52 protein-coding genes, 3 tRNA genes and 1 riboswitch (1 of these 56 only partly in view) are annotated in these 54,697 nt (G+C 71.0%); of the genes, 26 read left to right on the top strand and 29 right to left on the bottom strand.

Going from position 1 to position 54,697, the window contains the following annotated elements; translation table 11 throughout:
- Nucleotides 1-277: 277 nt before the first annotated feature.
- Nucleotides 278-880, bottom strand: coding sequence for a D-sedoheptulose-7-phosphate isomerase (locus tag RGI145_RS09935; protein WP_237183037.1), 603 nt, complete (start codon nt 878-880; stop codon nt 278-280).
- 120 nt (nt 881-1,000) lie between these two features.
- Entirely contained in the window at nt 1,001-1,891 is an 891-nt protein-coding gene (locus RGI145_RS09940; RefSeq protein WP_075799974.1) for a LysR substrate-binding domain-containing protein, read from the bottom strand.
- Nucleotides 1,892-1,988: 97 nt separating this feature from the next.
- Here RGI145_RS09940 and RGI145_RS09945 point away from each other — a divergent pair, with 97 nt between their 5' ends.
- The 5 genes from RGI145_RS09945 (at nt 1,989) to RGI145_RS09965 (ending at nt 8,507) form a co-directional block, all read left to right on the top strand.
- Nucleotides 1,989-2,258 (top strand): DUF1127 domain-containing protein, encoded by a 270-nt coding sequence (locus tag RGI145_RS09945; RefSeq protein ID WP_075798198.1) that lies wholly within the window; start codon nt 1,989-1,991, stop codon nt 2,256-2,258.
- Nucleotides 2,259-2,421: 163 nt separating this feature from the next.
- Nucleotides 2,422-3,168, top strand: a complete 747-nt coding sequence (locus RGI145_RS09950; protein ID WP_075798199.1) for an ImuA family protein — start codon at nt 2,422-2,424, stop codon at nt 3,166-3,168.
- On the top strand, nt 3,135-4,745 hold the full coding sequence (locus RGI145_RS25035) for a Y-family DNA polymerase (protein WP_156878488.1): 1,611 nt from the start codon (nt 3,135-3,137) through the stop codon (nt 4,743-4,745). The genes RGI145_RS09950 and RGI145_RS25035 overlap by 34 nt, the downstream gene beginning before the upstream one ends.
- Nucleotides 4,742-7,945 carry an error-prone DNA polymerase gene (locus RGI145_RS09960; RefSeq protein WP_075798200.1) on the top strand — a complete coding sequence of 1,068 codons (3,204 nt, stop codon included), beginning with the start codon at nt 4,742-4,744 and terminating at the stop codon, nt 7,943-7,945. Before RGI145_RS25035 ends, RGI145_RS09960 begins: the two co-directional genes overlap by 4 nt.
- 28 nt (nt 7,946-7,973) lie before the next feature.
- The gene (locus tag RGI145_RS09965; protein ID WP_075798201.1) at nt 7,974-8,507 is read left to right on the top strand and encodes a hypothetical protein; all 534 of its coding nucleotides are present in this window, start codon (nt 7,974-7,976) and stop codon (nt 8,505-8,507) included.
- Nucleotides 8,508-8,959: 452 nt separating this feature from the next.
- Here the strand turns inward: RGI145_RS09965 and RGI145_RS09970 are convergent, their stop codons facing one another.
- From RGI145_RS09970 to RGI145_RS09980, 3 genes are all read right to left on the bottom strand, one after another.
- Entirely contained in the window at nt 8,960-9,568 is a 609-nt protein-coding gene (locus RGI145_RS09970; protein WP_075798202.1) for a YcbK family protein, read from the bottom strand.
- Nucleotides 9,565-11,079: a L,D-transpeptidase family protein gene (locus RGI145_RS09975; protein ID WP_075798203.1), complete on the bottom strand. Its 1,515-nt coding sequence runs from the start codon at nt 11,077-11,079 to the stop codon at nt 9,565-9,567. The genes RGI145_RS09970 and RGI145_RS09975 overlap by 4 nt, the downstream gene beginning before the upstream one ends.
- A 240-nt stretch (nt 11,080-11,319) precedes the next feature.
- On the bottom strand, nt 11,320-11,580 hold the full coding sequence (locus RGI145_RS09980) for a hypothetical protein (protein ID WP_075798204.1): 261 nt from the start codon (nt 11,578-11,580) through the stop codon (nt 11,320-11,322).
- Between the two features lie 286 nt (nt 11,581-11,866).
- Between RGI145_RS09980 and RGI145_RS09985 the strand changes: the two genes are divergently transcribed.
- Both RGI145_RS09985 and RGI145_RS09990 read left to right on the top strand, forming a co-directional pair.
- On the top strand, nt 11,867-12,586 hold the full coding sequence (locus RGI145_RS09985; protein ID WP_075798205.1) for a DUF1028 domain-containing protein: 720 nt from the start codon (nt 11,867-11,869) through the stop codon (nt 12,584-12,586).
- A gap of 199 nt (nt 12,587-12,785) precedes the next feature.
- Complete coding sequence (locus RGI145_RS09990; RefSeq protein ID WP_075798206.1) at nt 12,786-13,460, top strand: class I SAM-dependent DNA methyltransferase; 675 nt, start codon at nt 12,786-12,788, stop codon at nt 13,458-13,460.
- On the opposite strand, the gene RGI145_RS09995 is transcribed toward RGI145_RS09990, so the two are convergent.
- Nucleotides 13,408-14,379: a LysR substrate-binding domain-containing protein gene (locus RGI145_RS09995; RefSeq protein ID WP_075798207.1), complete on the bottom strand. Its 972-nt coding sequence runs from the start codon at nt 14,377-14,379 to the stop codon at nt 13,408-13,410. The genes RGI145_RS09990 and RGI145_RS09995 overlap by 53 nt on opposite strands.
- Before the next feature lie 199 nt (nt 14,380-14,578).
- On the opposite strand from RGI145_RS09995, the gene RGI145_RS10000 reads away from it, so the two are divergent.
- The 3 genes from RGI145_RS10000 to RGI145_RS10010 all read left to right on the top strand — a co-directional run bounded on the left by RGI145_RS10000 (nt 14,579) and on the right by RGI145_RS10010 (nt 17,439).
- A complete protein-coding gene (locus RGI145_RS10000; RefSeq protein WP_075798208.1) occupies nt 14,579-15,133 on the top strand; it encodes a peroxiredoxin in 555 nt (184 codons plus the stop codon).
- Between the two features lie 184 nt (nt 15,134-15,317).
- A complete protein-coding gene (locus RGI145_RS10005) occupies nt 15,318-15,848 on the top strand; it encodes an alkylhydroperoxidase, AhpD family (RefSeq protein ID WP_027280176.1) in 531 nt (176 codons plus the stop codon).
- A gap of 130 nt (nt 15,849-15,978) precedes the next feature.
- A riboswitch (cobalamin riboswitch) is annotated at nt 15,979-16,158 on the top strand.
- A 117-nt stretch (nt 16,159-16,275) separates the two neighbouring features.
- Complete coding sequence (locus RGI145_RS10010; protein ID WP_075798209.1) at nt 16,276-17,439, top strand: 5-methyltetrahydropteroyltriglutamate--homocysteine S-methyltransferase; 1,164 nt, start codon at nt 16,276-16,278, stop codon at nt 17,437-17,439.
- Between the two features lie 223 nt (nt 17,440-17,662).
- Here the strand turns inward: RGI145_RS10010 and RGI145_RS10015 are convergent.
- Nucleotides 17,663-17,737, bottom strand: a tRNA-Val gene (locus RGI145_RS10015).
- Nucleotides 17,738-17,829: 92 nt separating this feature from the next.
- Between RGI145_RS10015 and RGI145_RS10020 the strand changes: the two genes are divergently transcribed.
- Both RGI145_RS10020 and RGI145_RS10025 read left to right on the top strand, forming a co-directional pair.
- Nucleotides 17,830-18,705 (top strand): N-formylglutamate amidohydrolase, encoded by an 876-nt coding sequence (locus RGI145_RS10020; RefSeq protein WP_075798210.1) that lies wholly within the window; start codon nt 17,830-17,832, stop codon nt 18,703-18,705.
- A 293-nt stretch (nt 18,706-18,998) separates the two neighbouring features.
- A complete protein-coding gene (locus RGI145_RS10025; protein WP_167668261.1) occupies nt 18,999-19,838 on the top strand; it encodes a transglycosylase SLT domain-containing protein in 840 nt (279 codons plus the stop codon).
- 25 nt (nt 19,839-19,863) lie between these two features.
- Here RGI145_RS10025 and RGI145_RS10030 read toward each other — a convergent pair whose 3' ends face one another.
- The 7 genes from RGI145_RS10030 to RGI145_RS10060 form a co-directional block, all read right to left on the bottom strand.
- A complete protein-coding gene (locus RGI145_RS10030; RefSeq protein ID WP_075798212.1) occupies nt 19,864-20,829 on the bottom strand; it encodes a 2-hydroxyacid dehydrogenase in 966 nt (321 codons plus the stop codon).
- Between the two features lie 85 nt (nt 20,830-20,914).
- A complete protein-coding gene (locus tag RGI145_RS10035) occupies nt 20,915-21,595 on the bottom strand; it encodes a hypothetical protein (protein ID WP_075798213.1) in 681 nt (226 codons plus the stop codon).
- Nucleotides 21,596-21,692: 97 nt separating this feature from the next.
- Nucleotides 21,693-22,253 carry a type 1 glutamine amidotransferase domain-containing protein gene (locus RGI145_RS10040; protein WP_075798214.1) on the bottom strand — a complete coding sequence of 187 codons (561 nt, stop codon included), beginning with the start codon at nt 22,251-22,253 and terminating at the stop codon, nt 21,693-21,695.
- Between the two features lie 109 nt (nt 22,254-22,362).
- A complete protein-coding gene (locus RGI145_RS10045) occupies nt 22,363-24,405 on the bottom strand; it encodes a hypothetical protein (RefSeq protein ID WP_075798215.1) in 2,043 nt (680 codons plus the stop codon).
- Between the two features lie 95 nt (nt 24,406-24,500).
- Entirely contained in the window at nt 24,501-24,743 is a 243-nt protein-coding gene (locus RGI145_RS10050) for a hypothetical protein (protein WP_075798216.1), read from the bottom strand.
- A 55-nt stretch (nt 24,744-24,798) separates the two neighbouring features.
- A complete protein-coding gene (locus tag RGI145_RS10055; protein ID WP_075798217.1) occupies nt 24,799-26,034 on the bottom strand; it encodes a TCR/Tet family MFS transporter in 1,236 nt (411 codons plus the stop codon).
- A gap of 362 nt (nt 26,035-26,396) precedes the next feature.
- On the bottom strand, nt 26,397-27,509 hold the full coding sequence (locus tag RGI145_RS10060) for a serine hydrolase domain-containing protein (protein ID WP_075798218.1): 1,113 nt from the start codon (nt 27,507-27,509) through the stop codon (nt 26,397-26,399).
- Nucleotides 27,510-27,672: 163 nt separating this feature from the next.
- Between RGI145_RS10060 and RGI145_RS10065 the strand changes: the two genes are divergently transcribed.
- Both RGI145_RS10065 and RGI145_RS10070 read left to right on the top strand, forming a co-directional pair.
- Complete coding sequence (locus RGI145_RS10065) at nt 27,673-29,259, top strand: ABC transporter substrate-binding protein (protein WP_075798219.1); 1,587 nt, start codon at nt 27,673-27,675, stop codon at nt 29,257-29,259.
- 17 nt (nt 29,260-29,276) lie between these two features.
- On the top strand, nt 29,277-30,449 hold the full coding sequence (locus tag RGI145_RS10070) for a M20 aminoacylase family protein (protein ID WP_075798220.1): 1,173 nt from the start codon (nt 29,277-29,279) through the stop codon (nt 30,447-30,449).
- Nucleotides 30,450-30,465: 16 nt separating this feature from the next.
- Here the strand turns inward: RGI145_RS10070 and RGI145_RS10075 are convergent, their stop codons facing one another.
- From RGI145_RS10075 to RGI145_RS10085, 3 genes are all read right to left on the bottom strand, one after another.
- Nucleotides 30,466-31,341 carry a tellurite resistance TerB family protein gene (locus RGI145_RS10075; protein ID WP_237183038.1) on the bottom strand — a complete coding sequence of 292 codons (876 nt, stop codon included), beginning with the start codon at nt 31,339-31,341 and terminating at the stop codon, nt 30,466-30,468.
- 81 nt (nt 31,342-31,422) lie between these two features.
- Complete coding sequence (locus tag RGI145_RS10080; protein WP_075798222.1) at nt 31,423-31,926, bottom strand: YaiI/YqxD family protein; 504 nt, start codon at nt 31,924-31,926, stop codon at nt 31,423-31,425.
- A gap of 2 nt (nt 31,927-31,928) precedes the next feature.
- On the bottom strand, nt 31,929-32,717 hold the full coding sequence (locus tag RGI145_RS10085; protein ID WP_075798223.1) for an SDR family oxidoreductase: 789 nt from the start codon (nt 32,715-32,717) through the stop codon (nt 31,929-31,931).
- Nucleotides 32,718-32,852: 135 nt separating this feature from the next.
- Here RGI145_RS10085 and RGI145_RS10090 point away from each other — a divergent pair, with 135 nt between their 5' ends.
- The 3 genes from RGI145_RS10090 to RGI145_RS25430 all read left to right on the top strand — a co-directional run bounded on the left by RGI145_RS10090 (nt 32,853) and on the right by RGI145_RS25430 (nt 34,361).
- Nucleotides 32,853-33,818, top strand: coding sequence for a 2-hydroxyacid dehydrogenase (locus RGI145_RS10090; RefSeq protein ID WP_075798224.1), 966 nt, complete (start codon nt 32,853-32,855; stop codon nt 33,816-33,818).
- Nucleotides 33,819-33,935: 117 nt separating this feature from the next.
- Nucleotides 33,936-34,026 (top strand) — tRNA-Ser (locus tag RGI145_RS10095).
- A gap of 176 nt (nt 34,027-34,202) precedes the next feature.
- Nucleotides 34,203-34,361 (top strand): DUF6726 family protein, encoded by a 159-nt coding sequence (locus RGI145_RS25430; RefSeq protein WP_167668263.1) that lies wholly within the window; start codon nt 34,203-34,205, stop codon nt 34,359-34,361.
- A gap of 645 nt (nt 34,362-35,006) precedes the next feature.
- Here the strand turns inward: RGI145_RS25430 and RGI145_RS10105 are convergent.
- Nucleotides 35,007-35,082: transfer RNA gene (locus tag RGI145_RS10105), tRNA-Glu, on the bottom strand.
- A 137-nt stretch (nt 35,083-35,219) separates the two neighbouring features.
- Nucleotides 35,220-35,468, bottom strand: a complete 249-nt coding sequence (locus tag RGI145_RS10110; protein ID WP_075799976.1) for a hypothetical protein — start codon at nt 35,466-35,468, stop codon at nt 35,220-35,222.
- Between RGI145_RS10110 and RGI145_RS10115 the strand changes: the two genes are divergently transcribed.
- From RGI145_RS10115 to RGI145_RS10125, 3 genes are all read left to right on the top strand, one after another.
- The gene (locus RGI145_RS10115) at nt 35,467-36,477 is read left to right on the top strand and encodes an RluA family pseudouridine synthase (RefSeq protein WP_075798226.1); all 1,011 of its coding nucleotides are present in this window, start codon (nt 35,467-35,469) and stop codon (nt 36,475-36,477) included. The two genes, RGI145_RS10110 and RGI145_RS10115, sit on opposite strands and share 2 nt — an antisense overlap.
- Nucleotides 36,478-36,707: 230 nt before the next feature.
- A complete protein-coding gene (gene rpoH, locus RGI145_RS10120; RefSeq protein WP_172527984.1) occupies nt 36,708-37,592 on the top strand; it encodes an RNA polymerase sigma factor RpoH in 885 nt (294 codons plus the stop codon).
- 191 nt (nt 37,593-37,783) lie between these two features.
- A complete protein-coding gene (locus RGI145_RS10125; RefSeq protein ID WP_075798227.1) occupies nt 37,784-39,139 on the top strand; it encodes a chloride channel protein in 1,356 nt (451 codons plus the stop codon).
- Between the two features lie 6 nt (nt 39,140-39,145).
- Here RGI145_RS10125 and RGI145_RS10130 read toward each other — a convergent pair whose 3' ends face one another.
- The 5 genes from RGI145_RS10130 to RGI145_RS10150 all read right to left on the bottom strand — a co-directional run bounded on the left by RGI145_RS10130 (nt 39,146) and on the right by RGI145_RS10150 (nt 45,287).
- The gene (locus tag RGI145_RS10130) at nt 39,146-40,441 is read right to left on the bottom strand and encodes a Gfo/Idh/MocA family protein (protein WP_075798228.1); all 1,296 of its coding nucleotides are present in this window, start codon (nt 40,439-40,441) and stop codon (nt 39,146-39,148) included.
- A 123-nt stretch (nt 40,442-40,564) separates the two neighbouring features.
- Complete coding sequence (locus tag RGI145_RS10135) at nt 40,565-42,076, bottom strand: NADH-quinone oxidoreductase subunit M (protein ID WP_075798229.1); 1,512 nt, start codon at nt 42,074-42,076, stop codon at nt 40,565-40,567.
- Between the two features lie 451 nt (nt 42,077-42,527).
- Nucleotides 42,528-43,646, bottom strand: coding sequence for an ABC transporter ATP-binding protein (locus RGI145_RS10140; RefSeq protein WP_075798230.1), 1,119 nt, complete (start codon nt 43,644-43,646; stop codon nt 42,528-42,530).
- Nucleotides 43,643-44,413: a class II aldolase/adducin family protein gene (locus RGI145_RS10145; RefSeq protein WP_075798231.1), complete on the bottom strand. Its 771-nt coding sequence runs from the start codon at nt 44,411-44,413 to the stop codon at nt 43,643-43,645. The genes RGI145_RS10140 and RGI145_RS10145 overlap by 4 nt, the downstream gene beginning before the upstream one ends.
- Nucleotide 44,414: 1 nt before the next feature.
- Nucleotides 44,415-45,287, bottom strand: coding sequence for a 2-hydroxyacid dehydrogenase (locus RGI145_RS10150; protein WP_237183039.1), 873 nt, complete (start codon nt 45,285-45,287; stop codon nt 44,415-44,417).
- A 364-nt stretch (nt 45,288-45,651) separates the two neighbouring features.
- On the opposite strand from RGI145_RS10150, the gene RGI145_RS10155 reads away from it, so the two are divergent.
- The 3 genes from RGI145_RS10155 (at nt 45,652) to cuyB (ending at nt 47,320) form a co-directional block, all read left to right on the top strand.
- Nucleotides 45,652-46,020, top strand: coding sequence for a hypothetical protein (locus RGI145_RS10155; RefSeq protein ID WP_075798233.1), 369 nt, complete (start codon nt 45,652-45,654; stop codon nt 46,018-46,020).
- A gap of 50 nt (nt 46,021-46,070) precedes the next feature.
- Nucleotides 46,071-46,547: a YdcF family protein gene (locus RGI145_RS10160; RefSeq protein ID WP_237183040.1), complete on the top strand. Its 477-nt coding sequence runs from the start codon at nt 46,071-46,073 to the stop codon at nt 46,545-46,547.
- Between the two features lie 65 nt (nt 46,548-46,612).
- Nucleotides 46,613-47,320 carry a cysteate racemase gene (cuyB, locus tag RGI145_RS10165; protein WP_075798235.1) on the top strand — a complete coding sequence of 236 codons (708 nt, stop codon included), beginning with the start codon at nt 46,613-46,615 and terminating at the stop codon, nt 47,318-47,320.
- Between the two features lie 123 nt (nt 47,321-47,443).
- Here cuyB and RGI145_RS10170 read toward each other — a convergent pair whose 3' ends face one another.
- Together RGI145_RS10170 and RGI145_RS10175 are read right to left on the bottom strand one after the other, a co-directional pair.
- Entirely contained in the window at nt 47,444-47,689 is a 246-nt protein-coding gene (locus RGI145_RS10170) for a hypothetical protein (protein WP_075798236.1), read from the bottom strand.
- 255 nt (nt 47,690-47,944) lie between these two features.
- On the bottom strand, nt 47,945-49,021 hold the full coding sequence (locus tag RGI145_RS10175; protein ID WP_075798237.1) for a tartrate dehydrogenase: 1,077 nt from the start codon (nt 49,019-49,021) through the stop codon (nt 47,945-47,947).
- A gap of 115 nt (nt 49,022-49,136) precedes the next feature.
- Here RGI145_RS10175 and RGI145_RS10180 point away from each other — a divergent pair, with 115 nt between their 5' ends.
- Nucleotides 49,137-50,462, top strand: a complete 1,326-nt coding sequence (locus RGI145_RS10180) for an NAD(P)/FAD-dependent oxidoreductase (protein ID WP_075799977.1) — start codon at nt 49,137-49,139, stop codon at nt 50,460-50,462.
- Between the two features lie 46 nt (nt 50,463-50,508).
- Here the strand turns inward: RGI145_RS10180 and RGI145_RS10185 are convergent, their stop codons facing one another.
- Nucleotides 50,509-51,030 (bottom strand): ankyrin repeat domain-containing protein, encoded by a 522-nt coding sequence (locus RGI145_RS10185; RefSeq protein ID WP_075798238.1) that lies wholly within the window; start codon nt 51,028-51,030, stop codon nt 50,509-50,511.
- Between the two features lie 142 nt (nt 51,031-51,172).
- Between RGI145_RS10185 and RGI145_RS10190 the strand changes: the two genes are divergently transcribed.
- Nucleotides 51,173-51,985, top strand: a complete 813-nt coding sequence (locus tag RGI145_RS10190; RefSeq protein ID WP_335740082.1) for an MgtC/SapB family protein — start codon at nt 51,173-51,175, stop codon at nt 51,983-51,985.
- A 14-nt stretch (nt 51,986-51,999) separates the two neighbouring features.
- Here the strand turns inward: RGI145_RS10190 and RGI145_RS10195 are convergent, their stop codons facing one another.
- Nucleotides 52,000-52,974, bottom strand: coding sequence for a Bug family tripartite tricarboxylate transporter substrate binding protein (locus RGI145_RS10195; protein ID WP_075798239.1), 975 nt, complete (start codon nt 52,972-52,974; stop codon nt 52,000-52,002).
- Between the two features lie 114 nt (nt 52,975-53,088).
- Nucleotides 53,089-54,123 carry a mitochondrial fission ELM1 family protein gene (locus RGI145_RS10200; protein WP_075798240.1) on the bottom strand — a complete coding sequence of 345 codons (1,035 nt, stop codon included), beginning with the start codon at nt 54,121-54,123 and terminating at the stop codon, nt 53,089-53,091.
- 51 nt (nt 54,124-54,174) lie between these two features.
- Between RGI145_RS10200 and RGI145_RS10205 the strand changes: the two genes are divergently transcribed.
- Nucleotides 54,175-54,697 carry the 5' portion of an orotate phosphoribosyltransferase gene (locus RGI145_RS10205; protein WP_027280231.1) on the top strand. The gene runs 209 nt beyond the window's last position, so only the first 523 of its 732 coding nucleotides appear in the window; its start codon is at nt 54,175-54,177; its stop codon lies beyond the right edge, outside the window.

The raw sequence follows: 54,697 nt of genomic DNA on the forward strand, positions 1-54,697 counted from the left end.
CAGCACAATCCGCCAGATCACCCAGGCAAAACAGCCAGGTCAATCAACAGTAAAACCCCTATTCATCTGTCAAGGAACATACCCCTATAGGACGACCAATCCCCAGGACCATCCTCCCTCACCGGAAAGACACATCCAGATAAATCAGCACACCCCTCAGGGGATCACGGCCCAGCGCCCCGTCAGCTCCTCAGAACCAACCCCGCCGTCCGTGGGCCGCCTTATATGGGGGGCCTCCAGGCCTGTAAATACCCCCCTCGCAGTTTTTCCGGCCCGCCTATGTCCGCCTCGTCAGGCGGTCCTCCAGCAGTTCGAGGATGGCATGACCCAGCGTGATATGGAGTTCCTGCACCCTGGCCGTTTCCGCCGAGGGAACTAGCAGGACGTGGTCACAGAAACTTTTCGCCGGCTCTCCCTCGCCGCCCAGCAATCCCACCGTGGCCAGTCCCATCTCCCGCCCCACCTCCAGCGCCCGCACCACGCTGGGGCTTCGGCCGCTGGTGGTCAGGCCGAACAGAACGTCCCCTCCGCGCCCCAGCCCGGACAAAGGCCGGGCAAAGACCTCCGCGAAGCCGAAATCATTGCCGGCGGCACTCATCGTCACAGGATCCGCCGCCAGGGCGACCGCTGGCCAGGAAGGTCTGGCGACGGCGCCGCGCAGCCTCACCGTCCATTCGCAGGCCAGATGCAGTGCATCCGCCGAGGAACCACCATTGCCGCAGAAGAACAGCGTTCTTCCATCGCGCATGGCCGCTTCGCAGCGATCCACCACCGCCAGCACGCTCTCCCGCATCTCCGCTGCCACGCGGCGGCGCAGCACGGCACCATCCTCCATGATCCCGGCGAAACGTGCCGATTCCCGTGCCTGCCTGTCGCTCACCTTCACCACTCCGTTGGCACCACTCCGCCGGCACATCCCGCCGTTCGCGGCGCCTTGCCATCCCCGTTCATCCCGGGGCGCGCTCTATGAGCCCGGCCCGGAGGCGCCGCAACACCCTGCTCAGGCGGCGTTGGGCAGGCTCTGCAACTGCATCCGGAAGCTGTCGGAGATATGCCGCCCCAACCGCTCCGCCAGTGGCACGCCATGCCGCACCCGCATCGCCACCTCGAAATCCGGCAGGCGCGGCATCCCATCCTCCTCGCCCAGCACGCGTAGCCCGGCAGGCAACATCCCTGTCAGCCCAAGAGTCACCGCGAGGCCCGCCAGGGCGATGGCATGCGTGCCGGTCTGCGAGGCCGAGTGATAGGCCACGCGCCAGGGCAGCCCGGAATCGTTCAGCGCCTTGATCGCGGCCCGGCTCCAGGGACAGTCCTCTATGCACAGCGCCACCGGCAGGGGGCGGCGCAGATGCACCGGCAGGTCCGTGGCGCTCACCCAATGCAGCGGCCCGCGCCAGAGACGCTCGGAAAGCACGCCCGGGGCCTCGTTGCCGGCGGAGAAGAGCGTCAGGTCCAGCTCCCCCGCATCGAAGCAGCGCAGCAGGCTGGTGCTGGGCAGGCAGACCAGCTCGATCTCCACCGCCGGATGCGACTGGGCGAAGCGCGACAGGATCTCGGGCAGCCAGATCAGCGCGTAGTCGTCGGGCGTGCCCAGCCGCACCCGCCCGGCCAGTTCCGGCGTGCGGAAGCCGGCCACGATCTCGTCGTTCATTTCCAGCAGCCGCCGCGCCCGGTCCAGCAGCCAGGCGCCATGCTGCGTCGGCAGGAAGCCGCGCGGCCCGCGCGCCAGGAGGGGCTGACCCAGCATTTCCTCCAGCCGGCGCATCTGCATGGAGACGGCGGATTGCGTGCGGCCCACGGACTGGGCGGCACGGGTGACGCTGCCGCCTTCGGCCACCAGCACAAAGGAGCGCAGCAGGTCGGGATCGATCCCGGGTGGAAGGCCGAGCATGGCATCAATATCCTTGATGCCGAATGTCAAAACAACTCGTTTCCTTCAGCCTCATGGATGGAACATATGGAGGTCGTCCAACAACAGGAACGACCTCATGTCCGCCCATCTCGCCCGCAACAGCTTCGCCACCGGTGCCTGCACGGCCGCCGCCCGCGGCCGGGGCTTTGCACAACCGGGGGCGCGTCCGGGTGTCGTCCGGCAATTCCTGGACGTCCTGGCACGTGTCCACCATGCCATCGAAAGCCGCCGCCATCTGGCAGAGATGGACGATCGCATGCTCTCCGACATCGGCATCAGCCGCGGCGAGGCTCTGACCGAGGCAGCACGCCCGGCCTGGGACCTGGAATCGCGCCGCCGCGGCTGAATCCCCTGGCGATCCCGTGGCGAAGCGGGATCGCCCCCCTCCCCGGCCCACGGACCGTTATCCATCCCCGACTCCGTCATGCTTGACCCGAATCTGCCGCCCAAGCGAACATAAAGGGAACAAGTAACCCCGGAGTCGGTTCCCCTTGTCCATGAGCCCCCCGATGGACAGGCCCGCCCTCCTCGCCGCCCTGCGTGCCCGTGTGTCACGCATGGAGCGTGCGGGGGCGGCCGAGGCCCTGGCCCGGCAGCAGGATCGCGGGAATGGCGCGGCCATCCCCCTGACGCCGGCGATCGATGCCGCCCTGCCCGGCGGCGCCGGCCTGCCCCGGGCCGCGCTGCACGAGATCCTGCAAAGCAGTTCGGGCGCTGCCACCGGCTTCGCCGCCCTGCTGCTGGCGCGCAGCGGCGGCACGGTGTTCTGGATCGCCCCCTCCCCCGATGCCTGGCCACCCGGCCTGTCCCGCTTCGGCCTGCCGCATGCGCGGCTGATCCTGGTGCGGGCCGCGAGGGCGGCGGATGCGCTCTGGGCCGCCGAGGAGACGCTGCGCTGCCCGGCCGTCGGCGGCGTGCTGCTCGCCGGCCACAGGCCGGATGACACCGCCGCCCGCCGCCTGCAGCTCGCGGCCGAAACCGGCGGCGGCATCGGCCTGCTGCTGCGCGAGGATACGGAGGAATCGGGCCCCGGCATGGCCCTCACCCGCTGGCGCGTTTCCGGCCGGGCCGGCACCGGCCTGTCGCGGCACGAGCTGGGCGACCCGCAATGGCGGCTGGAGCTGCTGCGCGCCCGGAACGCCCGCCCCGCCCGCTGGGATGTCGCCTGGCGCCCGTCCAGCGAAACGCTGATCCCCGAGAACCCCTCCGAGGAGGATGCGGCATGCGACGACGTGCCTGCCGCCCGCCTCGCCTGAACCCGGCCGCCGCGGCACCGTCCCGCCTTTCTGCCGATGCGCCGGAGGACCGCAGCCTGGAGCCGCTTCTCCCGGCCGGCCGGCGCTTCCTGGCCCTGCACCTGCCGCGGCTCCCCACCGATCTCCTTCGCACGGAGGAACCCGTCGCCCTTTGGGGCCAGCGCGGGCCGCGGCGCCTTGTGACCGCCATCAGCGCCGCGGCCGAGGCGCTGGGCCTGTATCCCGGCCAGCCCCTGGCGGATGCACGGGCCTTGCATCCCGATTTGCGACTGGAGCCCGAATCGCCCGGTGCCGCTTCCGCGATGCTGGAGCGGCTGGCGCTCTGGGCGCTCCGCTTCACTCCGCTCGCGGCGGTGGAGGAACCGGATGCTCTGATCCTCGACATCGCCGGCTGCACCGGAGGGGCTGGCGAGGCCGGGCTGCGCGACGAGGCCGTTGCCCGCCTCGCCCGGCTGGGCTTCGCCGCCGTCGGCGCCGTGGCCGGTACGCCGGAGGCTGCCCTGGCCCTGGCCCGGGCCGGGGTCCCCGCCATCGTGCCGCCCGGCGGGGAGCGGCAGGCTATCGCCCCCCTCCCCCTCACCGCCCTACCGGTCGAGGAGGCGGTGGCCACGGAGCTGCGCCGCCTCGGCCTCTGGCGGGTGGGCGAGGTCCTGGCCCAGCCGCGCATCCCCCTCGCCCGCCGTTTCGGCCCGGCGCTGACCGCGCTGCTGGACGGCGTGACGGGGCGCGCCCGCCGCCCGATCCGCCCGGTCCGCCCGCCACCCGACCTCGCCGTGGTGCGGGACCTGCCGGAACCCATCGTGACCCGCGCCGCCATCGACGCGGTCTTCGCCGGGCTGCTCGACGCGCTCTGCCGCAAGCTGGACGAGGCCGGGCTCGGCGCCCGGCACCTGCTGCTGCGCGCCCATCGCGCCGATGCCCACTGGACGGAAGGCGGCGTGCAGGAGATCGCGGTCGGCACCGGCCTGCCGATGCGCGACCCGGTGCATCTCGCCCGCCTCTTCCACGACCGGCTGGAGGAGTTGGCCCCCGGCTTCGGCTTCGACCGGCTCGCCCTGCTGGCCCGCCGCACCGATCCGCTGGCCCCGGCGCAGCAGGGGTTTGCCGGCAGCCAGGCCGATTCGGCGCGGCACCAGCTTCTCCTGGCGCAGCTCATCGACCGGCTGGAAACGCGCCTGCCGGTCTGGCGGCTGGAGCCCCAGGCGTCGCACCTGCCGGAACGTGCCATGCGGCGGGTGCCGCCGCTCACCACCATCGCACCGGAGCCGCCCCGATCCTGGCGGGACCACCCGCGCCCGGTCCGCCTTCTTTCCCGGCCCGAGCCGGTGACGGCCCTGGCCGCCCTGCCGGACGGCGCGCCCGCCCGGCTGACCCTCCAGGGCCGCCATCTCCGCATCCGGCGCGCCGAGGGGCCGGAGCGCCTTCTGCCGGAATGGTGGCGGGACGATCCGGCCCGCGCCCTGCGCGACTACTACCGGCTGGAGACGGAGACGGGCGAACGGCTCTGGGTCTGCCGCGCCGGGCTGGATGCGCCGGACGACCCGGCGCGCTGGTTCCTGCACGGCTACTTCGCGTGACCGAAGCCTATGCTGAGTTGGGTGCCCTTTCGAACTTCACCTTCCTGGAAGGCGCCTCCCACCCGCATGAGCTGGCGCTGACCGCGAAGCTGCTGGGCCATGCCGCCTTCGGCATCGCCGACCGCAATTCCCTGGCCGGCCTCGTGCGCGGCCTCGCGGCCTCGGAGCACGAGAAGATCCGGCTCCGCTTCGTGCCCGGCTGCCGGCTCTGCCTGCCGGACGGCAGCGAATACCTCGTCTGGCCCACGGAACGCGCCGGTTATGGCCGCCTCGCCACGCTGCTGAGCCATGGGCGGATGCGCGCGCCCAAGGGCGAGTGCCACCTGTCCCGCCAGGAGATGATCGAATCCGCCGAGGGCTGGGTCATGGCGCTGATCCCCCCGGACCAGCCGGACGCGGCCTTCGCCGAACGCCTGCGGCGGGACGCGCGCGCCCTGCGCCGCCTCGCCCTGCCGCTCTTCTGCGCCGCCATCCACCGTTATGGCGGCGACGATGCGAAGCGGCTCGATGCGCTGGCGGCGATGGGGCAGCCGCTGCTGGCGGCGGGCGGGGCGCGCTTCCACCGGCCCGGGCGCCGGCCGCTTGCCGACCTGCTGAGCGCGATCCGCCTTGGCGTGACGGTGGACCAGCTCGGCGAGCACGCCCTGGCCAATGCCGAGGCGCATCTGAAGCCGCCCGCCGAGATGCGCCGCCTCTTCGAGCGCTGGCCGGAAGCGGTGGCGAACACCGCCCGCGTGCTCGATGCCTGCCGCTTCTCGCTGCGTGAGCTGCGCTACGAATATCCCGAGGAGATCCTGGAGCCCGGCCTCACCGCGCAGCAGACGCTGGAGCGGCGCGTCGCCGAAGCCTGTCGCACGCACTGGCCGGAGGGCGTGCCGGAGAAGGTGGCGCGGCAGATCGAGGCCGAGATGCGGCTGATCGCGGCGAAGGACTACGCCTCCTATTTCCTCACCGTGGACGAGATCGTCCGCTTCGCCGACGGGCGGGGCATCCTTTGCCAGGGGCGCGGCTCGGCGGCGAATTCCGTCGTCTGCTACGTGCTGGGCATCACCGCCGTGCCGCCGGACAAGCACGACCTGCTCTTCGCCCGCTTCCTGTCCGAGGCCCGCGACGAGCCGCCCGATATCGACGTGGATTTCGAGCATGAGCGGCGCGAGGAGGTGATCCAGCACATCTACGACCGCTATGGCCGCGACCGCGCCGCCATCGCCGCCACGCTCAGCCGTTTCCGCGCGCGCGGCGCGATCCGCGAGGCGGGCAAGGCGATGGGGCTCAGCGAGGACATCACCGCGCGGCTGGCGAAAGGGGCGTGGGGGTTGGAACAGGCGAGCTTCGCCGAGATCGCGCGCGAGCAGGGGCTGGAGCCGGAGGCCGACCGCCGGCTGGCCTGGGCGCTGCAACTGGCGGAGGAACTGGTCGGCTTCCCGCGGCATCTCTCCACCCATGTCGGCGGCTTCGTCATCACGAAGGGGCCGCTGACCGAGCTGGCCGTGGTGACGCGCGCCGCCATGGAGGGGCGCACCACGCTGGAATGGGACAAGGACGACATCGAGGTGCTGCGCATCCTGAAGGTGGATGTGCTGGGGCTGGGGATGCTGTCCTGCCTGCGCCGCGCCTTCGCGCTGATCGAGGCGGGCGGCGGGCCGAGGCTGCACCTGAAACACGTGCCGCAGGACTGCGCCGAGACCTATGCGATGCTGTCCCGGGCGGATTCCATCGGTGTCTTCCAGGTGGAGAGCCGGGCGCAGATGAACATGCTGCCGCGCCTGCGCCCGGCGGCCTTCTACGACCTGGTGATCGAGGTGGCGATCGTGCGGCCCGGCCCGATCCAGGGCGACATGGTGCATCCCTACCTGCACCGCCGCGCCAACCCGCAGGACGTGACCTATCCCTCCGAGGAGCTGAGGGGCGTGCTGCACAAGACCCTCGGCGTGCCGCTTTTCCAGGAGCAGGCGATGCAGCTCGCCATCACCGCCGCCGGGTTCAGCGAGGCCAGGGCCGACCAGCTCCGCCGCGCCATGGGCACCTTCAAGGGCCAGGGGCAGGTGGAACGCTTCCGCGCCGAATTCACCGAGGGCATGGTTGCGCGCGGCTACGAGCGCGATTTCGCCGAGCGCTGCTTCCGCCAGATCGAGGGCTTCGGCTCCTACGGCTTCCCGGAAAGCCATGCCGCCTCCTTCGCCCAGCTCGTCTATACCTCCGCCTGGATCAAGCGGCACCATCCGGCCGCCTTCGCCTGTTCGCTGCTGAACAGCCAGCCCATGGGCTTCTACGCCCCGGCGCAGCTCGTCCGCGATGCGCGGGAGCATGGCGTGCGCGTGCTGCCGGTGGATGTGCACCACAGCGACCGGGACTGCACGCTGGAGCCCGATCCCGGCAGCACCGGGGGCCTGGCGCTGCGCCTCGGGCTGCGGCTGGTGCAGGGCCTGAACGCGGAGGCCGCCGGGCGGCTGCTGGCCACCCGCCCCTTCCGCGACATGGGCGATGCCGTGCGCCGCGCCGCCCTGCCGCGCGATTCCGTGACGGCGCTGGCCCGGGCGGACGCCTTCCGCAGCCTGGGCCTCGACAGCCGCGCCGCGCTCTGGGCCGCCCGGGCGGCCGAGCCCGCCCCGCCCCCGGACGAGCTGCCGCTCTTCGCCGCCGCAGCCGAAGCAGCCCCCGCCCTGCCCGCGCTGACCGATGGCGAGAGGCTGGCGCTGGACTGGGGCACCACCGGGCTCAGCCTGCGCGCGCATCCGCTGGCCCTGCTGCGCCCCTGGCTCGGCCCGGTGGACACGCGCAGCCTGGGCGGTGCCCGGCGCGGCGCCCGCATCCGCCTGCCGGGGCTGGTGCTGGTGCGGCAGCGGCCCGGCTCCTCGAAGGGCGTGGTCTTCTTCACCGTGGAAGACGAGTACGGCACGGCCAATCTCGTGCTCTATCCGGATGTGGTGGCGGCGCACCGGCCGGCGGTGCTGGGCGCGCGGCTGCTGGTGGCCGAGGGCCGGCTGGAGCGCGAGGACAGCGGCGCCGTGCCGATCCTGCACCTGATCGTGCGGCGGCTGGAGGACCATTCCGCGATGCTGGACGGGCTGCACCGGCTCGACCTGCCCAACGGTGCCTTTCCGGCGGACAGCCAGCTCGCCCGGGCGGATGAGATCGGGCGCGGCGGTTCGCCGCGATCCGCCATTCCCCGTTTGGGCCGATCGCGCGATTTCCACTGAAAAACCGGACACAAACCCCGAAAGCTGTTTGAGATCGGTTCTCATCTGGCCCAAGCTGGTCTTTCGCGACGCGCAGGAGGCCGAGATGGCGACTCAAGGACTGCCCAGCTGGCCCTGGCTCGGAATCGCGCCGGAGGAACTGCCGGAACCGGAAGCCGTGCTGCTGGAGGCGATCCGCCGCTGGTCGGAGGCCGCCCGGCAGGGTGGCTCCCCTGCCATGGCGATGCAGGCGCCGCTGGCGACGCTGGGGATCGGTGCGGCGAGGGACGATCTGGACAAGGCACTGCGCCAGCTCGGCGCCCCGTGCGGGATGGGCTGCCTACTCAGCCCCCGGGTGCTGCCGGGCGAGGCGACGCTGCTGCTGGCCCTGGCGCTGGCGCAGCGGGGCTCGCGGCGGGAGGCACTGGCGATCTTCCTGCGGCTGGCGCCGACGCCCCGGGCCGGCGCGGCCCTGGCGGCGGCCGTGGCGCTCGGGCAGGTCCTGCGCCATGCCGGGCTGCGCCTGACGCATCCGATGCGGCGCGCGACGGCGGGGCATGCCGGGCGCGGCCGGATGGGCTGAGGGGACCGGTCCCGGCGCATCATGCGGGCGGATTGACGCCTGGATGTGCGGGGGGCGGGCCGGGTTTTTCGGGGCTGGGCGGAACCTTCGCGCGTGTCATTTTAAGGCTTTATTGTTTTAGGATTTTAGTCCTTTATTTGTCCGGATGGATGCAAATCTCCTTCACGCGGATCGCAAAGTGGTAACGGAACGGCGCTGGTGTGTTGATTTTATTCCTATATCGCGCGGCCAGCAGGGAAGCAAGGGAAGTTCGCGCTGGAGAGCATTGCTCTCCGGCAAGTGCGGGTGACACCCACGCGGACAGGGTATCTGCCGTCTGTTCCGATGCCCGCTGTTTCCGCCCGTTCCGCATGATGGACCCGGGGCTGACGGTCTCATGCGAGTGCCGACGAACGGGGTCCGGGGCGAGAGGCAGGGCCTCTCCCCGGGGGGTGGCTGGTGTGCCCTTCGTATCAGCCCCAGCGGCGGGGCTGGCCGCAATCCAGGTGCACGAAGCCGTCGCGGCGGTACAGGCCGACGCCGCCCATCTGCATCTCCGCCGCCAGCCGTGCCATGGCATAGGAATCGCGGTCCGGCAGGCGCACATCCGCCGCCATGCCCGACATGTGCAGCGAGGCGGTGGACACGCGCCGCGACTGCCGCGCCAGGTTGGCGTTGCGCTCCGGCGCGCGATAGCCGCTGATCACCTGGAAAGGCTCGCCGGAATCCATCTGCTGCGCCACGGCGTGCAGCACGTCGAAGAGGCGCGGGTCCATCGGCGTCACCTCCTCGGTCGGCAGGTCGCGCAGAACGTAGTCCAGCTTCTGCAAGGCGGTGCGGACGTAGCGGCCGTTCTCCCAGTACACGCCCTCGAACTGGTCGTCCGTTTCGGCATAGGCGCGCTGGATGCGCAGCACGCGCGGCGGGCCGGCGGGCGCGGCCACCTGGGCCAGGGCCGGCGAAGCCATGGCGGCGCAGGCGAGGCCGGCGAAGCTGGCGCGGATCACCTCCCGCCGGCGGAAGGCGGGGCTGCGGGCGGCATCCACGCAGCAGGGGCAGTCGAGGCGCGGACGGTGGCTCATCGGGCGGCCGCCACGCGCGGGGCGCCGCGGTCCATCTCCCGCGCATAGGCGGCGTCGAGGCCGTAGATGTCGGGGCGCAGGCGCAGCCGCCCTTCCTCCACCACGGCGGTCGTGTAGACCAGCCGCACGGGGATGGATCGCTTCAGCGGCACGTTGATCGTCTGCCGGGTGTCGAAGGTGCGCTGCATGCGCTCCCGGTCCCAGCCCATGCCATCCATGGCGAGGTCGAGAAGTTCCATGGGTCGCTCCAGTCGGATGCAGCCGGACGAGAAGGCGCGGTCGGGCCGGTTGAAGGCCCAGCGGTCCGGCGTGTCGTGCAGGTAGATGTCGTCGTTGTTGGGCATGATGAATTTCAGCCGTCCGAGCGCGCTGGAATCCCCGGCATCCTGGCGCACCGAATAAGGAAAGTTGTCGGGCCGGACATGGGCCCAGTCCACCGTGGTCGGATCGACCTCCACGCGCTCTCCGCCGATCGTGGTGAAGAGGCGGAAGCCCTTGGCCACCATCGCCTTGGGGTCGCGCCGGAACTTCGGCAGCAGGTCCTCGCGCGCGTTGCGGGCGGGCACGCCCCAGGGCGGGTTGAACTGCACCGTGGTCATGGAGACCCGCAGCAGCGGCGTGGCGCGGTCGGGGCGGCCGACCACCACGTTCATCCGCAGCAGGGTCCGGTTCCCGTCCAGCAGGAAGAGCCGGAAATCGGGGATGTTCACCTCGATCCGGCGGCCCGTGGGCGGGCGCGGCGCGGCGCGGCGCATGTCCAGCGCGACGCGGAGCTGGTCCACGCGCTGCGCGGCGGGGCGGTTGAGCTGTGCCAGGGTGATCGGGCCGAGGCGGCCATCGGCCTCCAGCCCTTGTTCCTCCTGCCAGCGGCGCAAGGCGGCGGCCAGCGGCTCGTCGTAGAGCTCGCCCGTTCCTTCCACCGGCGCGGCGGCCAGCGCCGGGTCCACCACGGCGAGCCGCGCCCGCAGCGCCGGCACCCGTTCCGCGTCGCTGGCGCCGGGATCGAGTGTGCCGCCGCCGGGGATACGGGGCCAGCCGCCCGCCGCGACGATGGCGCGTGCCTTGGCGAGCTCCGACTTCAGGAGCGCGGCATCGGGGGGCGCGAGGGCCGCCCGGTCGATCACCGAGGCCGGATCGGCGGCGCCCAGCAGGTCGAGCTGCCAGCGCGGCATCGGGATGGCGGCGGGGTCGCGCAGGATGTCGGGGCGGTTGGTGGGCAGGCGCAGGCGGCCCAGCAGCAGGTCGGACAGTGCCGCCGAGGCGGCGCGCATCAGTCCGGCCGCATGGGCGGCGGGATCGGCGGCGACGGCGGTCTCGGCGGGAATGGCGTAGTCGGCGGGGTTGAGCCCGTCCTCCTCCAGCCGGTGCAGGCGTTCCGCGAGGCGTTGCAGCGCGGCGGGCTGGGCATGGGTCGTGGCGGCCGCGGCCGGAGATCCCCCGGGCTTTCCCCCAAGGGCCAGCAACGGCATGGCACTGCCCATGAGAGCCAGGGAGAAATCGCGTCGGCGCATGGGTGACGGGATAGCCGGGCCGGGCCGGGCCTGCCAAGCCGCAGACTTCCGCGGCAGCGCAGCGGAAACATGGCGCAACATGCAGGATGGGTGGCTGGGCGGTCGCCACGCGGCGGACGTGTCGCTCGGGTGCGGCCCCCGATCAGCCGATCCGGGTCAGCCGATCCGGGTCAGCCGATCCGGGTCAGCCGATCCGGGTCAGCCGATCCGGGTCAGCCGATCCGGGTCAGCCGATCCGGGTCAGCCGACCCAGAGGAAGATCAGCCAGGTCAGGAACGCCGTCACCAGCAGGGCATAAAGCAGAGCCCGGGCTATGCCGAACCACTCGCTGCGCGGGTCCGGCGCCCCTTCCTCCGGGTGATAGGAAGGCCGGGGCGTGAGCGGATCGGCTGGCCGGAACCGGACCTCCGGCTCCGCCGCCCCAGCGGGGGTGTCGATGGCGTCCGGGTCAGGCTGGCCGGGCGGTAACGAGCCGTCCTTGTGTGAGAGCGTGTCGCTCACCGTCCTGATCCCCTGATCTGGCCCGATCCCTCTTCGGAACGGGCCTGTTGCGGGATGTTGCCACAGGTTTTTCGCGCAATCACCCGTTATCGTGCTGAATTCCAAACTTTCAACAAAGATTCAGGGAGGAAATTCAACCTGAAGGGGAAATTTGCCACAGGCTCTGCCTGCGGTGCGGAAAATTTCCCCGGCCGCCCCGCGCAGGTGCTGGTGCCCAGCGGGACAGGCGGAATAGATTTTGCCGCGCTGCGGGAGGATTCCCCTTCGCAGGGAGCGAGATTGCACCGTGACCTGGTCCATCGTCGCGCACGACCCGCATCGCGGAGCCTTCGCCGTCGCCGTGACCACCTGCAATCTCGCCGTGGGGGCCTCCCGCCCCTTCGTGCGGGCGGGGGTCGGGGCGGTGTCCACGCAGTCCTTCACCAACCGCTATCTCGGCCCCGCCGTGCTGGATGGGATCGAGGCCGGGCTGCATCCGGCCGCCGCGATCGAGCAGGCGCTGGCCGGGGATGACGGGCGGGAGCTGCGGCAGATCCATGCCGTGGACCGGCAGGGACGCGTGGCGGCCTGGACCGGCCGGCACTGCGTCGCCTGGGCGGGGCATAGCGGGGCGCCGCACGTGTCCTTCGCCGGCAACATGCTGTCGGGGCCGGCCGTGCTGCAGGACACCGAGGCCGCCTTCGCCGTGCAGGGCGGCCTGTCCCTGCCCCGCCGGCTGGTGCAGGCGCTGATGGCCGGGGAAGCGGCGGGCGGCGACCGGCGCGGCCGCCAGTCCGCCGCCCTGGTGATGGTGTCCACCGAGGATTTCCCCGACCTGGACCTGCGGGTGGACGACCATGTGGAGCCGCTGCCGGAGCTGCGGCGGCTGCTCGGCCTCTGGGAGCGCCAGCGCGAACCCTATCTTTCGGAAGCGCCGCGCAAGGCCGATCCGGCCGGCCTGACCGATCTGGGCGCGATCGAGGCCCGCTGGATCGAACGCGGCCTGGACCTGCGCTTTCCGCGCTGAGGCGCCTCCGCCGGTCCGGGCCTTGCCCGGCACCGCCCGCGGCCGTAGCCTCGTCCCGCTCTGGCGGAGCTGAACGGGTCCCGGACCCGGAAAACAACTTGCCCCGTCACGGGGCGGCTCCCCGCCACGAGGCACAGCGCAGGCCCGGCGCGCCGACGACCGCCGGGATGCGCCTGCCCTTTCCTTCGGGGCGATCCAGATGACGGAACCTTCCTCCTTTCTTCCGGTGGCCGAGGCCTATGACCTCTGGGCCGGCACCTATGACGCGCAGGACAATCCGATGGTCTTCGGGGCCAGCCGGGTGGTGGACGGCCTGGCCGGGGAGGCCAGGGACCGCGACGTGGTGGAGTTCGGCTGTGGCACCGGCCGCAATCTCGCCCGGCTGCGGGCCGGGGGCGCGGCGAGCCTCACCGGGCTCGACCTGTCCGCCGGGATGCTGGACCAAGCGCGGCGGCGCGGCGCGGAGTTCCACCTGCTGTGCCAAGACATGAGCCGGCCGGTGGCGCTGCCGGATGCCTCGGCGGACCTGGGCCTGTTCTGCCTGTCGCTGGAACACATGGCCGACCTGCTGCCGCCCTTGCGGGAGGCGCGCCGCCTGCTGCGCCCGCGGGGGGAGATCCGGATCGTCGAGATCCATCCCTTCCTGTCGCTCGGCGGGACAGGGGCGCATTTCCAGGCCGGCGGGCGGGAGATCCGCATGCCGACGGTGGCGCATGGCTTCGCCGATTACCTGAATGCCTTCGCGGCGCTGGAGCTCCGCCTCCTCGCCTGCCGGGAATGGCGGCCGCGTGATTTCGGCGGCGCCCTGCCGGACCGGGTGCTCAAGCGGGGGCCGGATCACCCGCTGCTGGTGGAGTTCCGCCTGGGCCGCTGAGCCCCCGGCCATCCGCTTCCAGCATGTCCCGGATGGTGGCGGCCAGCCCCTTGAACTCGCTGGCGCGGGGGGAGCGGGTCCGCCAGGCGAGGCCCAGCATCCGGCCGGGCGCGTCCTCCACCGGGCGCAGCTCCACATTCGCCCCGGCCAGCACGCCGCCTTCCACCGCCAACCGGGGGAGCAGCGTGACGCCGAGGCCGCCGGCCACCATCTGCACCAGCGTGTGCAGCGTGGTGGCGGCGAAGCTGTCGCCGCCGGTCGGCCCTGGCAGGTTGCAGGCGGCCAGGGCGTGTTCCCGCAGGCAATGGCCATCCTCCAGCAGCAGTAGTCTTTCGCCGGACAGGGCCGAGGCGGGCAGGATGTTGCGCGCGGCCAGCCGGTGCGCGGGCGGCAGGGCCGCCAGGAACGGGTCCTCCGCCAGCGGCACCACGTCCAGGCGGTCGGCCGAGGCCACCGGGAGGGCCAGAAGCAGCAGGTCGAGTCGGCCCCCCTCCAGGTCGGCCACCAGGTTCTGGGTCAGATCCTCCCGCAGCCAGAGCCGCAGGCGCGGGAAGGCGTCGCGCAGGGCGGGCATCAGGCGTGGCAGCAGGAAGGGGCCCACCGTGGGGATCAGCCCGAAGCGCAAGGGGCCGCTGAGCGGGTCGTGCGCCGTGGCCGCCGTTTCCGCCACCGCGGAGAGCGCGGCGAGTGCGTCGCGCGCCCGCTGCACGATCTCGAGTCCCACCTGGGTGAAGGCGGGCCGCTTGGATGGGCCGCCACGGTCCAGGATCGCCGTGGCGAGCTGCCGTTCCAGGGCGATGATCCCGGCGGAAAGGGTGGACTGGCTGACGGCGCAGGCGGAGGCGGCGCGGCCGAAATGGCCGTGATCCGCCAGGGCGACGAGGTAGCGGAGCTGTTGCGGACTGGGATAGGCGGTCATCGGCGCAGTCGATCATAAGGACGAAAACTATTCATTTGAACCCTTGCTGCACCTGCGTCATACCCGGCCACGGCGCGGGGGCGGGAATCAGCCTCCGACCGGATGGGTCAGAGGGATTGTCCTTGGGGATCGCCCTTGGGGATCGCCCTCGCGGCGCCGTCCGGAAGCGACCGAATTCTTTTGGGAAGAGGATCACTGCATGCTGACCGTCGGCGACAAGTTCCCGTCCTTCCAGCTCACCGCCGTGAAGGGTGGCCCCGAGGGGCTAAACATGAACACCGCCTTCACCGAGGTCTCCGATGCCTCCGAGGCCGGCAAGTGGAAGATCGTCTTCTTCTGGCCGAAGGACTTCACCTTCGTCTGCCCGACCGAGATCGTGGCCTTCGGCAAGCTGAACACGGATTTCAGCGACCGTGACGCCGTCGTCTATGGCGTGTCGATCGACAGCGAGTTCGTGCACATGAACTGGCGCACGCACCATGCCGACCTGAAGGACCTGCCCTTCGCCATGCTCGCCGACATCAAGCGCGAGCTGTCGACGGCCTGCGGCATCCTCGACAAGAACGCCGGCGTGGCGCTGCGCGCGACCTTCATCGTGGACCCGGAGGGGATCATCCGCTTCGCCTCCGTCAACGACCTGAACGTCGGCCGCAACCCGCAGGAAGTGCTCCGCGTCCTCGACGCGCTGCAGACGGACGAGCTGTGCCCCTGCAACTGGAAGCAGGGCGAAGAGGTCCTGAAGCCGGCCGCCTGAGGCCCGCTTCCACGGATTGACCGCGCTCCGGGGGTTTCGCGCCCCCGGGGACGGTGTGCCGAGCCGGCCGCCCCGTTCCCCCGTCCAGGGAGAACCGTTCCGCGAAAGCCGCGGGAACCGGGCGCATGGGCGCCCCCGAGGGCCGGCTCCGCCCACCGAACACAACCGGAGAGGAGTTCACAGGATGTCGCTCGACGCCCTGCGCAACATGCTGCCCGAATATGCCAAGGACCTGAAGCTGAACCTCGGCTCGCTCGCCGCCGAGACGCTCCTGACGGAGCAGCAGCTGGCCGGCACCTTCATCGCCAGCGCGCTCGCCTCGCGCAATGCCGCGGTGACGAAGAACATCGTCGCCGAGTTCGGCCCGAAGCTGTCGCCCGAGGCGCTGAACGCGGCCAAGGCGTCGGCGGCGATCATGGGCATGAACAATGTCTATTACCGCTTCACGCATCTGGTGCATGGCGACTACGCCACCATGCCGGCCAAGCTGCGCATGAACGTCATGGCCCGGCCGGGCGTGGAAAAGGTGGATTTCGAGCTCTGGTCGCTCGCCGTTTCCGCCATCAACGGCTGCGGCATGTGCATGGAGAGCCACGAGAAGGTGGTGCGCCAGCATGGGATGACGCAGGAGCAGGTGCAGGCTTCCGTGCGCATCGCCTCGGTGGTGCATGCCGTCGCGGCGGTGCTGGACGGCGAGGCCGCGCTAGCGGGCTGAGGACCCTTTCCACCCCTCCGGAGGGTGGATGGCCAAGGATCGGGAAGGGCCGGTGCCGGACAGGGCACCGGCCCTTTTCCGTTCCGGCCTCCGCGGAGCCCGCCGCCCCTTCCGGGAAGGCCGCGCCTCCCCTACACCGGAGGGCGATGGTTCCCTCGCGGATTAAAACGGGAACATGGTGCGAAGCCATGGCTGCCCCCGCAACTGTCGGCGCCGAGCCACCGCCAAGGGCCACCGGGTTCACCCCCGGGAAGGCGGCGGATGGTGATGACGCGCGAGCCAGGAGACCTGCCATCATTGACGTCAGCGCGGCCACGCCGGACGGGGTGTTCCGGCGGAGCAGAAGGGACGAAGGCCCACCCCGGCGACGGGGTGCGGGGCCGGGAGACCGGGGCCGTGATGACAAGAAGACGTCAGGAGAAACCCCATGTCCGCCAGCACAGCCACCCGCGACGCCGCCCGTACGGGGGCCGATGGCAGGCCCTGCCAGCCGCCCGCCTTTCCATCCTTCCGCGCCGACCATGTCGGCAGCCTGCTGCGCCCCGCCGCGCTGCGTGAGGCCCGCCAGGCGCGCGCCGAAGGGAAGCTCTCCGCCGAGGCGCTGCGCCAGGTGGAGGACGAGCAGATCGCCCGGGTGGTGGCGAAGCAGGAATCGGTCGGCCTGCGCGCCGCCACGGATGGCGAGTACCGCCGCGCCTACTGGCATTACGACTTCCTGGGCGGGCTGGACGGGATCGAGATCTACGAGCCCGAGGACAAGGTCCAGTTCAAGGGCGCGACGCTCGGCCACAAGCTGCGGGTGAACGGCCGGATCGGCTGGAAGCCCAGCATGATCGAGGATTTCCGCTTCACCGCCGGCTGCACCTGCAACGCCATCGCCAAGCAGACCATCCCCTCCCCCAGCGTGGTGCATTTCCGCGGCGGGCGGGAGGCGATCGCGCGCGACGTGTATCCGGACATGGACGGGTTCTTTGACGATCTGGGGCGGACCTATGAGGAGGCGGTGAAGGCCTTCCATGCCGCCGGCTGCCGCTATCTCCAGCTCGACGAGGTCAACATCGCCTATCTGTGCGATCCGGAGCAGATCGAGGGGCTGAAGCGGCGCGGCGAGCATGTGGAGGGGCTGCTCGACATCTATGCCGGCATGATCAACCGCGCGACCCGGGCGCGGCCGGCCGGCATGGCGATGAGCATGCATCTTTGCCGGGGCAACTTCCAGTCCACCTTCGTGGCCTCCGGCGGCTATGAGCCGGTGGCCGAGGTGCTGTTCAACGCCATCGACATCGATGCCTATTTCATGGAGTTCGACGACGAGCGTTCGGGCGGCTTCGAGCCGCTGCGCTTCGTGCCACGCGGGAAGAAGGTCGTCGTGCTGGGCATCGTCACCAGCAAGAACGGCGTGCTGGAAAGCAAGGACGAGCTGAAGCGCCGCATCGACGAGGCGGCGAAGTTCCTGCCGCTGGAGCAGCTCGCCATCAGCCCGCAATGCGGCTTCGCCAGCACCCAGGAGGGGAACAAGCTCTCCGAGGACCAGCAATGGGCCAAGCTGCGGCTCTGCGCCGAACTGGCCGAGGAAATCTGGGGTCGCTGAGGCCGGGATCAGCGGGATCGGGGCGGCGCGTCCGCCCCACTTTCCCGAAGGCATGGCCGGAAGGGTGACGGCGGGGCACCGCTGGCCATGCCAGCCCCGCAACAAGCGCGGGGCGACCGGGAGTGTCCGTGACCGGCGCGCCGCTTTCCGGATGTGGAAAGCGGCGATGCCGCGGGCACGAATGGCCGCGTTGCGCTGAAACGGCAGGTTTTCAGGGGGTTCGTGGTGGGCGCGACAGGGATTGAACCTGTGACCTTCCCCGTGTCAGGGGGACGCTCTCCCGCTGAGCTACGCGCCCGCTCGCGGTGTGGCGCCCCTGTATCGCGGCCCGGTGGGTTTAGCAAGATGCCGCGCGTGACGTTCCGCATCGCGGCATGTAAGAAAGTCAGGATGGATCTGCCGCCGCCTGAGAATGTCGCGCCGCTGACCGAGCCGCCCTTCATTCTCTCGCGGCCCGGGCATCAGGCCATTCCGCTGGTTTTCGCCTCGCCCCATTCCGGGCGGAGCTATCCGGCCGACCTGCTGCGCAGCACGCGGCTGGACCCGCTGACGCTGCGGCGGTCCGAGGACAGCTTCGTGGACCAGATCTTCGCGGCGGCCCCGGAATTCGGCGCGCCGCTGCTCGCCGCGACCTTTCCCCGCGTCTATTGCGACGCGAATCGCGAGCCCTGGGAGCTGGACCCCGGGATGTTCGACGAGCCCCTGCCGGAATGGGTGAACACCGCCTCCCCCCGGGTCGGGGCCGGGCTGGGCACCATCGCCCGCGTCACCGGGACGGGGGAGAATGTCTATGACCGGCGCCTCCGCTTCACCGAGGCGATGGACCGGGTGCAGAACCTGTGGGAGCCCTATCACAGCGCCCTGGCCTCGCTGATCGAGGAAACGCGGCACCGCTTCGGCTTCTGCCTGCTGATCGACTGCCATTCCATGCCCTCCAGCGTTCCCGCCGCGGGGCGCACGGACATGATCCTGGGAGATGCGCATGGCACCGCCTGCTCCCCCCGCGCGACACGGGCGGTGGAGGATGGGCTGCTGTCGCTGGGCTACCGCGTCCGGCGGAACGATCCCTATGCCGGCGGCTATGTGACCCGCCATTACGGCCGGCCACGCCAGCATGTGCATGCGCTGCAGATCGAGATCTCGCGCGGCCTGTACATGGATGAGCGGCGGATCACGCCCCTGCCCGCCATGGAGACGCTGCGGCAGCGCATGACGACGTTGCTGCAAAGGCTTTCGGAGACGGACTGGAGCTTCCTGGGCCGCTGATCCCCGGCCCGGACGGATCGTCGCCAGACAGCGGACAAAAAGAAAGGCGGTGCCCGAAAGCACCGCCGAGTTTAGGGAGGAAACGTCCAAGAAAGGCAAACAACCCGGGATCACCGTGTTGCTGCAAGACCGAAGCTAGCCGCCCAAATCCCTGTTCGCAAGCATTTTTGCGCGCCGCAGCATGAAGTTTGGTCAAGGCAGCCTCCCGTGCCGCACAAGGCAGGGCCGTTGACCTATTTCGCCTGTCCGGAGGAGCCCGGGCATGCTGGCACGGGCCTCGCTTTTGGATGGTCATGCTCCGCTGCCTGATCCTCCTCCTGATCCTTCTCGCCAGCATGGCGGGAGCCAGGGCCCAGAATCCCGCCCCATCCCCTTCCACCCTCTGCCGGGCCGCGATCGCCACGGCGGAGCGGGAATACGGCCTGCCGGCAGGGCTCCTGGCCGCCATCGGGCGGGTGGAATCGGGGCGGCGGGACCCGGAGACCGGCGAGCGCGGTCCCTGGCCCTGGACGATGAATGCGGAGGGGCGCGGCAAGTTCTTCCGCACCAGGGCGGAAGCGATTGCCGAGGTGCGGCAGCTTCGGGCCGACGGCATGCGGCTGATCGATGTGGGCTGCATGCAGATCAACCTGCATCACCACCCCAATGCCTTCGCCAGCCTGGAGGAAGCCTTCGATCCGCTGGCCAATGCCCGCTATGCCGCGCGGTTCCTGAAGGACCTGAATGCGACGCGGGGCGACTGGATGCGCTCGGCGGCGAACTACCACAGCAACACGCCGGAACGGGCCGCTGCCTACCTCGCCGCGGTGGAGGCGCAGTTGCCGGAGGCGCGGCGCGAGGCCGGGCTGGCCCCAGGGTGGAATCCGGGCTGGAATCCGGCTGGGCAGACGCCCGGTGGCGCGGCGGCGCGCCTCACGATGGGTCAGCCGGTGGGGCGCGGCCTGCCCTTCGGCGGCGCGCCCTATGCCGGGGCGCCGGCGGTGGTGAACCGCATGCCCGTCGCGGGGTCGGCGCTGGGCACCACGGCGGGCGGGGTGGCGGCAGGCGGGGCCTCCGGGGGCCGGGGGCTGGCGGCCTATCGCGCCATCCCGATCCCGCTGGCCTCCCGCATGCCGGCCCCGGGGCGGGGCTGAACCCGCCCCGGGGCCGGGACGGGTGTCAGACCACGAGGTCGAGCGGCGCCACCGGCTCGCCATGCTCGACGCTGGCGATGTTGCGGTACATGCGGCTGACCGTGGCGGCGAAGTTGTCGCGGGCGGCGGCGCCGATATGCGGCGTGACGATCACGTTCTCCATGTGAAGCAGCGGATGGTCCGCCGCCACCGGCTCGGTCTCGAAGACATCGACGCCCGCGGCCTGGATCTCGCCGGCGCGCAGGGCCTCGACCAGATCGGATTCCACCACCACGCCGCCACGGGCGACGTTGACCAGCACGGCGGTCTTCTTCATCGCCCGGAACTGCGGCGCGGCGAAGAGGCCGCGCGTCTGCGGCGTCAGCGCGCAATGCAGCGAGATGATGTCGGATTCCGCGAGCAGCGTCTCGAAGGGCACGTGCTCGACGCCGAGCTCCGCTTCCTCCGCCGGATCGAGCCGGTTCGGCTTGCTGTAGAGGACGCGGCAGGAGAAGCCGCGCAGGATCCGCGCCAGGCTCTTGCCGATATAGCCCAGTCCGACGATGCCCACGGTCTTGCCGCTGAGCATGAAGCAGTGCTGCCCGACCGCGCCCTTGAGCCACTCGCCGCGTTCCAGCCCCTTGTGCCCCGGCAGGATGCCGCGCGCCGTGGCCATCATCATCGCCAGCGCCGTCTCGGCCACGGGCACCGCGTTGCTGCCGGTGGTGCGCATGATGCGGATGCCGAGCTCGCGCGCCGTGTCGAGGTCGAAGTTGTCGATGCCGACGCCCCACTTGTGGACGCCCTTGAGCTGCTTCGCGCCGCGCATCATCGCGCCGGTCACCGGCACGTCGCCGGAGATGGCGTAGTCGGCCTCGGCGATCGCGGCGGCCTGGGTGGCCTCGTCGCGCGCGGTGGTGGTGAAGATCGAGAAGCCGGGCGGCAGGAGCTCGTTCAGCGCCTCCATGCGCTGGGGGCTCAGAGGGTCGAGGAACACGATTCGGGCGACCATCGGCAAGGCTCCTGCTCGGGCGGGGAAGCGGTCATTATGCGTCACATCGCCATGGCCGCCAGGGCTCCGCCGCGCTTCTGACGCCTCAGCCCCGCCCGGCCCCGTGCAGCGCCCGCACCATTTCCACCGCGAAGCGCGCGATGTTGCGGCGGAGTTCCTCTTCCTCCTTCGGCTTCGGCTCCGTGATCAGGTGCAGCTTCAGCATGCGCCCGGCCACGCCGCTCATGCACAGCGTCTGCTCCTGTGGCTTCTTGCCCGCCTGGAGGTCGAAGGCCTCGCAGGAGATCACCGGCGTGCCGCCTCTCACGCCCAGATCGGCGTGGCGCTGGGCCAGCAGGCGGACGCCGCCCTCCCCGCGCTGCAACTCGGCGCGCAGGTAGGAAGCCTCGCTGGCCAGTTCCGACACCAGCGCGGGGGAGAAGGGGCCATCCGGCACCGTCTCCGTAGGCTTGCCGTAGAGATAGACGGTGGCGCGGCCGGAAGGCCCGGCATAGCGGGCGACCAGCCCTTCCACCCCCTCGGGGCTGGGAGAGGGCTGTTCCACCTCCCTGCGGCGGAAGCCGCCCGCCTCGGCCGGGAGCGCGTTCCAGAGCGCGGCCAGCGAAGGCTTGCCTGGCTTGGCCGTGGGGGGTGGGACGTCCGGAACCCCGGCCGGCGCGGCATCGCCGGGGATGGCTGCGGGGGCATCCGGTGCCGGTGCCGCCAGGACCGAAGCCGGGACGGACAGGCAGAGAACCCCTGTCAGCACCCGCGACCAGCCAAGCATGGAAACCTCCGTCACCCGTTTCATCGGGCGCGGAGGTCGCATGCGGGTCCGGCGAGGACAACCGGTTCCAGGGTGTCGTGCTGTAACAGGCCGGGCGTCAGGCCGCCTTGCGGGGTGCCGCCTGTTCCACCGCGCGCACCACGGCTTCGCAGAAGGCCGGCAGGTCCTTGGGATTGCGGGAGGTGACGAAGTTGCCGTCCACCACGCAGGTCTCGTCCACCCATTCCGCCCCGGCGTTGCGGAGGTCGGTCTTCAGCGAGGGATAGGAGGTCATCTTCCGCCCCTTCACGGCCCCCGCCTCCACCAGCGTCCAGGGGCCGTGGCAGATCGCCGCGACGGGCTTGCCGGCCTGGACGAAGCCCTTCACGAAAGCCACCGCCGCCGCGTCCTGGCGCAGCTTGTCGGGGTTGGTGGTGCCGCCCGGCAGGACCAGGGCATCGAATCCCTCGGGCTTCGCCGCCGAGACCTCCAGATCGACCTTGATCTTCTCGGAGGGCTTCACGTCCTCGTCCATGGCCTGGATCTCCCCGCCCTTCAGGGACACCACCACGACCTCCGCCCCGGCCTCGCGGAGCGCCTTCATCGGCTCCGTCAGCTCCACCCGCTCGACGCCATCCGTCGCCAGAATGGCCACCTTGCGGTTCTTCGCATCCGCCATGGGAATACTCCTCGTCATTCCGTGGAACCGGAGGCGGGGGCAACCCGGCCCCAGCCTCCGCCTGCCCGGAAAAACGAGTGGCGGGGCCAAGGGTTGTGCCCCCCCGGCCTCAGCCGGTGCGGGCGCGCAGGACCTGGACGCCTTTCTGCCAAGCGGCCCAGGCGGCATCGGCGGCCTGCCCGGCGCGCTCGGCCTCCTGCGAGGCACGGTTCAACTGGGCGCGCGCCTGTTCCCGGGCCTGGCCACTGCGGTCCTCCGCCGCCGCGCGGGCGCGGGCCAAGCTGGCCTCGGCAAGCCCGGCCTCCCGTGCCGCCGCCTGGAACACGCCCAGCAGGCGGCGCTGCTCCGCCAGGGCATCCACCAGCCCGGCGAGGTCCGCGCGGCCGGCCGCGCCCTCGGGCAGGTCGGCCAGGATCTCGCGCAGGCGTTCCAGCGAACCCGGTCCGTTCAGCGGCCCGCCCGGCAGGCGCGACAGGTCGGCGTTCAGATCCAGGCTGCGCCAGGGCAGCAGCGCCGGGTCGCCGAGACCGGGGTCCCAGAGCGGGATGGGCTGGTGCGCGGGCTGGCGGAAGGCGAGGCGCAGGGTGGTCGCGCTTCCGTCCAGCACCGCCTCGTGGCGCAGGCTGTCGCCGCCCACCGAGACGGCCTCGAAGACCGGCTCCATCTCCGGCCGCCGCCTCAGGTCGATCAGCATCCGGCCCTTCGCGCCATGCGGGTCGATGGCGAAGGCCACCTCCTCGATCCGGTCGAAGTCGCGGATCACCCGGTTGCGCTCGAAGCGGATGCCGGTGGAACGCTCGGTCCGGCTGGTGCGGCTGGAAAGCTGCACGTCGCGGTCGCGCCCGAAGGCGATGACCCGGCTTTCCCCGGGCGGCAGGGTGGCGAGCTGGGCGTCGCCGAGGAAGCTGCCCGCCTCGGCACCTGTTGCACCATAGACCGTGGCCAGTCCGGCCGGCAGGGTGCGGCCGGTGTCGTTGCGCAGGCGCAGTGCCGCCAGCGGGAAGCGGGCCTCGGCGTCCTGCACCCACCAGACCCGTTCCGCCGGCACTCCCGCATCCAGGAAGGGGATGTTCGCCGTCTCGCCGCCGCGCAGGCTGAGCGGCTCCGGCAGGGTGAAGGCGATCCGGCCCGGGGCGAGTTCCGCCGTGGCCTCCGCCGCGGGCGGGGCCATGGGGGCGGCCTCGGCGGCATCGGCCCGCATGCGATAGGCCGGGTGCGCCGCCATGGCGCCGACCGGCGACGGCGGCGGTGCGGGCGGCGCCGGCCGGGCGCCGGTATCGGGGTCCACCAGCACCGGCGCGGCATGCGCCACGGGGATCTCCGGCCGGTCCAGCAGGATGGGGCCATAGAGGTTCTGGCGGTAGGAGGCGGCCTCCCCCGAGAGCAGGGTCAGCCGCACCCCCTCCCAGTCGGCGCCGGAATGGTTCTCCACCACCGCCCAGCCCTGCAGGCGCGCCGTCGCGGCATCGCCGGCGGTTCCCGTGGCGGGGGCCTCGATGCGCCAGGAGGGCTTCCAGAGCGGCGCCCCGGCGACATAGCGCAGCGTCACGTCCCGCGCCCGGTCGGCCTGGAGCGCGATCTCGACCTGCCGCTCCTGGCCCATCCCCGCAGCGGCCAGGGCTTCGGTGGCGCGGCGGATGCGGGCGGCCAGGGCGGCGTCGCGCAACGTGACCTCCACCCCCTCCCCGACCGTGACGCCGGCGATGCCCTTCTCCGTCACCAGGGAGACATGCAGGCCTCGCTCGTCCTCGCTGGCCCCGGCGAGGCGCCCGGAGAGCTCGCCCACCGTCACCTCCTGGCCGCGCAGGGCGTTCAGAAGCGCCGCGCGGCCGGCGAAATCCTCGGGCCGCAGGGGCAGGCCCCGCAGCGCCTCCTCCGCCATGTCGCGCGCGGGCAGGCGGATGCCCATGACGCGCCCGGCGGGGTCGGAGACGGTGAGGCTCTTGAGCAGGTCATCGACGGAGTCGAGCGGGACGCGGAAGGAGACCCCCTCCCCGGCTTCCAGCCGCCCGGTGCGCTCGTATTGCGCGATCCCGGCGGAGGAGAGGGTCACGCCGCGGACCGGCAGTTCCGCCGCCTCCACGCGCCCCGGGCCGGCCGCCGCCAGGGCCAGCAGCGAGCAGGACAGGAGCAGCGGCAGTTTCCGTGGCATGGGCGGCCTCCTCGGGCGTGCGTTTCGGGGAGGCTTAGACTCCATCCGCCGGGCCGGACAGACTTGAAGAATGGCGGCGCGCCGCCAGCCACGCCTCAGAGATGCGGGCCGGCGCGCGATGGCAGGTGCAGCAGGCGCGCCGCCAGATCCGCGAAGCGCGAATCGTGCGCCGAGGCTTCCTTCAGGCGGGCCAGCAGCAGGCTGCGGAAGGCCGGCTCGAAGCGGGCCGAAACCTCGGTCAGCCGCGCCCGCATGAAGCGGGCGCGCAGCATCGCCTGGTCTTCCAGCAGCCGGGACCGGGCGGCGGCGGCCGGCGCGAGTTTCGCTGGGCTCCTCATGACGCTTTCCTGCCGGGCGGCGCGGCCGGGGGCAAGGGGGGCAGCCCCCCGCCGCTCAGGGTGCCACCGCGGCCGGGCGCCGGCCGAGCCTCCAGCCGAGCAGCGCCGCCGCCAGCAGAAGCAGGGCCGCGATCAGGAAGGACAGGCCCGGCCAGGGCAGCGCCGAGTCCTTCTCCACCGTGGCGGCGTAGATGCCCCCGAAGAAGAGTGGGGCCACGATCCCGGCGATGCTGACCACGCTCATCACCGCGCCCTGGAGCTGTCCCTGCTGCGACTCCGAGACCTGCCGGGTCATCAGCGATTGCAGGGTCGGCATGGCCAGGGCCCAGAAGGCGTTGGGCAGGAGCGTCAGGGTGAAGAGCGTGCCCGTCGGCGCCAGGCCCATGGCCGCCACGCCCAGCGTGCCGCAGAACAGGCCGATCACCATGGTCCGGTGGTCGCCGAGGCGGCGGACCACCGGACCCACCACCAGCCCCTGCACCACCATGTCCAGCGCGCCGACCGCCGCCAGCAGCAGACCGACCTGCCAGGGGCCCCAGCCGTAGCGCTCCCCGGCATAGAGCACGAAGACCGCCAGGAAGACGGTGTGCCCGAAATGCAGGAGGAAGGTGACGCAGGCGAGGCCGGTGAGCTCCGCCTTCGAGCGCAGGAGGCGCAGCGCCCCGAAGGGGTTGGCGCGGCGCCAGGAGAAGGCCATCCGGCGTTCCGGCGGCAGGGATTCCGGCAGGACCAGCAGGCCGTAGAGGAAGGCCACGCCGCTCAGGCCGCCCGCGACCCAGAAGGGCATGCGCGGCGAGATGTCGCCCAGCACCCCGCCCAGCAGCGGCCCGGCGACGAAGCCGGCGCTGAAGGCGCTGCCGATCAGGCCATAGGCGCGTGCCCGCCCCTCCGGCGCGGTGACGTCGGCCATGTAGGCATAGACGGTGGTGAAGCTGGCCGAGGTGACGCCCGCGATGAGCCGCCCGAGGGCCAGCCACCAGAGGCTGGGCGCCAGGGCCATCAGCACGTAGTCCGCCGCCAGCCCGGCCGCCGAGACCAGGATGGTGGGTCGCCGCCCGTAGCGGTCGGAGAGCGAGCCGATCAGCGGCGAAGCGAGGAACTGCATCCCCGCCCAGAGCGTGACGAAGAGGCCGTTGACGATCCCGGCCCTGGCATTGGAGCCGGAGAATTCCTCGATCAGCAGCGGCAGGACGGGAATGACGATGCCCATCGCCATGATGTCGAGCATGGCGGTGACGAGGATGAAGCCGGTCGCGGCCTTCCGGCGCCCGGCGGTGAGTGTGGCCTGCATGGCATGTCCTGTATGGCCGCCGGCGCATGGCGGCGCGGGCGACGACCCTGGCGGGAAAGGTCGGAGCCGGCCGGCCCGGGCCGGATTCGGCGCGGGCGGGACCGGCGGGGACTGGTCAGGCGGAGGACCTGATCCGGCGGAAAGGATTCATCGGGGATGACCGGGAAGGGATCATGCGGGGCGGCGATGCCGTGATCGGCATGGCCGGGGGAGCTGCCGAAGCGCTCCGATCAGCGGGTTTCCGCGATCTCCGACATGAACCGTTCCTCCTGAGGCCGCGGCGGGACCGTCGCGGCGGGACGATGCCTAGGACGGCGTGGGAAGGCCTGTCAACGGAAAGATCGGTGGCAGCCCGTCGTGGGTCAGAGCGTGCCGGGCTCCGCCACCGGGGGCGCGGCGGGCGCGGCGCCCAGGGCGGGCAGGACCGCCTCGGCCAGCAGTGCGTGCAGGGCCCCGGTATGGGCCCTGTCGCGCGGTCCGCTGGATTCCGAGGTCATCACCACGGTCGCGGCGAGTTCCGGCAGCACGAAGAGGAACTGGCCGCCATAGCCCCAGGCGAAGAGGTTGCGCGACGGACCGGCCTGCCCGATCCACCAGCCGAGGCCGTAGAGCTGGCCGCTCCAGGGCGAACGGGTGCGGGGTGTCCAGGAATCCGCGATCCATTCCGCCGGCAGCACGCGCCGCCCCTGCCACTGGCCGTCCAGCCGCAGCATCTCCCCGATCCGCAGCAGCGCGCGCGGCGAGAGGAGCATGTCGTTGCCGCCGAAATAGATGCCCTGCGGATCGCGTGGCCAGGGCGGGATGGCGATGTCCAGCGGCCCGCCCAGCCAGTCCCGCGCGAGGTCGAGCGTGGAACGTCCCGAGGCGCGGGTGAGGACCGCCGAGAGCAGATGCGTGTCGCCGGTGGAATAGCGCATCGCCCCGCCCGGCTCTTCCTCGAAGGGGCGCGAGAGGATGTGGCGTACCCAGTTCCGGCTGCTGGCGAAGGCGCCGTAATTCTCGCCCGAGGTGCGCTCCAGCCCCGCGCGCATGGAGAGCAGGTGCTCCAGGGTGATGTCGCGCACGCGCGGATCGGCCTCCGCCGGTACGAGGCCGCCGAGCACCGGCGCCACGGGCTGGTCCAGCCCGCGCAGCACGCCGCGCGCCAGGGCCGCGCCCACCAGCAGCGACAGGACCGATTTGGAGACGGATTTCACGTTCACCGGACGGTCCGGGCCGGGGCCGCGGAAGCCTTCCTCCAGCAGGGTCCGGCCTTCCTGTGCCACGATCAGCGTGTGCAGCTTCGGCATGGCGTCCGCGCCCTGGCGCAGCGCCTCCAGGGCGGCGGCACGGCCCGGGGCCAGACCTGGGGCCAGACCTGGGGCCAGACCTTGGGCCAGGCCCGGACGCGGCAGGAAGGGCGCCAGGCCGAGCGCCAGCGGGACACCCAGGAGCGGCGGCCCCAGCATGGCGCGTCGCGACAGGAGGATCGGCATGGGCGTGACGTGGTCCCGGCATGATGAAGGTCAATGGCTCCGCCGGAAGGGGCCGGCCCCTTGCCCCGATCTCCCGGCGCGTGCTTTCTGTGCCGCCAGAAGCGGCGAAGCCGCCATGCCAGTCCCGGGCCCGATCCATTCCTGCGGTGGAGCTTCCCGAACCATGTACCGACGCACCCTGCTGGCAGGGGCCGCGGCCGCTGCCGTCATGCCGCGCCCGTCGCTGGCGCAATCTGCCGGCTCCCGTGTCCTGACCTATGTGCCGCAGGCGGATCTGACGGTGATCGATCCGGTCGTGACCACCGCCTACATCACCCGCACGCATGGGCTGATGATCTGGGACCAGCTCTACGGGCTGGACGCGCAGCTCAAGCCGCAGCCGCAGATGGTCGAGGGCCACAAGGTCGAGAATGACGGCAGGCTCTGGACCTTCCGCCTGCGCGACGGGCTGCGGTTCCATGACGGCGAGCCGGTGCGCGGGCGCGACTGCATTGCCTCGATCCGGCGCTGGGCGCAGCGGGATTCGCTGGGCGGCGCGCTGATGGCGCGCACCGAGGAGATGACGGCCCCCGACGACCGCAGCTTCGTGATCCGCCTCAAGCGCCCCTTCGGCGCGATGCTGGACACGCTGGCCAAGGTCGGGCCGCCGGCGCTGCTGATCATGCCCGAGCGCCTGGCGCAGACCGATCCGGCGGTGCAGATCAAGGAGGTGATCGGCTCCGGCCCCTTCCGCTGGAAGGCCGATGAGCGCGTGGTCGGCGCCCGCGTGGTCTATGAGAGGAACCGGGACTACGTGCCGCGCGAGGGTGGCGCCGTCGAATGGGGCGCCGGGCCGAAGATCGTGAACTTCGACCGCGTCGAATGGAACGTGATGCCCGACCCCGGCACCGCCACCGCCGCGTTGCAGAATGGCGAGGTGGACTGGTGGGAGAACCCGCCGAACGACCTGCTGCCGATCCTGGAAGGCAATCGCGGCATCCGGACGGAGGTGGCGACGCCGCTGGGCACGTTGGGCACCGGCTGCTTCAACCACCTGTATCCGCCCTTCGACAAGGCCGCGGTCCGCCGCGTCGTCCTGCGCGCCATGTCGCAGGAGGATTTCATGACCGCCGCCGCGGGCACCGACCCTTCGCTGTGGAAGGCCGGGATCGGCATCTTCGCCCCGGGCTCGCCGATGGCCAACGACACGGACCTGTCGGTGATCACCGGCAAGCGGGACATGACGGCGCTGAAGCGCGAGCTGGTCGAGGCGGGCTACAAGGGCGAGCGCGTGGTGCTGATGGCGCCGAGCGACAACCCCGTCCTCGCCGCGCTGGGCGAGGTCTGCAACGACCTGCTGCGCCGCCTCGGGATGAATGTGGACTATGTCGTTTCCGACTGGGGCACGCTGGTGCAGCGCCGTGCCAGCAAGGATTCCCCCGAGAAGGGCGGCTGGAGCATGTTCAACACCACCTGGGCCGGACTCGACATGGTGAACCCGGCGGTGACGCAGGTGCTCCGCTGCGGCGGCAGCAAGAGCGGCTTCTTCGGCTGGCCGGACATCCCGGAGATCGAGCGGCTGAAGGAGGCCTGGCTCGACGCGCCGGACCTGGAGACGCAGAAGAAGATCGCGGGCGACATCCAGCGCGTGGCCTTCCAGGAGGTGCCGTTCCTGCCCACCGGCCAGTATCTCTACAAGACCGCCTATCGCAGCAATCTCCGCGACGTGCCGAAGGGACTCTTTGTCTTCTGGGGCATCAAGCGCGCCTGAGACCGGAAACAGACACGATGACCGCGTTCGAGAGAATCAAGGCCTACCAGCCCGAGCTGGAGGCGATCCGCCACGACCTGCACATGCATCCCGAGCTGGGTCTGGAGGAGCACCGCACCGCGGATATCGTGGCGCGGAAGCTGGAGGAATGGGGGATCGAGGTGCATCGCGGCGTCGGCGTGACCGGCGTCGTCGGCGTGCTGCGCTCCGGCAACGGGCAGCAGTCCATCGGCCTGCGCGCCGACATGGACGCGCTGCCGATGCAGGAGATGACGGACCTGCCCTATGCCTCCACCGTGCCGAACAAGATGCATGCCTGCGGTCATGACGGCCACACCACCATGCTGCTGGGCGCGGCGCGGTATCTGGCCGAGACGCGGAACTTCAACGGCACGGTGAACTTCATCTTCCAGCCGGGCGAGGAAGGCTGCGGTGGCGCGCTGGCGATGCTGGAGGACAAGCTGTTCGAGCGTTTCCCCTGCGACCGCATCTTCGGCATGCACAACCACACCGGCATGGCGGTCGGCACCTTCGCGGTGCGCAACGGCCCGGCCATGGCGGGCGGCGCCTTCTTCGACATCACCATCGGCGGCAAGGGCTCGCATGGCGCGCGGCCGGAGGGCAGCATCGACCCGGTGCTGACCGCCTGCCACATCGCCACCGCGCTGCAATCCATCGTCTCGCGCAACCTCTCGCCGCGCGAACAGGCGGTGGTGAGCGTGACAAAGGTGCAGGGTGGCGACGCCTATAACGTCATTCCGCAGACGGCCACGATCTCCGGCACGGCGCGCTTCTTCTCGCGCGAGGTGGGCCAGCAGATCGAGGAGGCGATGCGCCGGCTGTCCGACGGCATCGCCACAGGCTTCGGCGCCACGGCGAGCGTGGAGTGGCGGCTGATCTTCGCCCCCACGGTCAACACGGCGGAGCATGTGGACAGCGTGATCGCCGCCGCGAAGGACCTGGTCGGCGAGGAGAAGCTGACCGTCGGCAAGCCGCCGGTGATGGGGTCGGAGGACTTCTCCTTCATGCTGGAGAAGGTGCCGGGCGCCTATCTGAACGTGGGCAACGGGGAGGAAGGCTTCTCGCCGCACCACCCGGGCTACAAGTTCGACGACGCCTCGATCCCCTATGGCTCCGCCATGTATGCGCGGCTGGTCGAGATGGGGATGCCGAAGGGCATCGAGGGCTGACAGGAAGGCGGTGGGCTCAGCCCGCCGCCACGCCGTCCGCCTGCCGGTCCAGATGCGCCGGCAGGCCCTCCGGCAGCTTCAGGCGGTGGGCCAGCGCCTCCAGATAGGCGCGTTCCGCCGGCTGGTCCGGATCGACCGCGAGGCGGGAGGCGAGGTAGAGCTCCGCCGCCTGCTCCGGCGTGCCGGCGGAGGCGGCGACCTCCGCGACGCCGGCTGGCGCCGACAGCGCGTCGAAGACGAAGCCCTTGGCCTCGGCATCCAGCCCGGCCTCCTCCACCTTGGCGAAGATCCGGCGCTGCTCCTCCGCGTCGATATGGCCGTCCGCCTTGGCGGCGGCGATCATGGCGCGGATGAGCGCCAGTTCGAAGGGTTGCCCATCCGGGGAGGGCTGCGCGGCGGGGAGGAAACGCTGTTCCACCCGTTCCGCCTCCTGCGGCGTGGCCAGGGGCGCCTGGGCGGGCGCCTGGCCCTTCTGCCAGTTCTCGTAGGCCCGGCTGGCCAGGGCGCCGAGCAGCGCGGCGCCGCCATGGGTGAGCGCACGGTTCAGCCCGCTCTTCTTCTTTCCGCCGCCGACCAGCAGGCCGAGCAGCCCGCCCGCCACGCCGCCCGCCGCGAGCCCGCCCTTGCCGGACTGGCCCATCGCCTGCCGCGCGGCATCGGCCAACCCGCCCAGGGAGTTGCCCATGGAACCGCCCGAGAAAACGCCGGGAAGATTCGGGCCGGAGCCCGCCGTGGAGGTGCCACCCGGGTTGGTCCAGGGCGAATGGCCGCCCTGGCGCGGCGCCGGCTCAGTGCCGCGCGCGGGCGTGGAGCCCCCGGCCATCTGGCGCAGCGCCCCGGCGGCGCCACCCTGGCCGAGGAAACGGTCGAGAAGGTTCTTGGCGTCGATCATGCGCCCCATGTCGGGACCGGGCGGGGCCGCCGCAAGATGGACGATCGTTCATGTGATCGATTCCGCCCGAAGGCGGTGGCTTCAGGCGAAGAAATCCGGCCAGGAGGTCGGCTTCGGCGCCGCGCCGCGCAGGCTGGCCTGGATCTCGGCATCCAGCGCCTGGAGGAAGCGGGAACGCTGCTTCGCGCCGAAGCTCCCGTGTCCCCGCGTTTCCACGCCGAGCTCCCGGAGGTGGCGCGACACCTCCCGGCCCGCCAGGGCCTGGCCGATATTGTCCTCGTTCCAGACCGTGCCGCTGGGCGCCACCGCCCGCGCGCCCGCCTTCAGGCAGCGGGAGGCCAAGGGGATATCGGCGGTGACGCAGACATCGCCGGGGCGGATATGTTCCGCGATCCAGTCGTCCGCGACATCCGCGCCGGCCTCCACGATCACGCGGCGGATGTCCGGCGATTCCGGAAGCCGCACGCCCCGCGCGCCGTTGGAGACCACATGTGTCACCAGCCCGAGGCGCGCGGCGGTGCGGAAGACCTCGTCGCGCACCGGGCAGGCATCGCCATCCACGAAGATCTCGGGCCGGGCCTCCATCCTCAGGTGCTCAGCGTCGCGCCGCCATCGAGCCGGACGATACAGCCGGTGAGATAGGCGGCCTTGTCGGAGGCCAGGAAGGCCGCCATCGGCCCGTACTCGTCCGGCTCGCCCATGCGGCCGGCGGGGATGGTCTTGGCGCGGGCTTCGATCACCTCGTCCAGGCTCTTGCCGGTCTTCTTCGCCGCCGCTTCGGCGGTTTCCGTCGTGCGGTCGGTGCGGAAGGCGCCAGGGGCCAGGATGTTGCAGGTGATCCCCTCCCCCGCCACCTCGGCCGAGAGGGTCTTGTTCCAGCCTGCCAGCGCGGCGCGCAGCGTGTTGGAGATGGCAAGGTTGGCGATCGGCTGCTCGATGCCGATGCTGCCCACCGAGATGATCCGGCCCCAGCGGCGCTCCCGCATCCCGGGCAGGAGGCGGTTGGCGACCTGGATCGGCGAGAGCACGGCCGGGCGGAACCACTTCTCCAGCATTTCCGGCGTCAGCCCCAGCGCCGTGCTGGGCGGCGGGCCCCCATGGTTCAGGAAGAGGATGTCCACCCCGCCCAGCGCCGCCAGGGCGCCATCGGCCAGGGCATCCATGTCGGCTGCCTTCGCGACATCGGCGGGGATGCCCAGGGCCTTCGGCGCGCCGAGGGAGCGCAGCGAATCGCAGACCCTGTCCAGGCTCGCCTGCTCGCGGCCGGAAATGGCGATCGCCACGCCTTCCGCCGCCAGGGCTTCCGCCACCGAGCGGCCCAGGCCCTTGGAGGCGCCCATCACCAGCGCCCGCTTGCCCCGCAGACCGAGATCCATCGGCTTCTCCCTTCCCGTCAGGATTCGCCGGGAAGCTGGACCGCCGGCCGCGCCAAGGCAAGCCGCCGCCCGGCCTGGAACAGGGCGGCCCCGGAGTCCATGCTGCGCGCCGGACCCTTCGGGAAGGAACCCGCCATGGCAAAGCCCAGCATCCTGCTCACCCGCCACTATCCCCCTGCCGTGATGGAGCGCGCCGCACGGGACTATGCCTGCGTGACGCGGGCGGAGGATGGCGGGCTGACGGGGGCGGAACTGTGCCGCCTCGCGGCGGGGGTGGAGGGCATCCTCTGCGCCGCGGGTGATCCGATGGATGGGGCCACCATCGCGGCCCTGCCGGACAGCGTGCGGGTCCTGGCCACCTTCAGCGTCGGCACCGACCATATCGACCTGGAGGCCGCGCGGCGCCGGGGAATCGCGGTGACGAACACCCCCGACGTGCTGAGCGTGGCCACGGCGGAGATCGCCATGCTGCTGGTCCTGATGTGCGCCCGCCGCGCCGGGGAGGCGGAGCGGATGGTGCGGGCGCGGGAATGGGTCGGCTGGTCGCCCACGCAGCTCCTCGGCGTGACGCTGGAGGGCAAGAAGCTCGGCATCCTGGGCATGGGCCGCATCGGCCAGGCGCTGGCCCGGATGGCGCGGGGCTTCGGGATGGAGATCCACTACCGCAACCGCAGCCGCCTCGCCCCGGAGCAGGAGGAGGGCGCGGTCTTCCATGCCTCGGACGAGGCCTTCCTGGGCACGGTGGACGTGCTGTCCATGCATATCCCGGGCGGCACCGCGACGCGGAACTGGCTCGATGCCGGGCGGATCGCGCAGCTCCACAAGGGCGCCATCGTGGTGAACACGGGCCGGGGCAGCACGGTGGACGATGCCGCGCTCTGCGCCGCGCTGCATGCGGGGCATCTGCGCGCCGCCGGGCTCGACGTCTTCGCCGGCGAGCCGCGGATCTTCGAGGGCTATCACACCGCACCCAACGTCACCCTGCTGCCGCATCTGGGCAGCGCCACCGAGGAGACGCGCGACGCCATGGGCTTCCGCTGCCTCGACAACCTCGACGCGCTGCTGCGGCGTGGCGAGGAGCCGCCGCACCGGGTGGCCTGAGCGGTCCGGGAAGGGCGGTGGCGGAGGCGGGCGCGTCGTTCATGACAGATCCGCGGCATGAATCCGCCGCCCGGGGGCTTGCCCTGCCTTCCGGGCTCGGCTATCCGCCCCGTCATCGGACAGGTGGCCGAGTGGTCGAAGGCGCGCGCCTGGAAAGTGCGTATACGTCAAAAGCGTATCGTGGGTTCGAATCCCACCCTGTCCGCCAGATGATCATCCGCCTCCCGCGGATCTCCCTTCCCAGCTTCCGCATGGTTTCGTTCGGCCTGTCGTAACGGAACTCGCGAATCATGCGTTGCCGGCGGCGTGCGCCCTTGCGCCAACGCTTTCCGTCGGGCTGCGTTCTCCCGGGCAGGAAAGACAGGACAGACAGGGAGAACAACCATGCGGCTGATCCTGTGCCTCGCGGCCCTTCTCATGCTGAGCGGCTGCGGGTTGGTGGCCCTGCCCTTCCGTGCCGCGGGCGATGTGGTGCAGGTGGTACCCATCGTCGGCGGCCCTGTCGGCAAGCCGATCCATGCGGTCGGGGACGCGATCGACTGAGGATGCGCGCCGCTAGGCGGGGCAGCTGTCGAACGGAACGGGTCAGCAGGCTCCGCCACCGGCATTCCGTCCCTGCCTGTCGGCCGTCAGTCCTGTTTCCGGTCGAGCCACTCGTTCACGGCGGCCTGGGCAGCGCCGGGGGTCGGGAAGCGAGCCCCGTCCTGTGGGTGGCCCGGCATGCGAAGGAAGTTCTGATCCGGGAACCGGTGCCCTGCCGTCTCGATCAGGGCGCCCCGATACTCCCAGGTTGGTCCGCCCCTGAGGCCTTGGAAGGTCACAAGGCGGGCTTCGCCAGGCCCTTTGTCGTCCGATGCCATACACTCACGCTGTAACTGTGGGAAAAATTCAGCACTGTCTTGGCGCAAGAGACCTCGCCCGGCGTCATCCATTTGGATGAGGCCGTACGGTCTGGGCCGTATTCCCGGGCGTGAGGCGGTACACGGGGTGGCGTCGGACGCGCTGCGCCGGCCGAGGGACGGACGCGAAGCATCCTGCCGCCGACGACAGCAGACGCGCAGATTCCGCCCAGGGTGTGGATCTGGAATGCCGAAAACCGCCATGCGGAGCGGTTCCGCATGAGCCGCGTGGGTGAATTTGGATTGGTTCGATTTGGTGAGGCTCAAACCGGCAGGAAACCTGCCGGAATGGCGTCCCCTAGGGGATTCGAACCCCTGTTGCCGCCGTGAGAGGGCGGTGTCCTAGGCCTCTAGACGAAGGGGACGTGGCCATCGGTGAGGTGGCTTCTATCGGAGCCTCCGTCGGCGATCAAGCCATCTCGGGCCGCTTATTTGCATCCCTGCCGCGCGTTGGTAGGCCTTCACGCGCCTGCCGTCCCGGGCGGGGGCCGGCGGCGCCGATTCACTCCGTGGGGCGCAGTTCACCCAGCACCCGGCCGGAGCGTGGGTCCAGCAGCAGCACGCGCTCGCCCTGCGGCCCCTCGACCCAGACCGCCACCCGGTCCCCTGCCCCGGCCAGGCCGCGGATTCGGGTGCCCGCGGGCTGCCCGAGCCCGCCCTCGATCCTCTGGGCGGAAGGCGTGGCGACGGACATGCGCTGGACGATCACCGCGATCAGTCCCACGGTGCCCGCGACAATCAGAACTCCCATGACGATGACGAGCACCTTGAGCGCGCGCAATCAAACCCCCGATCTTTCCCTGGATTTCATCGCCACGCCGGAACAGGCGGGGCAGCGCCTGGACCGTGTCCTGGCGGAGGTGTCAGGGGCATTGTCCCGATCCCGTGTCAAGGCGCTGATCGAAGCCGGAGGGGCGCGGCGGGATGGCCAGCCTGTCGCCAACCCTTCCGAGGCCGTGCGCCCAGGCGCGCGCTACAGCCTCCATGTCCCGCCGCCCGAGCCGGCGACACCGCAGGCCCAGGCGATCCCCCTGACCATCCTGTACGAGGACCCGCACCTGATCGTGCTGGACAAGCCGGCCGGGCTGGTCGTGCATCCGGCGCCGGGCAACCTGGACGGGACGCTGGTGAACGCTCTCCTCGCCCATGCCGGGGAGGAGCTGACGGGCATCGGCGGCGAGAAGCGCCCCGGCATCGTCCACCGGCTGGACAAGGACACCAGCGGGGTGATGGTGGTGGCGAAGTCCGAGGCGGCGCATCACGCGCTGTCAGAGGCCTTCGCCGCCCGCGACCTGGACCGGGAGTATCTGGCGCTGGTCTGGGGGCTGCCCTCGCCCGCCAAGGGGGAGATCGAGGGCGATATCGGCCGGCATCCGATGGATCGGAAGCGCATGGCCGTGGTCACGCGGAACGGCAAGCACGCCCTGACCCGGTACGCCACGGAACAGACCTGGGCGGGCGCCTGCGCCCTGCTCCGCTGCCGGCTGGCGACCGGGCGGACCCATCAGATCCGGGTCCATCTCTCGCACAAGGGCCACCCGCTGGTGGGGGACCCGGTCTATCTCCGCCGCACCCCGGCCTCGGCCAAATCCCTTGGCGCGACGGCGCGGGAGGCCCTGCTGGCCTTTCCGCGGCAGGCGCTCCATGCCGCGACGCTGGGCTTCCGCCACCCCGTCACCGGAGAGGCGCTGAGCTTCGCCGCTCCGCTGCCGCCGGATATGGCCGCCCTGCTGGATATGTTGAAGGGCGACGGAGAGTAACCCGACTGTGACAGTCGGTTTTTCTTGCAAACAAAGGGCGAACGCGCTAAAAACTCGCTGCGCCGCCGCAGCCAGGTGCCGCTTGGAAGCGTTAGTCGCGGAGACATGTTCCGACGTGACCGGAGCGACCGCGACGCGCTGGGCCTGGCAACGGATGGGCACATTCCACAGCGGTCTCAGAACCCGCCGTCACGGGGGTTCCTGAAGCCGGAGAGGAGGCGAGTACATACATGGCTTCCACTTCCATGATTCCAATGGCTCCCGAGGGCAATCTTTCCCGCTACCTCCAGGAGATCCGCAAGTTCCCGATGCTGGCGCCGGAGGAGGAGTACAACCTCGCCAAGCGCTGGAAGGACAACGGGGACGAAGGGGCGGCCCACAAGCTCGTCACCTCCCACCTCCGCCTCGTCGCGAAGATCGCCATGGGCTACCGCGGCTACGGCCTGCCGGTGGGCGAGCTGATCAGCGAGGGCAATGTCGGCATGATGCAGGCGGTGAAGCGGTTCGATCCGGACCGCGGCTTCCGCCTCGCCACCTATGCCATGTGGTGGATCCGCGCCGCGATCCAGGAATACATCCTGCACTCCTGGTCGCTGGTGAAGATGGGCACCACCGCCGCGCAGAAGAAGCTGTTCTTCAACCTGCGCCGGCTCAAGGGCCAGATGGCGGCGCTGGAGGAAGGCGATCTGCAGCCGGAGCAGGTGGAGAAGATCTCCCGCGTCCTGCAGGTGCCGGAGCAGGATGTGGTGTCGATGAACCGCCGCCTGGCTTCCTCGGACCAGAGCCTGAACGCCCCCGTCCGCGCCGACAGCGAGGGCGAGTGGCAGGACTGGCTGGTGGATGAGGGTGAAAGCCAGGAGAGCGAGCTCGCGGACCGGGAGGACATGTCCAACCGCCGCTACCTGCTCGACACGGCGCTGAAGACTCTGAACGAGCGTGAGCGCCACATCCTGATCGAGCGCCGGCTGAAGGACGAGCCGACCACGCTGGAAGAGCTCTCGCAGCAGTACAATATCTCGCGCGAGCGTGTCCGCCAGATCGAGGTCCGTGCCTTCGAGAAGCTGCAGAAGTCGATGAAGAACCAGATCGCCGAGCAGCGTCTGGCCATCACCTGAAACGAGCCCGACGGCTCTGACGCGAACGGCGGGGCAACCCGCCGTTTCTGATTCCGGCTCCTCTGATTCCGGCCCCGCCCATACCCCACCTGCCCCGCCATCTCCTGCCCCGGCGGCAGATCCGCGGCCAGGGGCGCTGCCACCCCGTCCGATCTCGCCTATGGAGGTCTGGAGGACGAAAGGAACGGCGCATGGCGGAGATGGAGGTGTCGGAGACAGCACAGAAGGCCCCGCCGCCACGGCGCCGGCGCTTCCGGCGGCTGCGGCGGCTGCCCCTGGTCTCGCCGCGCCTCTGGTTGCGCCGCATGGCCTTCTGGTCCGGCGCGGTACTGGTGGGCCTCGTGGCGATCGCCTTCGCTGCCCTGGCCGACCTTGCCGGCGAGAGCTTTCACCGCCTGGTCTCGCACTGGCCGCTGCTGGCGCTGGTGGTCTCGCCCGCCTGCTTCGCCCTGGCCAGCTACCTGACCCGCACCGTCTTTCCCGGCGCCCAGGGCAGCGGCATCCCCCAGGTGATCGCCACGCTGCACATGGACGATCCGGGGCTCATCGCCCGGGTGCTGTCCCTGCGGATCGCGGTGGGCAAGGTCCTGCTGACGCTGCTGGGCCTGCTTGGGGGCGGATCGATCGGGCGCGAGGGGCCGACCGTACAGGTCGGCGCCTCGATCATGCAGGCGCTGGCCCAGCGGCTGCACCTGCCCCGGCCCGAGACCCGGCGTGCCATGGTGCTGGCGGGCGGTGCGGCCGGCGTCGCCGCCGCCTTCAACACGCCGCTGGCGGGGATCGTCTTCGCCATCGAGGAACTCAGCCATTCCTATGAGGGGCGTACCAGCGGCAATGTCCTGACCGCCGTGGTGATCGGCGGCGTGGTCAGCCTGGCCCTGGTCGGGAACTACACCTATTTCGGCGTCACCCAGGTGGCCCTGCCGATGGGCTCTGCCTGGGCCGCCGTCCCGCTTTGCGCCGTGCTGGGCGGGCTCTGCGGCGGCGTCTTCAGCTGGATGCTGGTGCGCGCCTCGGCCGGCCTGCCGGGCCTGGCCGGGCGTCTCCTGGCGCGCCACCCGGTGGGCTTCGCTGCGCTCTGCGGGCTGCTGGTGGCGCTGATCGGGCTGGCCAGCGGCGGCCTGACCTATGGCACGGGCTATGCCCAGGCGCGGGGGCTGATCGAGGGGGAAACCACCCTCCCGGCCAGCTACTTCGTCACCAAACTGCTGGCGACGGTGGTCTCCTATTGCAGCGGCATTCCCGGCGGTATCTTCGCCCCGTCCCTTTCGGTCGGGGCCGGCTTCGGCGCCACGCTGGCGGAGTTCCTGCCGGTCGCACCGCTGGGCGCCATGGTGCTGCTCGGCATGGTCGCCTATTTCTCCGGGGTGGTGCAGGCGCCGATCACGGCCGCCGTCATCGTCATGGAGATGACCGACGGGCAGAACATGATCATCCCGCTGATGGCCACCTCCTTCATCGCGACCGGCGCCTCGCGCCTCATCTGCCGCCGCCCGCTCTACGGCGCCCTGGCGCACCGCTTCCTGAACGTGATGGAACGCCGCTGAGGGACGTCACTCCTCCCGGGGCTCCGGCCCGCGGGTCGCGGCCTGGACCGGCTCCGGCACCTGCGGCCGGTTCTCGGCCGCGGCGCGATAGACGGTTTCCATCAGTTGCATGTCGCGCAGCCCTTCCTCGCCCGGCGTGTGCGGCGTCTCGTCGGCCAGGACGCGTTCGGAGAAATGGTCGATCTCCAGCGCGAACTGGTTCCTGTGCTGGATCTTGCGCTCTTCCTGCCCGACCACGTCGCCCGACTTGCGGGACACGATCATGCGCTGCCCGACATAGGAGAAAGCGTCCGGCATCTCGACGGTGCCGCCCTCGAAATGCAGCCGCAGCGTCTTGTCGTTGAAGGCGCCATAGGAGGAAAGGCAGTTCGCCATCACGCCGGAAGGGAAGCGCAGGCCGAAGCTCATGCTCTCCTCCACCTCCTTCCAGCGCTCGTCGCCCGGCGGGCTGTAGCGGCGCGCGGTGATCTCCACCGGCTCCTCCCCGGTGATGTAGCGCGTGGCGTTGAGGCAGTAGAGGCCGATATCGGGCAGCGCCCCTCCCCCGGCCAGAGCCTTGGAATAGCGCCATTGCGGGCCCGCCCCGTTGGCCTGGACATTGGTCGCCTCGATGAAGCGCAGTTTGCCCAGCTCGCCGGACCGCACCAGCGCGATCGCCGCGCGGTTATAGGGTTCGTACTGGCAGCGGTAGGCGACCATCAGCCTGACGCCGGCCTTCGCGCAGGCCTCGACCATCTCCCGCGCCTCGGCGGCGGTGCTGGCCATGGGCTTCTCGCAGAGCACATGCTTGCCGATCGCCGCCGCGCGCAGCGTGTATTCGCGGTGCATGCCGTTGGGCAGGACGACATAGACCGCCTTCACCGCCGGCAGGTCGCGCAGCGTCTCGAAATCCGCGTAGCCGAGCACCGCCGTTTCCGGGATGCCGTATTGCCGCGCCACCACGCTGCCTTTTTGCGGGCTGCCCGTCACCAGAGCCGCCGGATAGGCGCTCTTGCACTCGGCGAAGGCGGGAAGGATCTCCTCCAGGCTCAGCCGCCCCAGCGCCACGATGGCATAGCCCACGCGTTCCCCGGGCGGGCGCGGAGCGGGCGGCGGGGGCGTGCGCGGCTCGGCCTCGCTGCGCCAGTTCGGGAAGACGACCCGGCCGTTGCGCACCTGCCCGACATCCATGTCGGACGGCGCCGGATAGCCCGGTGCGCCACTGGCCGATGCGCCGGTTGTGCCGATGGCGAGGCCCATGGCGGACAGGCCGGAGGCGCGGATCAGGCCGCGCCGCGTGGCGGAGAAACTGTCGTCGGGCATGGCGGGGGAACTCCGGTTCCATCCCGCCCTCAACGCCCCGCCGCGCCGGGCGGTTGACCCCGGCACACGGCCTCGTGCCCGCATCCCGGAAGGCGCCGGCGGACTTCCGGGATGCCGGCGCGGTCAGAGACCGGCGAGATGCGCCGTGGCCAGCGCGGCTTCCTGCCGGTGCACCAGCGTGGAGACGCTGGCCTGGAAGATGTGCAGGAAGGAGCCGGGATGGATGCCGATCCAGAGCGTCAGCACCACCAGCGGTGCGAAGATCAGCTTCTCCCGCGCCGAGAGGTCCAGGATCTGGCGCAGCTCGGCCCGGTGCAGGCGGCTGAACACCACGGTCTTGTACATGCGCAGCATATAGGCGGCGCCCAGGATCATGCTGCTGCCGGCCGCCAGGGTCAGCCAGGGGCTGATCTTCCAGGCGCCGACCAGCACCAGGAACTCGCCGGGGAAGGAGGCGGTGCCGGGCAGCGCCATGGCCGCCAGGGTGAAGATCATCGCCACCACCGCATAGGCCGGCATGACTTTCGCGATCCCGCCGAAATGGCCGATGTCGCGCGAGCGCACGCGGTCCTGCAGCACGCCGATGCAGAGGAAGCCGGCACCCGAGACCACGCCATGCGCCAGCATCTGCAGCAGCGCGCCGGAGATGCCCTGCTCGTCGATGGAGAAGACGCCGATCGTGGCGATGCCCATATGGGCGATCGAGGAATAGGCCACGATCTTCTTCATGTCCTGCTGGAGCAGCGCCACCAGGCTGGCATAGACCACGGCGATCGCCGACAGGGCCAGGACGAAGGGCGCCAGCGTTTCCGTCGCCTGCGGGAAGAGCGGGATGGAGAAGCGCAGGAAGCCGTAGGCCCCCATGTTCAGCATCACGCCGCCCAGCATGACGGAGCCCGCGGTGGGCGCCTCGGCATAGGCTTCCGGCTGCCAGGTGTGGAAGGGCCACATCGGCATCTTCACCGCGAAGGCGGCGAAGAAGGCCAGGAACATCCACATCTGCGCGCCGCGCGACAGGTGCAGGCCCATGAGCTGCGTCAGATCCGTGGAGCCGGCGTCGTACCAGATCGCCAGCACCGCCAGCAGCATCAGCAGCGCACCCGCCAGCGTGTAGAAGAACAGCTTGAAGGCCGCGCGCACGCGATGCGGGCCGCCCCAGATCCCGATGATCAGGAAGATCGGGACCAGCGCCGCTTCGAAGAACACGTAGAAGAGCAGCAGGTCGACGGCCGAGAAGACGCCGATCATCGCCGTTTCCAGCAACAGGAAGGCGGCCATGTAGGTCCGGATACGGGTCTGCTCCATGCGCCAGGACGCGAGGATGCAGATCGGCGTCAGCAGCGCCGTGAGCAGCACGAAGAGGACGGAGATGCCGTCCACGCCCATGTGGTAGCTGATGCCGGTATCCGGCATCCAGTTCGCGTGCTCCTGGAACTGGTAGGCGCCGCTGCCGCCGTCGAAGCCGAACCAGAGCAGGGAGGCGAGCGCCAGGACGGCCAGGCTGGTGCCGAGCGCGATCCCGCGCGCCAGCCGTCCGATCCTGTCCTCCTCCCCTCTCAGGCACAGGATGGCGGCCACGCCGGCCAGTGGAAGGAATGTCAGGGTCGATAGAAGCGGGAAGCCAGCAGCGTTCATCCGGCGGGGCCTTGCAAGCATCAGGGCAGGCACGCGGAAACCTTCCTGCACCGGAAGGATTCGTTGCACCGCACCATGTCGCGGGAGGCTCCGCCTATCGGCTTTTCTTCACCGCTGCCAGCACAAGGGACAGCGCATGGGGGAATCCGACGAATTCTTCATGGATCATCCATGAATATCATGCGTTTATACTGTTTTATATATCTTATATAACTTTATAATAACCGTATTTATTGCGCTTGTCGTTCGTTTTACTTCCAGACGCAAGACCTTGAGACTGGCAGCAACCCGCACATGAAGTCACGTGACGTCTTTGCAACCGGACGGCGAGGATGGCGCCCGGGACGGTCATGGCGATCATGGGTGGACGGCATGGCTTCGTTCCGCGCGGCCACTCTGCCAGCCGCGCGCGATACTGTTTCGCGAAAGGCGGACGTTTCGCGTCCGGGTATCAGCCGTCCTCGCGCACCGGCACCGCCGCCGCTTGGCTCCAGCCCAGGCGCAGCGGCAATCCCTCCGTGGGCTGCAGGGGCGCGCGCCAGGATGGTAGCTGCACCCGCAGGACGCCGAGATCCTCGGTCGCCACGGACAGGTGGAAGGCCGTTCCGGCATAGGACCAGGACAGCACCCGGCCCTCCACCACGTTGTCCTCCTCCATCCCTTCGCCGAGCGGCAGGATCTTCTCGGGCCGCAGCGACAGCACCACGCCCTCCCCGGCCCGCGCCGCGCCCTGTGCCAGGAGGCGCGTGTTGCCCAGGCGCAGCGCGAGCGTGTCGCCCTGGCTTTCCTCGACCGTGCCGGACAGGAAATTGCTCTGCCCCAGGAATCCCGCCACGAAACGCGTCGCGGGGCGCTCGTAGAGCTCCGCCGGCGAGCCCTGCTGGATCAGCCGCCCGTGGTTCAGGATCGCGATCCGGTCGGAGAGGGAAAGCGCCTCCTCCTGGTCATGGGTGACATTGATGAAGGTGCGGCCGACGCGGCGGTGCAGCGCCTTCAGCTCGTCCTGCAACTCGGCGCGCAGCTTCTTGTCCAGCGCGGAGAGCGGCTCGTCGAGCAGCAGCAGCGCCGGGTCGAAGACCAGGGCGCGGGCCAGCGCCACGCGCTGCTGCTGCCCGCCGGAAAGCTGGTGCGGCCGCCTTTCGGCGAAACGGTCCAGTTGCACGAGGTCCAGCGTGGCGCGCACCCGGGACTCGCGCTCCGCCCGTCCGATCCGCCGCACACGCAGCGGGAAGGCGACATTTTCCGCCACCGTCATCTGGGGGAACAGCGCATAGCCCTGGAACACCATGCCGAAGGAACGCTTCTCCGGCGGCAGGGCGGTGATGTCGCGCCCGTCCAGCAGCACCTGCCCGGCGGAAGGCTCGACGAAGCCCGCGATCATCATCAGCAGCGTGGTCTTGCCGGAGCCGGAGGGGCCGAGCAGCGTCAGGAATTCGCCGCGCCCGACCTCCAGCGACACATCGGCCACCGCCGCCGCCTCACCATAGCGGCGCGTGACGTTGCGCAGCGACAGAGCATGGCCCGCCCCGGCCGCGTATGCCACGGCCGGGCGTTCCAGCACGGTGCTCACGACCGGTACTCCGGCTGCTCGCGGTCCAGCTTGCGGCACATCGCCTGCCAGAGCAGCCAGCCCTTGGTCGGGCTGTCGGGCGACTGCGCCCTGGTGCGCTCCACCACCCCGGCCGGCGGCATGGAGAGCGGCGCGCCCGTGGAGAGCGCGGCGACCTGGATGCGGCAGGCCTGTTCCAGATAATACATCCAGTAGAAGGCCTCCGCGACCGTGCGCCCGGCGGTGAGCAGCCCGTGGTTGCGCAGGATCAGGCAGGGCCGGTCGCCCATGTCGCGCACCAGCCGCTCGCGCTCCGACAGGTTGTCGTCGGCGGCGATGCCTTCGTAGCCGTGGATCGCCACGCGGTCGTGGAACTCCATGCTGATCTGGTTCAGCGGCAGGATGCCCTGCTCCGTCGCCGCCACGGTCATGCCGGCCAGCGTGTGGGTATGCATCACGCATTGCGCGCGCGGGCTGGCCAGGTGCAGGGCCGAATGGATCACGAAGCCCGCCGGGTTCACCGGCCAGATCGTCTTCTGCGCAGGCTCCCCCTCCGCATCCACCAGCACCAGGGAGGAGGCGGTGATCTCCTCGAAGAGCAGCCCATAGGGGTTGACCAGGAAGCGATGCCCCTCCCCCGGCACGCGCACCGAGAGATGCGTGTAGACCGTGTCGGTCATCCCGTGCAGGGCGATCAGCCGGTAGGCGGCGGCGAGGTCGCGGCGCAGCTCCGCCTCGGTCGGCACATGCCTCGGATCGGGCTTCCGCGGCGGGTCGTAGAGCAGCATGTCAGTAGCCCCGTTCCGGGTCGTAGAGATTGGGTAGCGGGCCGCCCGCCTCGTGCGCGGCGATGGCCTCCGCGATGTAGCGCGCACGTTCGCGCAGGCTGGCCAGGGAGGCCAGGTGCGGCGTCACGATCACCTTGGGATGCGACCAGAGCGGGCTGTCGGAGGCCAGCGGTTCCGGCTCGAAGACATCCAGCAGCGCGCCGTCCAGGTGCCCGCTGTCCAGCGCCGCCAGCAGGTCGGGCACCACGAGATGCGAGCCGCGCCCGACATTCACCACCTGTGCGCCCCGGGGCAGCATGGACAGCAGGCGGGCATCGATCAGCCCGCGGGTTTCCGGCGTGGAGGGCAGCAGGCAGACCAGTATGTCGGTGCGCGCGAGGAAGGCCTCCAGCTCCTCCGCTCCCGCGAAGGATTCGACGCCGGGCAGTTCCTTGCGCGTGCGCGACCATCCCGCGACGGGGAAGCCCAGCGCCTGGAGCATCCGCGCCGCCGTGCCGCCCAGATTGCCGAGGCCCATGATGCCGACGCGGCGTTCCGGCGCGGTGAAGCGCGAATTGAAGTTGTCCCAGCGCGCCTCCGCCTGCCCCAGTGCCATCCGCCGCGCGCCGCGCAGCAGGGACAGGCAGGCCCAGCTCACGAACTCGCCCATGCGCTGGCCCGTTTCCAGCCCGCCCATGCGCACCAGCGGCAGATGGCGGGGCCATTCCGGATCGCGCACGATGTTGTCCACGCCGGCGGCGGAGGAGAAGACGACGCGCAGATTGGACAGGCGCTTCAGCCGGCCGGGCTCCGGGTCCCAGACCACGACATAGGAAACCTCCTCCGGTGCCACGGCGGCATCGTCCCACCAGCGGATCTCCAGGCGTGGATCCACGGCCTGGAACGCCCTGCGCCACTTCGGCACCGCTTCCTCGCCGCCCGACTTCACCAGAACAATCACTCGCTCGCCCCCAATTCCGGCCCCACGCGGCGGGCTGCCCCTTCATGAAGCAGGCGCCCGCCCAGGCTGGCCCATCGCCGCCCGGTGGCGCCCATGCAGGGTTCATGCCGCCCTGGTCGTCACCAGTCCAGGCCGGGTCCGGATCGCCCCCGTGACGCCCGCGCCGGGATCATACAGGCCCGGCGGCGGCGGTGAACCCGATGGCGCCAGCATCGTTACCCTGCTGGAAATCCTTCCCGGCCCACACGGAGCGCCGACGATCCGACCAGGGACCGGGACCACCCGGAAGGAGAAGAACATGGCCGCCGATCCGACCACGATGCAGCAGGCTTCCGGCAACAGTCAGGAGAAGGAGCAGGAGGCGCTGAAGGACACCTTCCCCGCCAGTGATCCGGTGGGGAACGAGGGTGCCCGCGGCTCGCGTGCCGTCCCGGCCTCGGAGATGCAGGAGGACGATCCCGCCCCGCTCGCGGATGGCAGGACCCTGTCCTATGCCTTCGACAGCGCGGAGAAAGCCAAGCTGGCTGGGGAAGGCGTGGTCCGTGCCGGGCTGGCCGAGCACAGCCGCCTTTCGGTGGACGGGTCGTCCCTGCGCCTGGAGGTCGCCGGCAACGCCGCCGAGGACGCCGACAGGATGCTGCAGCAGGCGGGCGGCCGCGCATCCTGAACCCGGCCGCAGCGTCACGCCGCGCCGCCATCGTCATTTTCGGCGCGGCGGTGCGGCCCGATGGTTCTCCGAGCCAGACCCTGCGGCGACGGGTGGAGGCGGCGCTGGCGCATGGCCGCCGCCGGCATCCCCCGCCGCTCTATGTGCCGACCGGGGCGAAGGGCCGGCATGGGCCGAGCGAGGCGAGCGTGATGGCCCGCCTGCTCCGCGAGGGCGGGGTGCCGCCCGCTGACATTCTGGAGGAGCCGACCGGCACGGACACGCTGTCCTCCGCCCGCGCCGTCGCGGGCTTGTTGCGGGACTGGCATGGCCCGGTGCTGGTGGCCTCCTCGGGGTATCACATTCCCCGCTGCGTGCTGCTGCTGCGCCTGCTGGGCCTCCCGGCCCGCCCTGGCCCCGCGGCCCGCGCGGCACCCGGCTTCCAGGACTGGCGCTGGCGCTTGCGGGAGGCTCCGGCCATTCCCTATGACGCCGCCCTGGCGCTCTGGCACCGCCGCGCCGGGCGCGGACCGGCCCCGGCGGCCTGACCCCTTCCCGACTGTCGCCCGCCATGCTTCCTCTGCCGCCACATCGAGGCGAAAGGAGCGGGGCCATGGTGGAACGGGTGCTGGGAATCCTGGGCGGCATGGGCCCCCTGGCCGGGGCGCAGTTCCTGTTGCGGCTGACGCTGCTGACGCCGGCGGCGCGGGACCAGGACCATGTTCCCGCCGTGCTGTGGTCCGACCCCCGCGTGCCCGACCGCACCGCGGCACGCCTGCATGGCGGGGAGGACCCGCTGCCCGCGCTGCTGCGCGGCATCCGTGGGCTGGAGGCGGCGGGCTGCGGCGCGATCGCCATTCCCTGCAATACCGCCCATGGCTGGTACGAGCCGATGCGGGCGGCCACGTCGCTGCCGATCCTCCATATCGTCGATGCCGCGGCCGAGGATCTCCGGCGCCAGGGCCTGGCCGGTGCCAGGGTCGGGCTGATGGCCACGGCGGGCACCCTGGCGATGCGGCTGTACCAGGAGCGCTTCGACGCCCTGGGCCATGCGGTGATCACACCGGACGAGGCGCAGATGCACGACAAGGTCGGGCCGGGCATCGCGCTGGTGAAGGCAAACCGCGTGGCGGAAGCCTATGCACCTCTGGCGGAAGTGGCGCGGAGCCTGATCGCGCGGGGCGCGGAGGCGGTGGTGCTGGGCTGCACGGAGATCCCGCTCGGCATCCAGGCCGGGCCGGTCCTGCCCTTCCCGGTGGTGGATACGATCGACGCGCTGGCCCGCGTCTCGATCGGATGGGCCAAGGGGCAGGCCGGATAGGCAGCGGGGCGGGAAGAAGGACCGGCCGGCGGGATCAGGTAGGCGGGCCGGAGTTCTTTCCGTATCGGTCGTGGAGAGTGCGGTCACGCCCGAGCCGGCCACCATGGGCGGCCGGGGGTGGGATCAGTCGTCGTCGCACTCGCAGCCGTTGGTCGGGCCCTTGTCGGCCCGGATGATGTGGTGGTCCACCCATTCGGCCACCAGACGCTGGGCCTCGCTCACCGAGGCTTCCGGATGATGGATACGGTACAGGGCCGTGCAGGCCCGGAACGACGACAGGTCGTCGTTGCCGCCCTCCCGCAGTTCACGGTAGGCGGTCACAACGGCCCGCTCGCAACGGCGGGCGATGTGGCTGAACTCCTGACCCATCATACTCTCCAGCGTCTGCGAGTTATTTGAGAATCGCTCGCAATTCGTTCCTAGGTTATATTCTCACCTGAACGCCTATTCAAGCGTTCAAGCCGGCAGGTCCCTGGCCCCTGCGCGATTCCCTTAATCCGGACCGCGTTAGGACGGATTTAAGGCGAAATTTCCGGCGCCGTCACGCCTTATCGCGCGTCCCGACACCCTGGACACGCCGGACCGGAGCGCCTGCCCCGGCCCGGATAACCAAGGTCGGGAAGGCTAGGCGCCGCCGACCAGCGCCGCCAGCGCCTTGCCCAGATCCTCCGTGCCGGCCTGCCCGCCCATGTCGCGGGTGCGCGGGCCGCCCTCGGCCAGCAGCTTCTCGATGGCGTCGGTGATGGCCTTCGCGGCCTCCGCCTCCCCCAGATGCTCCAGCATCATGGCCCCGGACCAGATCTGGCCGATCGGGTTGCAGATGCCCTTGCCGGCGATGTCGGGCGCGGAGCCGTGCACCGGCTCGAACATCGAGGGGTGCAGCTTCTCCGGGTTGATGTTGGCCGAGGGCGCGATGCCGATGGAGCCCGCCACGGCCGGGCCGAGGTCGGAAAGGATGTCGCCGAACAGGTTGGAGCCCACCACCACGTCGAACCAGTCCGGATGCTGCACGAAATGGGCGCAGAGGATGTCGATATGGTACTGGTCCGTCTGCACCTCCGGATACTGCGCCGCCATGGCGGCGAAGCGCTCGTCCCAGAAGGGCATGGTGAAGGTGATGCCGTTGGACTTGGTGGCCGAGGTCACCTTACGCCGCTTGCGCGTGCGCGCGAGGTCGAAGGCATAGCGGATGATGCGGTCCACCCCGGTGCGGGTGAAGACGCTGTCCTGCATCACGAATTCCCGCTCGGTGCCGGGGAACATGCGGCCGCCGCTGCTGCTGTACTCGCCCTCGGTGTTCTCGCGCACCACCACGAAGTCGATATCGGCGGGGCCACGCCCGGCCAGCGGCGTGCGCACGCCCGGCATCAGCCGGCAGGGGCGCACATTGGCATACTGGTCGAAGCCGCGGCGCATCGGGATCAGCAGGCCCCAGAGCGAGACATGGTCCGGCACGCCCGGCCAGCCCACCGCGCCCAGGAAGACGGAGTCGGATTCGCGGAGCTGTTCCAGCCCGTCCTCCGGCATCATCGCCCCGGTGTGCAGGTAGCGGTCGCAGGACCAGTCGTACTCCTTGCACTCCAGGGAGAAACCGAAGCGGCGCCCCGCCGCTTCCAGCACCCGGAGCCCTTCCGGCACGGTCTCACGCCCGATTCCGTCGCCCGGGATCACGGCGATACGGTGCTTGCGCGGCTCGGCCATCGGCATTCCCCTTGATGTCGGCGGCAAGTTGGCGCCGTCGCGGGCGCGCGGCAAGGTCGGTCGCCCCATGGCCGGGCCCCCGGGGCCGATGGCCCGGCGGGCCGAGGAGGAATGCATGGCAGTCAGTCAGGGCGGCGCGCGGGGCACGGCGGTGGAACCGCACCGCATCGTGGTGGTGGGTGGCGGCGCGGCGGGGCTGGACCTGTCCATCCGCCTGGCGAGCCGCCGGCGCCGGCCCGTCCCCTATTCCGTCACCCTGGTGGACCGCAGCGGCAGCTATGTCTGGAAGCCCAGGCTTCACGAGGTCGCGGCCGGCACGCTCGACACGGCGCAGGAACAGGTCTCCTACCTCGCCCATGCGCGGCGGCACGGCTTCACCTACTGGCCGGGCCTGCTGCGCGGGCTGGACCGGGCACGGCGGCGGCTGACGCTGGGCACGCTGCAGGGGCCGGACGGGGAGGACACCGTCACCACCCGCCTGACCTATGACACGCTCGTCTTCGCGGTCGGCAGCCATGCCGACGACTTCGGCACGCCCGGCGCCCAGGAGCACTGCCGCTTCATCGACAGCCGCGACCAGGCGGAAGCCTTCACCGTCGCGATGCGCGAGGAGATTATCCGGACGCTCGCCGACCGTCCGGACAAGTCGCTTTCCATCGCCATCGTCGGGGCCGGCGCCACCGGCACCGAGCTGGCCGGGGAGATCAACCACGCGCTCGACCTCGCCGCCGGCTATGGCCTGCCGGGGCTGCGGCAGCGCATCCACATCACGCTGATCGAGGCCGCGCCGCGCATCCTGCCCGCCCTGCCGGAGCGCGTTTCCGCCGCCGCGGCCCGGGTGCTGGGCGAGATCGGGGTGGAGGTGCTGACCGGCGACCCGGTCGCCTCGGTCGATGACGGGGGCCTGACGCTGAAGAGCGGACGGCGGATCGATGCCGCGCTGCGGGTCTGGGCCGCCGGCATCCGCGCGCCCTCGGTGCTGCGGCGGATGGACGGGCTGGAGGTGGACCGGGCGGACCGCCTCGTCGTGCGGCCCACGCTGCAGACCTCGCGCGATCCGGCGATCTTCGCGCTGGGCGATTGCAGCTCCCTGGTGCCGGAGGGTGGCCAGCGCCCCCTCGCCGCCACGGCCCAGGTGGCGCACCAGGAGGCCCGGCACCTCGCCGCGCATCTGCCGGATTTCCTGGCGGGGCGGGAGTTGCCGCCCTTCCGCTACAAGGAACGCGGCTCCCTGGTCTCGCTGGGGGGCTACGACGCCTTCGGCAGCCTGGGGCGGCTCGGCGTGCTGCCCGGCGGCTTCATCGAAGGGCGCTTCGCCCAGTTCAGCTACAACATGCTCTACCGCCAGTACCAGTATGTGGTGCATGGCCGCCGCGTTCCGCTGATCTGGGCCTCGGAGTTGCTGCAAAGGCTCGCCAAGCCCCGGCTGCGACTGGACTGACAGGCCCCCGGCCGCCACCCGGTCCTGGCCCGGGTGGCGGGGGTGCTCAGCCTTCCGCCAGCAGGGCCGCCGTGTCGGGCGCGTTCATCGCGCGGGCGGCGTCCAGCGCGGTCATCCCACGGGCATCCCGCGCCTCGCGGCTGGCACCCCGTTCCAGCAGCAGCCGCACCAGCCCGGTGCGGTTGAACATGGCCGCCATCATCAGGGCCGTGCGGCCGTCGCCGCCATGCCCCTCGATCCGTGCCCCGTGTTCCAGCAGCAGCCGCACGATCTCCTCGCCGCCCTTGAAGCAGGCGGCGCCCAGCGGCGTCTGGCCCCGGTCGTTGGCGATCTCCGGGTTGGCTCCGCCCTCCAGCAGGGCGCGCACCGTGTCCGTCCGCAGGTGATAGGCCGCCAGCATCAGCAGCGTGTCGCCCTTGTCGTTGCGCAGGTTGGGCGGCAACCCCTGCGCCAGCAGGGAACGCATCTGTTCCGCGCCGCCATCGCGCGCCAGTTGGAAGACGCGCCCGGCGAAGGCGATGGTTTCCTCATCCGGCTGCGGCCGCAGCGTGGGGCTCGAATCCGACATCCCGCCTCCTGTCGTGTCACATCCGGCCCGAAAGCCGGGCCCGGCACGGGGGCAGAACGCCGCGCCCGCTTTCCGGCTGCGGCGCCATGGGCGGATCGGCTGTCCCGGATCTCCGCCTCGAACCGCTGGCGCGGCGGGAATCGTGCCCGGCGGTACTGACCCGAATTCTTCGCCTGATCGCGGCGCCGTGGCCTGCTACTGGGCAGGCTGGACCTTCGCGAATCCGGATTCCTCCCTCGTGCGCTTCATCGAGACCTTCGAACTCTGGCCCTTCCTCGACACGGTGGTCAGCCTCACCGCCGCCTTCCTGTTCGGCACCGCCATCGGCGCGGAGCGCCAGTACCGCCAGCGCACCGCCGGGCTGCGCACCAATGTGCTCGTCGCCGTGGGGGCCGCCGCCTTCGTGGACCTGGCGATGCGGATCGCCGGCGCGACCGAGGCCACGCGCGTGATCTCCTATGTCGTGTCCGGCATCGGCTTCCTCGGGGCCGGGGTGATCATGAAGGAGGGCATGAATGTCCGCGGCCTGAACACCGCCGCGACCCTCTGGTGCTCGGCGGCGGTCGGCGCGTGCAGCGGCGCGGACATGGTGGCGGAGGCCGGGCTCCTCACCGTCTTCGTGATCGCCGGCAACACGCTGCTGCGGCCGCTGGTGAACGCGATCAACCGCATCCCCATCGACGAGCGCACCACCGAGGCGACCTACGAGGTCAGCCTCACCGCACGGGAACGCGACATGCCCAGGGTGCGCGAGGCCCTGTCGGATGCGCTGGAAGCCGCGCACTACCCCGCCGGCGACATCGAGGCGGAGGAGCGCGGCGACGGGATGGTCGAGATCGTGGCCACGCTGGTGAGCACGGCGGTGGACCCCGTGGAGATGGATGCGCTGGCCCTCCGGCTGGAGGCATTGCCCGGCGTCGGCCATGCGAGCTGGGCCATCCGCACCAAGGACTGAAGCGGCGCGCGCGCCTACTGCTTCTCGATCCCGGCGCTCTTCGCCACCTCGCTCCACTTGGCCACCTCCGCCGCGACGAAGCGCTGCGCCTCCTCCGGGTTGCTGCCGACGATCGTGGCGCCGAGCGTGCCGAACCGCTCCCGCACCGCCGGCACCTGCAACTGCGCGGCGGCATCGGCCGCGATCCGCTGCGCCACCGGGGCCGGGATGCGCGCCGGGCCGATGAGCGCGCCCCAGGTCGCGGCCTCGAAGCCCGGGAAGCCGCTTTCCGCCACGGTGGGCACGTCGGGCAGGCCGGGCAGGCGCTGCGCGGAGGTCGTGGCCAGGACCTTCAGCTTGCCCGCCTGCACATGGCCGAGCACGGAGGGCAGCGGGTCGAACATCACGTCCACCCGGCCCGCCATCAGGTCCGGATGCGCGGCGGTGGAGCCGCGATAGGGCACATGCGTCATCTTCGCCCCGGCCCGCGCGGCGAACATCTCCGCCGCCAGATGCACCGCGCCACCGGTGCCGGCGAAGCTGATGCTCCCTTCCTTGCGCCGCGCCAGCTCGGCCAGTTGCTGCGGGGTGCTGGCGGGGAAGTCGGGCGCGGCGACCAGCAGCAGCGGCACGCTGTAGACCACGGTCAGCGCGGTCAGGTCCTTCAGCGTGTCGAAGGGCGTGGTGTAGAGCGGGACGTTGACCGCGTGGTTCACCGAGATCATCGCCAGCGTGTGCCCATCCGGCGGCGCCTTCGCGACGACATCCGTGCCGATGATCCCGTTGGCCCCGGCACGGTTCTCCACCACCACAGGCTGGCCCCATTGCTTCGCCAGCGGTTCCGCCAACAGCCGCGCGGCGATATCGGCGGAGCCGCCGGGGGTATAGGGCACGATCACCCGCACGGCATGGGACGGAAAGTCCGCGGTCTGCGCGCCCGCCCGGCGAAGCGTCACGAAAGGCACGGCCAGCAGCGGCGTGTGCAGCAGGGTGCGGCGACGGATGGACATGCTTCTCTTCCCCAGCCCGGTTTTCCGGCGTTGTCGTGTGGCCTGCCGATCCAGCGGCGGCCATTGGGAGAAGCGTGCGACGGATGTGCGCCCGGGACAAGCCGGGACGCCGTCTCAGCCCGCCGGGATGCCGCCGGCCACGGGCCGCGCGCCCGCCGGCAGCAGGCCCGCCGCCAGGATCTCCGCCGCCACCCGGCCGCTCTCGTCCAGCGGGGCGCGGGCGAAGGGTTCGGGGAAGGCATCGAAGGGGCGCGCCTGCCCTGCCTCGTAGAGACTGCGGTGCAGGGCCGCGTGGCGCGGCGCCGCCGAGGGATCGAGGCCCGGCATGGCCACGAAGACCGGTGCGGCGACGGCCAGGGCCTCGGACAGCATGGAGACGCTGTCGCCCGTCACCACCACCGCATCCGCCCAGGCCAGGAAGCCCGCGAAGGGGTTCGGCCCGGCATCGCCCCAGCGGAAGAGCCGTCCCGGGCTTCCGCCCAGATGCCGCGCCACGGCCTCGGCGGCGGCCTCCCCCGTGCGCCGGCTGGTGGTCGCCATGACGCTGCCGGACCCGGCGGCGACGCGTGCGGCGAGCTCCCCGGCGGCGGCGGGGTCCATCCCCTCCCCCCGGATGGGGCCGCCGATCAGCAGCGCGGTCCGGGGCCGGGGCAGTTCCGCCAGCGCCGCCCATTCCGCCCGCGCCGCAGCCAGCCGTGCCGGCGAGAGGCGGTGCGTGGCGCCCAGGACCGGCAGGATGTTGGGCGGCAATGGCGGCGTCTTCCCGGCGAGGTCGTGCTGCCCCAGCACCAGACGGTCGAAACCCCCGATACCGAAGTCCCAGATACCGAAGCCCGGGCGCATGCAATGGACCGTCCGCGCCCCGCGCCGCCCGAGCCAGAGCGCCGCCGGGGCGGAGCGGCGCCCGGCGGAGATCACCAGTGCCGGCGCGCCCTGGCGCAGTTCCGCCCGCACCGGCGGCGTGAGCCCGGCCAGGGTCGGCCAGGGCCAGGGGATGCGCGCCAGCGGGCTCCAGGCGAGCGGGATGCTGCGGAAGGGCTCGCCTAGTCGCTCTTCCAGCCGCTCCGCGATGCCCAGGGCCTGGGCGGCCGTGCCGGCGCGGGGGTCGGCCAGCACCCAGATGCGGGCCCCCGCCCTGCGATCGGTCATGGACGGGACACGGCGCGGAGGCTAACCCACGCCAGATCAGGAGAACCACGCATGACTGCCCGACACGCCTCTGACTGGGACCGCGATGCCGCGCTGACCACCGCGCGCATCCTCTTGGAGATCAAGGCGGTCAACTTCCGGCCCGAGGAGCCTTACACCTTCACCTCCGGCTGGAAGAGCCCCGTCTATATCGATTGCCGCCGCATCATCTACTTCCCCCGCGCCCGCCAGAAGATCTGCGAGCTGGCGGTGGAGAAGATCGGCCGCCACATCGGCTACGAGACCATCGAGGCCGTGGTGGGCGGCGAGACCGCCGGCATTCCCTATGCCGCCTGGATCGCCGACCGGATGATGGCGCCCATGGCCTATGTGCGGAAGAAGCCCAAGGGCTTCGGCCGCAACGCCCAGATCGAGGGCGACGTGCCCGAGGGCAAGCGGACGCTGCTGGTCGAGGATCTGACCACGGATGGCGGCTCCAAGATCCGCTTCACCCAGGCGCTGCGCGACGCGGGCGCGATCTGCGACCACACCTTCGTCGTCTTCTTCTACGGCGTCTTCCCCGGCGCCTTCGACA

The organism is Roseomonas gilardii, assembly GCF_001941945.1.
Taxonomy (GTDB): Bacteria; Pseudomonadota; Alphaproteobacteria; order Acetobacterales; family Acetobacteraceae; genus Roseomonas.

What these genes read in the sequence shown, in the direction of transcription:
- RGI145_RS10020 (WP_075798210.1), top strand. Translation starts at nt 17,830, where the DNA reads ATGGATCTGCCGCCGCCTGAGAATGTCGCGCCGCTGACCGAGCCGCCC.
- RGI145_RS10050 (WP_075798216.1), bottom strand. Translation starts at nt 24,743, where the DNA reads ATGAGGAGCCCAGCGAAACTCGCGCCGGCCGCCGCCGCCCGGTCCCGG.
- RGI145_RS10185 (WP_075798238.1), bottom strand. Translation starts at nt 51,030, where the DNA reads ATGTCGGATTCGAGCCCCACGCTGCGGCCGCAGCCGGATGAGGAAACC.
- RGI145_RS10170 (WP_075798236.1), bottom strand. Translation starts at nt 47,689, where the DNA reads ATGGGTCAGGAGTTCAGCCACATCGCCCGCCGTTGCGAGCGGGCCGTT.
- RGI145_RS10200 (WP_075798240.1), bottom strand. Translation starts at nt 54,123, where the DNA reads ATGACCGATCGCAGGGCGGGGGCCCGCATCTGGGTGCTGGCCGACCCC.
- rpoH (WP_172527984.1), top strand. Translation starts at nt 36,708, where the DNA reads ATGGCTTCCACTTCCATGATTCCAATGGCTCCCGAGGGCAATCTTTCC.
- RGI145_RS10155 (WP_075798233.1), top strand. Translation starts at nt 45,652, where the DNA reads ATGGCCGCCGATCCGACCACGATGCAGCAGGCTTCCGGCAACAGTCAG.
- RGI145_RS10195 (WP_075798239.1), bottom strand. Translation starts at nt 52,974, where the DNA reads ATGTCCATCCGTCGCCGCACCCTGCTGCACACGCCGCTGCTGGCCGTG.
- RGI145_RS10035 (WP_075798213.1), bottom strand. Translation starts at nt 21,595, where the DNA reads ATGCTTGGCTGGTCGCGGGTGCTGACAGGGGTTCTCTGCCTGTCCGTC.
- RGI145_RS10125 (WP_075798227.1), top strand. Translation starts at nt 37,784, where the DNA reads ATGGCGGAGATGGAGGTGTCGGAGACAGCACAGAAGGCCCCGCCGCCA.
- RGI145_RS10110 (WP_075799976.1), bottom strand. Translation starts at nt 35,468, where the DNA reads ATGGGAGTTCTGATTGTCGCGGGCACCGTGGGACTGATCGCGGTGATC.
- RGI145_RS10005 (WP_027280176.1), top strand. Translation starts at nt 15,318, where the DNA reads ATGTCGCTCGACGCCCTGCGCAACATGCTGCCCGAATATGCCAAGGAC.
- RGI145_RS09970 (WP_075798202.1), bottom strand. Translation starts at nt 9,568, where the DNA reads ATGAGCCACCGTCCGCGCCTCGACTGCCCCTGCTGCGTGGATGCCGCC.
- RGI145_RS10180 (WP_075799977.1), top strand. Translation starts at nt 49,137, where the DNA reads ATGGCAGTCAGTCAGGGCGGCGCGCGGGGCACGGCGGTGGAACCGCAC.
- RGI145_RS25430 (WP_167668263.1), top strand. Translation starts at nt 34,203, where the DNA reads ATGCGGCTGATCCTGTGCCTCGCGGCCCTTCTCATGCTGAGCGGCTGC.
- RGI145_RS09975 (WP_075798203.1), bottom strand. Translation starts at nt 11,079, where the DNA reads ATGCGCCGACGCGATTTCTCCCTGGCTCTCATGGGCAGTGCCATGCCG.
- RGI145_RS09990 (WP_075798206.1), top strand. Translation starts at nt 12,786, where the DNA reads ATGACGGAACCTTCCTCCTTTCTTCCGGTGGCCGAGGCCTATGACCTC.
- RGI145_RS10065 (WP_075798219.1), top strand. Translation starts at nt 27,673, where the DNA reads ATGTACCGACGCACCCTGCTGGCAGGGGCCGCGGCCGCTGCCGTCATG.
- RGI145_RS10080 (WP_075798222.1), bottom strand. Translation starts at nt 31,926, where the DNA reads ATGGAGGCCCGGCCCGAGATCTTCGTGGATGGCGATGCCTGCCCGGTG.
- RGI145_RS10075 (WP_237183038.1), bottom strand. Translation starts at nt 31,341, where the DNA reads ATGATCGACGCCAAGAACCTTCTCGACCGTTTCCTCGGCCAGGGTGGC.
- RGI145_RS09950 (WP_075798199.1), top strand. Translation starts at nt 2,422, where the DNA reads ATGGACAGGCCCGCCCTCCTCGCCGCCCTGCGTGCCCGTGTGTCACGC.
- RGI145_RS09995 (WP_075798207.1), bottom strand. Translation starts at nt 14,379, where the DNA reads ATGACCGCCTATCCCAGTCCGCAACAGCTCCGCTACCTCGTCGCCCTG.
- RGI145_RS09940 (WP_075799974.1), bottom strand. Translation starts at nt 1,891, where the DNA reads ATGCTCGGCCTTCCACCCGGGATCGATCCCGACCTGCTGCGCTCCTTT.
- RGI145_RS10130 (WP_075798228.1), bottom strand. Translation starts at nt 40,441, where the DNA reads ATGCCCGACGACAGTTTCTCCGCCACGCGGCGCGGCCTGATCCGCGCC.
- RGI145_RS10040 (WP_075798214.1), bottom strand. Translation starts at nt 22,253, where the DNA reads ATGGCGGATGCGAAGAACCGCAAGGTGGCCATTCTGGCGACGGATGGC.
- RGI145_RS10085 (WP_075798223.1), bottom strand. Translation starts at nt 32,717, where the DNA reads ATGGATCTCGGTCTGCGGGGCAAGCGGGCGCTGGTGATGGGCGCCTCC.
- RGI145_RS10030 (WP_075798212.1), bottom strand. Translation starts at nt 20,829, where the DNA reads ATGGTCGCCCGAATCGTGTTCCTCGACCCTCTGAGCCCCCAGCGCATG.
- RGI145_RS10070 (WP_075798220.1), top strand. Translation starts at nt 29,277, where the DNA reads ATGACCGCGTTCGAGAGAATCAAGGCCTACCAGCCCGAGCTGGAGGCG.
- RGI145_RS10090 (WP_075798224.1), top strand. Translation starts at nt 32,853, where the DNA reads ATGGCAAAGCCCAGCATCCTGCTCACCCGCCACTATCCCCCTGCCGTG.
- RGI145_RS09945 (WP_075798198.1), top strand. Translation starts at nt 1,989, where the DNA reads ATGTCCGCCCATCTCGCCCGCAACAGCTTCGCCACCGGTGCCTGCACG.
- RGI145_RS10045 (WP_075798215.1), bottom strand. Translation starts at nt 24,405, where the DNA reads ATGCCACGGAAACTGCCGCTGCTCCTGTCCTGCTCGCTGCTGGCCCTG.
- RGI145_RS10135 (WP_075798229.1), bottom strand. Translation starts at nt 42,076, where the DNA reads ATGAACGCTGCTGGCTTCCCGCTTCTATCGACCCTGACATTCCTTCCA.
- RGI145_RS10175 (WP_075798237.1), bottom strand. Translation starts at nt 49,021, where the DNA reads ATGGCCGAGCCGCGCAAGCACCGTATCGCCGTGATCCCGGGCGACGGA.
- RGI145_RS10055 (WP_075798217.1), bottom strand. Translation starts at nt 26,034, where the DNA reads ATGCAGGCCACACTCACCGCCGGGCGCCGGAAGGCCGCGACCGGCTTC.
- RGI145_RS10115 (WP_075798226.1), top strand. Translation starts at nt 35,467, where the DNA reads ATGACGATGACGAGCACCTTGAGCGCGCGCAATCAAACCCCCGATCTT.
- RGI145_RS10010 (WP_075798209.1), top strand. Translation starts at nt 16,276, where the DNA reads ATGTCCGCCAGCACAGCCACCCGCGACGCCGCCCGTACGGGGGCCGAT.
- RGI145_RS10060 (WP_075798218.1), bottom strand. Translation starts at nt 27,509, where the DNA reads ATGCCGATCCTCCTGTCGCGACGCGCCATGCTGGGGCCGCCGCTCCTG.
- RGI145_RS25035 (WP_156878488.1), top strand. Translation starts at nt 3,135, where the DNA reads ATGCGACGACGTGCCTGCCGCCCGCCTCGCCTGAACCCGGCCGCCGCG.
- RGI145_RS10025 (WP_167668261.1), top strand. Translation starts at nt 18,999, where the DNA reads ATGCTCCGCTGCCTGATCCTCCTCCTGATCCTTCTCGCCAGCATGGCG.
- RGI145_RS10000 (WP_075798208.1), top strand. Translation starts at nt 14,579, where the DNA reads ATGCTGACCGTCGGCGACAAGTTCCCGTCCTTCCAGCTCACCGCCGTG.
- RGI145_RS10145 (WP_075798231.1), bottom strand. Translation starts at nt 44,413, where the DNA reads ATGCTGCTCTACGACCCGCCGCGGAAGCCCGATCCGAGGCATGTGCCG.
- cuyB (WP_075798235.1), top strand. Translation starts at nt 46,613, where the DNA reads ATGGTGGAACGGGTGCTGGGAATCCTGGGCGGCATGGGCCCCCTGGCC.